General features: G+C 34.3%; 73 protein-coding genes, 4 pseudogenes and 2 other annotated features (1 of these 79 running past the window's edge). Of the genes and pseudogenes, 61 read left to right on the top strand and 16 right to left on the bottom strand.

The genetic code is table 11. The annotated features are described in order from the left end of the window. From ACTQ5K_RS14025 to ACTQ5K_RS13995, 7 genes are all read left to right on the top strand, one after another. Positions 1-804: the 3' portion of an alpha/beta fold hydrolase gene (locus ACTQ5K_RS14025; protein ID WP_031537810.1), read on the top strand. It extends 30 nt beyond the left edge of the window; the window shows 804 of its 834 coding nt (coding positions 31-834); the start codon falls outside the window, past its left edge; it ends in the stop codon at positions 802-804. Between the two features lie 289 nt (positions 805-1,093). Then, a complete protein-coding gene (locus tag ACTQ5K_RS14020) occupies positions 1,094-1,738 on the top strand; it encodes a TVP38/TMEM64 family protein (protein ID WP_109769020.1) in 645 nt (214 codons plus the stop codon). A 119-nt stretch (positions 1,739-1,857) separates the two neighbouring features. After that, positions 1,858-2,085, top strand: coding sequence for a hypothetical protein (locus ACTQ5K_RS14015; protein ID WP_031537814.1), 228 nt, complete (start codon positions 1,858-1,860; stop codon positions 2,083-2,085). A 79-nt stretch (positions 2,086-2,164) separates the two neighbouring features. Continuing rightward, positions 2,165-2,632 (top strand): hypothetical protein, encoded by a 468-nt coding sequence (locus tag ACTQ5K_RS14010; protein WP_031537815.1) that lies wholly within the window; start codon positions 2,165-2,167, stop codon positions 2,630-2,632. 354 nt (positions 2,633-2,986) lie between these two features. Further along, entirely contained in the window at positions 2,987-3,844 is an 858-nt protein-coding gene (locus tag ACTQ5K_RS14005; protein WP_031537817.1) for an AraC family transcriptional regulator, read from the top strand. A gap of 177 nt (positions 3,845-4,021) precedes the next feature. Beyond that, entirely contained in the window at positions 4,022-4,180 is a 159-nt protein-coding gene (locus ACTQ5K_RS14000) for a hypothetical protein (RefSeq protein WP_204375766.1), read from the top strand. Positions 4,181-4,372: 192 nt separating this feature from the next. Then, a complete protein-coding gene (locus tag ACTQ5K_RS13995; RefSeq protein WP_031537820.1) occupies positions 4,373-4,798 on the top strand; it encodes a hypothetical protein in 426 nt (141 codons plus the stop codon). Positions 4,799-4,875: 77 nt separating this feature from the next. Here the strand turns inward: ACTQ5K_RS13995 and ACTQ5K_RS13990 are convergent, their stop codons facing one another. Continuing rightward, positions 4,876-5,169: a hypothetical protein gene (locus ACTQ5K_RS13990; RefSeq protein ID WP_031537821.1), complete on the bottom strand. Its 294-nt coding sequence runs from the start codon at positions 5,167-5,169 to the stop codon at positions 4,876-4,878. Positions 5,170-5,291: 122 nt separating this feature from the next. Then, positions 5,292-5,506: a binding site (T-box leader), on the top strand. A 52-nt stretch (positions 5,507-5,558) separates the two neighbouring features. On the opposite strand from ACTQ5K_RS13990, the gene argS reads away from it, so the two are divergent. The 12 genes and pseudogenes from argS to ACTQ5K_RS13930 all read left to right on the top strand — a co-directional run bounded on the left by argS (position 5,559) and on the right by ACTQ5K_RS13930 (position 14,774). Continuing rightward, positions 5,559-7,235 carry an arginine--tRNA ligase gene (argS, locus tag ACTQ5K_RS13985; protein ID WP_441130920.1) on the top strand — a complete coding sequence of 559 codons (1,677 nt, stop codon included), beginning with the start codon at positions 5,559-5,561 and terminating at the stop codon, positions 7,233-7,235. A 289-nt stretch (positions 7,236-7,524) separates the two neighbouring features. Next, positions 7,525-8,112, top strand: a complete 588-nt coding sequence (locus ACTQ5K_RS13980; protein WP_441994007.1) for a DUF1775 domain-containing protein — start codon at positions 7,525-7,527, stop codon at positions 8,110-8,112. A gap of 218 nt (positions 8,113-8,330) precedes the next feature. After that, a complete protein-coding gene (locus ACTQ5K_RS13975) occupies positions 8,331-8,702 on the top strand; it encodes a VOC family protein (protein ID WP_031537825.1) in 372 nt (123 codons plus the stop codon). Positions 8,703-8,783: 81 nt separating this feature from the next. Next, positions 8,784-9,710: pseudogene (locus ACTQ5K_RS13970) on the top strand (DUF2268 domain-containing putative Zn-dependent protease). 143 nt (positions 9,711-9,853) lie between these two features. After that, entirely contained in the window at positions 9,854-11,290 is a 1,437-nt protein-coding gene (gene pdxR / locus ACTQ5K_RS13965; protein ID WP_441994006.1) for a MocR-like pyridoxine biosynthesis transcription factor PdxR, read from the top strand. Positions 11,291-11,457: 167 nt separating this feature from the next. Then, positions 11,458-11,892, top strand: coding sequence for a YfmQ family protein (locus ACTQ5K_RS13960; RefSeq protein WP_441994005.1), 435 nt, complete (start codon positions 11,458-11,460; stop codon positions 11,890-11,892). Positions 11,893-12,137: 245 nt separating this feature from the next. Further along, on the top strand, positions 12,138-12,431 hold the full coding sequence (locus ACTQ5K_RS13955; RefSeq protein WP_031537831.1) for an antibiotic biosynthesis monooxygenase family protein: 294 nt from the start codon (positions 12,138-12,140) through the stop codon (positions 12,429-12,431). A gap of 131 nt (positions 12,432-12,562) precedes the next feature. Continuing rightward, positions 12,563-12,892, top strand: a pseudogene (locus ACTQ5K_RS13950) (DUF2441 domain-containing protein); the annotation flags it as partial. Positions 12,893-13,026: 134 nt separating this feature from the next. Further along, a complete protein-coding gene (locus tag ACTQ5K_RS13945; protein WP_441994004.1) occupies positions 13,027-13,200 on the top strand; it encodes a hypothetical protein in 174 nt (57 codons plus the stop codon). A gap of 227 nt (positions 13,201-13,427) precedes the next feature. Then, a complete protein-coding gene (locus tag ACTQ5K_RS13940; RefSeq protein ID WP_235251833.1) occupies positions 13,428-13,583 on the top strand; it encodes a DUF3934 domain-containing protein in 156 nt (51 codons plus the stop codon). Between the two features lie 141 nt (positions 13,584-13,724). Beyond that, positions 13,725-14,180, top strand: coding sequence for a GNAT family N-acetyltransferase (locus tag ACTQ5K_RS13935; RefSeq protein ID WP_031537838.1), 456 nt, complete (start codon positions 13,725-13,727; stop codon positions 14,178-14,180). 60 nt (positions 14,181-14,240) lie between these two features. Further along, positions 14,241-14,774 carry a dihydrofolate reductase family protein gene (locus tag ACTQ5K_RS13930; protein WP_031537839.1) on the top strand — a complete coding sequence of 178 codons (534 nt, stop codon included), beginning with the start codon at positions 14,241-14,243 and terminating at the stop codon, positions 14,772-14,774. 120 nt (positions 14,775-14,894) lie between these two features. Here ACTQ5K_RS13930 and ACTQ5K_RS13925 read toward each other — a convergent pair whose 3' ends face one another. Continuing rightward, positions 14,895-15,107 carry a hypothetical protein gene (locus ACTQ5K_RS13925; RefSeq protein ID WP_035416475.1) on the bottom strand — a complete coding sequence of 71 codons (213 nt, stop codon included), beginning with the start codon at positions 15,105-15,107 and terminating at the stop codon, positions 14,895-14,897. Between the two features lie 148 nt (positions 15,108-15,255). Here ACTQ5K_RS13925 and ACTQ5K_RS13920 point away from each other — a divergent pair, with 148 nt between their 5' ends. Genes ACTQ5K_RS13920 through ACTQ5K_RS13905 form a run of 4 tightly spaced genes read left to right on the top strand, consistent with a single transcriptional unit; the run spans position 15,256 to position 17,041 of the window. Continuing rightward, complete coding sequence (locus ACTQ5K_RS13920; protein WP_031537842.1) at positions 15,256-15,426, top strand: hypothetical protein; 171 nt, start codon at positions 15,256-15,258, stop codon at positions 15,424-15,426. 20 nt (positions 15,427-15,446) lie between these two features. Beyond that, positions 15,447-15,674, top strand: a complete 228-nt coding sequence (locus ACTQ5K_RS13915; RefSeq protein WP_031537843.1) for a hypothetical protein — start codon at positions 15,447-15,449, stop codon at positions 15,672-15,674. Between the two features lie 24 nt (positions 15,675-15,698). After that, positions 15,699-16,172, top strand: coding sequence for a GNAT family N-acetyltransferase (locus tag ACTQ5K_RS13910; RefSeq protein WP_031537844.1), 474 nt, complete (start codon positions 15,699-15,701; stop codon positions 16,170-16,172). Positions 16,173-16,210: 38 nt separating this feature from the next. Next, on the top strand, positions 16,211-17,041 hold the full coding sequence (locus tag ACTQ5K_RS13905) for a GNAT family N-acetyltransferase (protein WP_235251831.1): 831 nt from the start codon (positions 16,211-16,213) through the stop codon (positions 17,039-17,041). Between the two features lie 99 nt (positions 17,042-17,140). Here ACTQ5K_RS13905 and csaA read toward each other — a convergent pair whose 3' ends face one another. Together csaA and ACTQ5K_RS13895 are read right to left on the bottom strand one after the other, a co-directional pair. Then, on the bottom strand, positions 17,141-17,470 hold the full coding sequence (csaA, locus tag ACTQ5K_RS13900) for a chaperone CsaA (RefSeq protein ID WP_235251830.1): 330 nt from the start codon (positions 17,468-17,470) through the stop codon (positions 17,141-17,143). A gap of 70 nt (positions 17,471-17,540) precedes the next feature. After that, positions 17,541-18,317, bottom strand: a complete 777-nt coding sequence (locus tag ACTQ5K_RS13895) for a class I SAM-dependent methyltransferase (protein WP_235251829.1) — start codon at positions 18,315-18,317, stop codon at positions 17,541-17,543. A 179-nt stretch (positions 18,318-18,496) separates the two neighbouring features. Between ACTQ5K_RS13895 and ACTQ5K_RS13890 the strand changes: the two genes are divergently transcribed. Both ACTQ5K_RS13890 and ACTQ5K_RS13885 read left to right on the top strand, forming a co-directional pair. After that, on the top strand, positions 18,497-19,027 hold the full coding sequence (locus ACTQ5K_RS13890; RefSeq protein WP_441130910.1) for a sigma-70 family RNA polymerase sigma factor: 531 nt from the start codon (positions 18,497-18,499) through the stop codon (positions 19,025-19,027). Beyond that, entirely contained in the window at positions 18,987-19,880 is an 894-nt protein-coding gene (locus tag ACTQ5K_RS13885; RefSeq protein WP_235251827.1) for a DUF4367 domain-containing protein, read from the top strand. The genes ACTQ5K_RS13890 and ACTQ5K_RS13885 overlap by 41 nt, the downstream gene beginning before the upstream one ends. 105 nt (positions 19,881-19,985) lie before the next feature. Here ACTQ5K_RS13885 and ACTQ5K_RS13880 read toward each other — a convergent pair whose 3' ends face one another. Then, entirely contained in the window at positions 19,986-20,132 is a 147-nt protein-coding gene (locus tag ACTQ5K_RS13880) for a hypothetical protein (protein WP_155986752.1), read from the bottom strand. Between the two features lie 379 nt (positions 20,133-20,511). Here ACTQ5K_RS13880 and ACTQ5K_RS13875 point away from each other — a divergent pair, with 379 nt between their 5' ends. From ACTQ5K_RS13875 to ACTQ5K_RS13795, 17 genes and pseudogenes are all read left to right on the top strand, one after another. Then, complete coding sequence (locus tag ACTQ5K_RS13875; RefSeq protein ID WP_235251826.1) at positions 20,512-21,171, top strand: Type 1 glutamine amidotransferase-like domain-containing protein; 660 nt, start codon at positions 20,512-20,514, stop codon at positions 21,169-21,171. A gap of 106 nt (positions 21,172-21,277) precedes the next feature. Further along, positions 21,278-21,980, top strand: a pseudogene (locus ACTQ5K_RS13870) (class I SAM-dependent methyltransferase). A 106-nt stretch (positions 21,981-22,086) separates the two neighbouring features. Continuing rightward, positions 22,087-22,380: a hypothetical protein gene (locus tag ACTQ5K_RS13865; RefSeq protein WP_251629334.1), complete on the top strand. Its 294-nt coding sequence runs from the start codon at positions 22,087-22,089 to the stop codon at positions 22,378-22,380. Positions 22,381-22,387: 7 nt separating this feature from the next. Next, complete coding sequence (locus ACTQ5K_RS13860; protein WP_031537854.1) at positions 22,388-22,567, top strand: hypothetical protein; 180 nt, start codon at positions 22,388-22,390, stop codon at positions 22,565-22,567. Between the two features lie 70 nt (positions 22,568-22,637). Beyond that, positions 22,638-22,841: a hypothetical protein gene (locus ACTQ5K_RS13855; RefSeq protein ID WP_031537855.1), complete on the top strand. Its 204-nt coding sequence runs from the start codon at positions 22,638-22,640 to the stop codon at positions 22,839-22,841. Positions 22,842-22,902: 61 nt separating this feature from the next. After that, a complete protein-coding gene (locus ACTQ5K_RS13850; RefSeq protein WP_251629332.1) occupies positions 22,903-23,439 on the top strand; it encodes a DUF5412 family protein in 537 nt (178 codons plus the stop codon). A gap of 165 nt (positions 23,440-23,604) precedes the next feature. Beyond that, positions 23,605-23,922 (top strand): HesB/IscA family protein, encoded by a 318-nt coding sequence (locus ACTQ5K_RS13845; protein WP_031537858.1) that lies wholly within the window; start codon positions 23,605-23,607, stop codon positions 23,920-23,922. Positions 23,923-24,187: 265 nt separating this feature from the next. Continuing rightward, positions 24,188-24,340 (top strand): hypothetical protein, encoded by a 153-nt coding sequence (locus ACTQ5K_RS13840; RefSeq protein WP_441994003.1) that lies wholly within the window; start codon positions 24,188-24,190, stop codon positions 24,338-24,340. Positions 24,341-24,352: 12 nt separating this feature from the next. Next, positions 24,353-24,523 (top strand): hypothetical protein, encoded by a 171-nt coding sequence (locus ACTQ5K_RS13835; protein WP_251629330.1) that lies wholly within the window; start codon positions 24,353-24,355, stop codon positions 24,521-24,523. 180 nt (positions 24,524-24,703) lie between these two features. After that, positions 24,704-25,093, top strand: a complete 390-nt coding sequence (locus tag ACTQ5K_RS13830) for a VOC family protein (RefSeq protein WP_441994002.1) — start codon at positions 24,704-24,706, stop codon at positions 25,091-25,093. 225 nt (positions 25,094-25,318) lie between these two features. Further along, complete coding sequence (locus ACTQ5K_RS13825) at positions 25,319-25,789, top strand: hypothetical protein (protein ID WP_031537861.1); 471 nt, start codon at positions 25,319-25,321, stop codon at positions 25,787-25,789. A gap of 126 nt (positions 25,790-25,915) precedes the next feature. Continuing rightward, positions 25,916-26,170, top strand: a binding site (T-box leader). 73 nt (positions 26,171-26,243) lie between these two features. Beyond that, entirely contained in the window at positions 26,244-27,923 is a 1,680-nt protein-coding gene (locus ACTQ5K_RS13820; RefSeq protein WP_251629327.1) for a glutamine--tRNA ligase/YqeY domain fusion protein, read from the top strand. Positions 27,924-28,110: 187 nt separating this feature from the next. Beyond that, positions 28,111-28,356 (top strand): hypothetical protein, encoded by a 246-nt coding sequence (locus ACTQ5K_RS13815; RefSeq protein WP_441994001.1) that lies wholly within the window; start codon positions 28,111-28,113, stop codon positions 28,354-28,356. Between the two features lie 4 nt (positions 28,357-28,360). Continuing rightward, positions 28,361-28,564 carry a helix-turn-helix transcriptional regulator gene (locus tag ACTQ5K_RS13810; RefSeq protein WP_441994000.1) on the top strand — a complete coding sequence of 68 codons (204 nt, stop codon included), beginning with the start codon at positions 28,361-28,363 and terminating at the stop codon, positions 28,562-28,564. A 225-nt stretch (positions 28,565-28,789) separates the two neighbouring features. After that, positions 28,790-29,305 carry a GNAT family N-acetyltransferase gene (locus ACTQ5K_RS13805; protein WP_441993999.1) on the top strand — a complete coding sequence of 172 codons (516 nt, stop codon included), beginning with the start codon at positions 28,790-28,792 and terminating at the stop codon, positions 29,303-29,305. Between the two features lie 104 nt (positions 29,306-29,409). Next, the gene (locus ACTQ5K_RS13800; protein WP_441993998.1) at positions 29,410-30,138 is read left to right on the top strand and encodes a metallophosphoesterase family protein; all 729 of its coding nucleotides are present in this window, start codon (positions 29,410-29,412) and stop codon (positions 30,136-30,138) included. 112 nt (positions 30,139-30,250) lie between these two features. Further along, complete coding sequence (locus ACTQ5K_RS13795; protein ID WP_441993997.1) at positions 30,251-30,634, top strand: GNAT family N-acetyltransferase; 384 nt, start codon at positions 30,251-30,253, stop codon at positions 30,632-30,634. Positions 30,635-30,700: 66 nt separating this feature from the next. Here the strand turns inward: ACTQ5K_RS13795 and ACTQ5K_RS13790 are convergent, their stop codons facing one another. Then, positions 30,701-32,074: a tetratricopeptide repeat protein gene (locus ACTQ5K_RS13790; RefSeq protein ID WP_441993996.1), complete on the bottom strand. Its 1,374-nt coding sequence runs from the start codon at positions 32,072-32,074 to the stop codon at positions 30,701-30,703. Positions 32,075-32,450: 376 nt separating this feature from the next. On the opposite strand from ACTQ5K_RS13790, the gene ACTQ5K_RS13785 reads away from it, so the two are divergent. The 8 genes and pseudogenes from ACTQ5K_RS13785 (at position 32,451) to ACTQ5K_RS13750 (ending at position 40,574) form a co-directional block, all read left to right on the top strand. Beyond that, positions 32,451-32,927 (top strand): DUF2975 domain-containing protein, encoded by a 477-nt coding sequence (locus tag ACTQ5K_RS13785; protein ID WP_031537864.1) that lies wholly within the window; start codon positions 32,451-32,453, stop codon positions 32,925-32,927. A 10-nt stretch (positions 32,928-32,937) separates the two neighbouring features. Next, positions 32,938-33,156, top strand: coding sequence for a helix-turn-helix domain-containing protein (locus ACTQ5K_RS13780; protein WP_031537865.1), 219 nt, complete (start codon positions 32,938-32,940; stop codon positions 33,154-33,156). Positions 33,157-33,242: 86 nt separating this feature from the next. Then, positions 33,243-33,998 carry an isoprenyl transferase gene (locus ACTQ5K_RS13775; RefSeq protein ID WP_441130906.1) on the top strand — a complete coding sequence of 252 codons (756 nt, stop codon included), beginning with the start codon at positions 33,243-33,245 and terminating at the stop codon, positions 33,996-33,998. A gap of 103 nt (positions 33,999-34,101) precedes the next feature. Beyond that, a pseudogene (locus ACTQ5K_RS13770) lies at positions 34,102-34,697 on the top strand (class I SAM-dependent methyltransferase). A 658-nt stretch (positions 34,698-35,355) separates the two neighbouring features. Further along, positions 35,356-36,873, top strand: a complete 1,518-nt coding sequence (locus ACTQ5K_RS13765; RefSeq protein WP_441993995.1) for an NADH dehydrogenase subunit 5 — start codon at positions 35,356-35,358, stop codon at positions 36,871-36,873. Positions 36,874-36,887: 14 nt separating this feature from the next. After that, entirely contained in the window at positions 36,888-39,521 is a 2,634-nt protein-coding gene (locus tag ACTQ5K_RS13760; RefSeq protein WP_031539740.1) for a DUF2309 domain-containing protein, read from the top strand. A gap of 32 nt (positions 39,522-39,553) precedes the next feature. Then, the gene (locus tag ACTQ5K_RS13755; protein WP_441993994.1) at positions 39,554-40,051 is read left to right on the top strand and encodes a carbonic anhydrase; all 498 of its coding nucleotides are present in this window, start codon (positions 39,554-39,556) and stop codon (positions 40,049-40,051) included. A 157-nt stretch (positions 40,052-40,208) separates the two neighbouring features. Next, positions 40,209-40,574 carry a DUF2294 domain-containing protein gene (locus ACTQ5K_RS13750; RefSeq protein ID WP_441130902.1) on the top strand — a complete coding sequence of 122 codons (366 nt, stop codon included), beginning with the start codon at positions 40,209-40,211 and terminating at the stop codon, positions 40,572-40,574. A gap of 312 nt (positions 40,575-40,886) precedes the next feature. Here ACTQ5K_RS13750 and ACTQ5K_RS13745 read toward each other — a convergent pair whose 3' ends face one another. Then, entirely contained in the window at positions 40,887-41,759 is an 873-nt protein-coding gene (locus tag ACTQ5K_RS13745) for a DMT family transporter (protein ID WP_251629319.1), read from the bottom strand. A 407-nt stretch (positions 41,760-42,166) separates the two neighbouring features. Between ACTQ5K_RS13745 and ACTQ5K_RS13740 the strand changes: the two genes are divergently transcribed. The 4 genes from ACTQ5K_RS13740 (at position 42,167) to ACTQ5K_RS13725 (ending at position 44,400) form a co-directional block, all read left to right on the top strand. After that, positions 42,167-42,307, top strand: a complete 141-nt coding sequence (locus ACTQ5K_RS13740; protein WP_251629317.1) for a hypothetical protein — start codon at positions 42,167-42,169, stop codon at positions 42,305-42,307. A gap of 405 nt (positions 42,308-42,712) precedes the next feature. Next, positions 42,713-43,399, top strand: a complete 687-nt coding sequence (locus ACTQ5K_RS13735) for an acyltransferase (protein WP_251629315.1) — start codon at positions 42,713-42,715, stop codon at positions 43,397-43,399. Positions 43,400-43,722: 323 nt separating this feature from the next. After that, entirely contained in the window at positions 43,723-44,070 is a 348-nt protein-coding gene (locus tag ACTQ5K_RS13730) for a GNAT family N-acetyltransferase (RefSeq protein ID WP_396953890.1), read from the top strand. Between the two features lie 60 nt (positions 44,071-44,130). Then, positions 44,131-44,400, top strand: a complete 270-nt coding sequence (locus ACTQ5K_RS13725; RefSeq protein WP_311298478.1) for a DUF4030 domain-containing protein — start codon at positions 44,131-44,133, stop codon at positions 44,398-44,400. A gap of 40 nt (positions 44,401-44,440) precedes the next feature. Here ACTQ5K_RS13725 and ACTQ5K_RS13720 read toward each other — a convergent pair whose 3' ends face one another. The 3 genes from ACTQ5K_RS13720 to ACTQ5K_RS13710 form a co-directional block, all read right to left on the bottom strand. After that, positions 44,441-45,121, bottom strand: a complete 681-nt coding sequence (locus tag ACTQ5K_RS13720) for a lysozyme inhibitor LprI family protein (RefSeq protein WP_441993993.1) — start codon at positions 45,119-45,121, stop codon at positions 44,441-44,443. Positions 45,122-45,124: 3 nt separating this feature from the next. Further along, complete coding sequence (locus ACTQ5K_RS13715) at positions 45,125-45,712, bottom strand: hypothetical protein (RefSeq protein ID WP_441130900.1); 588 nt, start codon at positions 45,710-45,712, stop codon at positions 45,125-45,127. Positions 45,713-45,840: 128 nt separating this feature from the next. After that, positions 45,841-46,404, bottom strand: coding sequence for a CPBP family intramembrane glutamic endopeptidase (locus ACTQ5K_RS13710; RefSeq protein WP_251629308.1), 564 nt, complete (start codon positions 46,402-46,404; stop codon positions 45,841-45,843). A gap of 181 nt (positions 46,405-46,585) precedes the next feature. Here ACTQ5K_RS13710 and ACTQ5K_RS13705 point away from each other — a divergent pair, with 181 nt between their 5' ends. From ACTQ5K_RS13705 to ACTQ5K_RS13690, 4 genes are read left to right on the top strand one after another with little or no spacing between them, the layout of a single operon-like run. After that, entirely contained in the window at positions 46,586-46,906 is a 321-nt protein-coding gene (locus tag ACTQ5K_RS13705; protein WP_231512599.1) for a DMT family transporter, read from the top strand. A 5-nt stretch (positions 46,907-46,911) separates the two neighbouring features. After that, the gene (locus ACTQ5K_RS13700) at positions 46,912-47,223 is read left to right on the top strand and encodes a DMT family transporter (protein ID WP_031539721.1); all 312 of its coding nucleotides are present in this window, start codon (positions 46,912-46,914) and stop codon (positions 47,221-47,223) included. A 13-nt stretch (positions 47,224-47,236) separates the two neighbouring features. Continuing rightward, the gene (locus ACTQ5K_RS13695) at positions 47,237-47,815 is read left to right on the top strand and encodes a TetR/AcrR family transcriptional regulator (RefSeq protein ID WP_031539720.1); all 579 of its coding nucleotides are present in this window, start codon (positions 47,237-47,239) and stop codon (positions 47,813-47,815) included. A 19-nt stretch (positions 47,816-47,834) separates the two neighbouring features. Continuing rightward, positions 47,835-48,290 (top strand): hypothetical protein, encoded by a 456-nt coding sequence (locus ACTQ5K_RS13690; RefSeq protein ID WP_441993992.1) that lies wholly within the window; start codon positions 47,835-47,837, stop codon positions 48,288-48,290. A gap of 25 nt (positions 48,291-48,315) precedes the next feature. Here the strand turns inward: ACTQ5K_RS13690 and ACTQ5K_RS13685 are convergent, their stop codons facing one another. Then, positions 48,316-48,558 carry a hypothetical protein gene (locus tag ACTQ5K_RS13685; protein WP_031539717.1) on the bottom strand — a complete coding sequence of 81 codons (243 nt, stop codon included), beginning with the start codon at positions 48,556-48,558 and terminating at the stop codon, positions 48,316-48,318. Positions 48,559-48,899: 341 nt separating this feature from the next. On the opposite strand from ACTQ5K_RS13685, the gene ACTQ5K_RS13680 reads away from it, so the two are divergent. After that, a complete protein-coding gene (locus ACTQ5K_RS13680) occupies positions 48,900-49,622 on the top strand; it encodes a hypothetical protein (protein WP_031539716.1) in 723 nt (240 codons plus the stop codon). A 495-nt stretch (positions 49,623-50,117) separates the two neighbouring features. Here ACTQ5K_RS13680 and ACTQ5K_RS13675 read toward each other — a convergent pair whose 3' ends face one another. The 3 genes from ACTQ5K_RS13675 to ACTQ5K_RS13665 form a co-directional block, all read right to left on the bottom strand. Continuing rightward, positions 50,118-50,405 carry an aspartyl protease family protein gene (locus tag ACTQ5K_RS13675; RefSeq protein ID WP_441993991.1) on the bottom strand — a complete coding sequence of 96 codons (288 nt, stop codon included), beginning with the start codon at positions 50,403-50,405 and terminating at the stop codon, positions 50,118-50,120. A gap of 71 nt (positions 50,406-50,476) precedes the next feature. Further along, complete coding sequence (locus ACTQ5K_RS13670; RefSeq protein ID WP_441130896.1) at positions 50,477-50,722, bottom strand: hypothetical protein; 246 nt, start codon at positions 50,720-50,722, stop codon at positions 50,477-50,479. 137 nt (positions 50,723-50,859) lie between these two features. Further along, entirely contained in the window at positions 50,860-51,402 is a 543-nt protein-coding gene (locus ACTQ5K_RS13665) for a TetR/AcrR family transcriptional regulator (protein ID WP_441993990.1), read from the bottom strand. Between the two features lie 168 nt (positions 51,403-51,570). Between ACTQ5K_RS13665 and ACTQ5K_RS13660 the strand changes: the two genes are divergently transcribed. Both ACTQ5K_RS13660 and ACTQ5K_RS13655 read left to right on the top strand, forming a co-directional pair. Beyond that, positions 51,571-53,001, top strand: coding sequence for a DHA2 family efflux MFS transporter permease subunit (locus ACTQ5K_RS13660; protein WP_031539813.1), 1,431 nt, complete (start codon positions 51,571-51,573; stop codon positions 52,999-53,001). Positions 53,002-53,138: 137 nt separating this feature from the next. Beyond that, positions 53,139-53,714, top strand: coding sequence for a DUF6241 domain-containing protein (locus ACTQ5K_RS13655; RefSeq protein WP_031539812.1), 576 nt, complete (start codon positions 53,139-53,141; stop codon positions 53,712-53,714). Positions 53,715-53,778: 64 nt separating this feature from the next. Here the strand turns inward: ACTQ5K_RS13655 and ACTQ5K_RS13650 are convergent, their stop codons facing one another. Both ACTQ5K_RS13650 and ACTQ5K_RS13645 read right to left on the bottom strand, forming a co-directional pair. Continuing rightward, positions 53,779-54,054, bottom strand: a complete 276-nt coding sequence (locus ACTQ5K_RS13650) for a DUF3888 domain-containing protein (RefSeq protein ID WP_155986784.1) — start codon at positions 54,052-54,054, stop codon at positions 53,779-53,781. A 28-nt stretch (positions 54,055-54,082) separates the two neighbouring features. Continuing rightward, the coding region (locus ACTQ5K_RS13645) for a hypothetical protein (RefSeq protein ID WP_441993989.1) at positions 54,083-54,473 on the bottom strand (391 nt) is incomplete at its 5' end.

The following is a 54,473-nucleotide window of genomic DNA, read 5'->3' as shown; positions in this document are numbered from 1 at the left end:
ATATACTATGAAGATATAGGTTCAGGAATTCCGATAATTATGGTACATGGATTTACTCCAGATCATCGACTTTTGAGCGGTTGTATGGAACCTATCTTTAAAGAGAAGGAAGGATGGAGACGAATCTATATTGATCTACCTGGAATGGGAAAAACTAGGGATTACGAAAAAATACATAACTCGGATGGAATGTTAGAAGCAGTAGTAAGCTTTATTCATACGGTGATACCTAATCAACCATTTTTAATCGTAGGAGAATCCTATGGTGGCTATTTAACTAGAGGAATCATTAAGGAACATAAAGAGCAAATATTAGGAGCTGCATTCATTTGTCCTATGATTATACCAGATAAAGAAAAGAGATTACTTCCAGACCACACAATTGTTTATGCGGATCATGGATTTTTAGCAAGCTTAGCAGAAGATGAGCTTAGCGATTTCCAATCAAATCAAGTAGTTTTGGATGATTACAATTGGAAGCGATATAAGGAAGAAATACTGTCAGGATGCAAAATAGCGGATTCTGTATTCTTAGATAAAATTCAAGAGAGCTATGGATTTTCTTTTTCAATCGATGATGTCCTATTTCAGAAACCAAGTGTCTTTTTACTTGGCAAACAAGATTCTGTGGTTGGATATAAAGATGCATTTGCAATTCTTGAAAATTATTCTAGAGCAACATTTGCTGTTTTAGATAGAGCAGGGCATAATTTGCAGATTGAACAAACAAAGTTATTTACTTCTATTATCATTGAGTGGTTAAATAGGGTAGAAGAAGATATTAGCCTTGCTCAAGAAAAGTAGACAATATACTGGGTAAAAGACATTATTCATTTTTAAAGGTTTATGCTAATGAATAGTGTTTTTTTGTGCAATCATATATTGTTTGATGCCATTCATGAACATTTATTAGATAACACAGATTTATAGAAAATAAAAAAGGGTAGAAAACTGATAATTATAAAAAAAAGAAAAAGAATAAATTTGTAGTAAAATGAATCATCTAAAGTGTACCACTCTTTAGCATGTGACATATAATTTATGAAAAAGGTGATTTATTATAAAACATTTTTTGAAGCCATTCACGTTTTTTGTGACGATCAGCCTCTTTATTCTATTTATCCGTTATACAGATATCTTACAGGCGATTCGTCAAGGGGAGATTGATTCTGTCACATCTGTATTTAATGATAATATTTCATATGCACTTATAGTAAGTTTATTTATTATGATCATTCAAAATAGCTTTACCGTTATCCCGTTAATATTGGTTATTACCCTTAATTTTTACTCGTTTGGCTTCTTTTATGGTTTTTTGTGGAGCTGGCTTTCTAGTGTCGTAGCCGCGGTGCTTATCTTTCTTGCTACTCGTTTTTGGTTTCAAGATTTTGTTCATAGAAAAGTCAAAAATCACCAAGATATGCTTGATAAAATCGAACATAAAGGAATGAAATATGTAATATATGGTAGGGTTTTTCCTTTCTTCCCGACAAGTATTTTAAACATCATTGCAGGTGTAAGTACTATTTCCTTGCGTCCTTTTACTATTGGCACAGCGATAGGAAATTTCTTTTACTTCTTTATTCTTGCATTAATTCCCTACGGTGTATTTTCCACAAATATTAATCCACTCGCATTAATTGTTATTATTTTGCTGATAACTGGAATTTTTTATTATTTTAACAGAAGAAAGCCATCCGTTAAGGAAAAAGTAAAGGAAATAAAGAAAAGAGCATAGTCAATTTTCCCGATAGGTAGGATAGCTACTTTTCGGGTTTTTTATTTGTAAAAATTATGAAACTATTTCAGCGTAAGGTTCGTATACAAACTATAAGTATAAGAAGGGAGGAGTTTGCTATGTTAGGATTCATAATGATTGTATTTGCTGTGATCTTAATAGTAAATATTTTTAATGCTTCATCAAAAGGAAAGACAAATAATATAAGTCAACATGATAATAGCTATTATTTCCCACCATATTCAGGAAGACCAACAGATAGCTCTAATACATCATTCTTTGATGGAGGGAATGACTGTGGAGGTTCCTCTGATAGTGGGGGAGATTGTGGTGGCGGTGGAGAGTAAAAATTCCTCTTGAATTTTCTATTTATAATGAAAAATCGAAACTTTTCTGCAATATCAATCGTCCAATAATGAAAGAGGGATGAAAGGGGATAATAAGGTTCGCATGTTAATGGTGGTAACAATAATAGCATTTATTTTTGTTTGTATTTGGGTATTCATGGATACATTTTACTTTTCCAAGCCACCAAAACCTGAGGTGCTATGGGAGAATAATAGAATACCGACAACAATTGGCTCCAATTGCTGGCAAGGTTCTTTGAAAGGCTCCTGTGTCGATTATGTTTATGCATCAGCTTGGGATATGGGATTGAAAAATGGTTCTGTTCGAGTGGAACCGAATGCAACCATCACGATTGATTTTAATAAAAAACCTTTAGATGGATCATTACAGGTTGCAAAAGTATTTAAAGATGGTGAAGAGGAATTTATAGAGGTAGACAGAAACAAAATGACTGTTCCAGCCAAAAAAGGAATATATGTATATATGATCTATGCCCAATGGGATCAAGGAAATCCTAATTATACGTTCTCTGTTAAAGTAGAATAGGTTGTCTAAACCGAGCAGTTAGCGGGATAGACAGCCTATTTTACCGTGAGAAATACATACATAAATTATAAAGCAGGGAAGGGAAAGAGATGAAAAATTATCCAATTTTAAATTTATTGGTGGCACTAATTTTTTTATTATTATTCTTTGCTAGTAAGAAGATATTTGACAACTATTTAGCTGCTCTCATTATATTTGGTACTTTATTTTGTATTTATTTAGGGCGGTCGATTCTCTATTTAATCCGTCATTTTGACAATCAGAAAACAAATCGTATATCTGTCAAAAGAAAGCAGAAATGAACCGGAAAACGATTAATAATAACTATATGATAGTACCAAGGATGTGAGAAAGGTGTCATGGTTGGAAGGATTACAAAAAGCATTGAACTATATCGAAAAAAATTTAGAAGAAAAGCTTGAGATAGAAGAAATTGCGCGTGTTGCGAATGTTTCTGCTTTTCACTTTCAACGCACATTCGCCATCCTTACTGAAATACCAGTAGGGGAGTATATAAGAAGAAGGCGGCTGACAATAGCTGGGCAAAGCTTGCTTCACTCAAGGGAAAAGATTATTGATATCGCTTTTAAATATGGATATGAAACACCTGAAGCTTTTACAAAAGCATATCGCAGGCAGCATGGTGTTACGCCGAGTGAAACGAGAAGAGGAGTTGGCAGCCTGAAAATATATAACCCACTCGTCATTCAAGTACAGCTGAAAGGGGCAGAACCAATGAAGGTAAAAATTGTAGAGAAAGAAGCATTTACTATTGTAGGTTTGAAAAAGTCTTATTCAATTAAAGAAGATGAAAATCTTCGTGAAATCCCTAAGCTTTGGGAAGAGGTAAATAATGAGGGAACAGTAAACGAACTATTAATGTTATCAGTAGGTGAAGTACCAGGTGTTCTTGGTGTTTGTGTAGACCAAACAGAAGTTGCAGGGAAAGACATGGATTACTGGATAGCGGTTGCTACAGAAGAAAAATCAGCAAAATATGACCAGCTTATCATTCCAGCATCTAAGTGGGCAGTTTTTGAAGTACATGGACCAATGCCCCATAGTATACAGAAAGTGTGGAAACAGATTTATTCGGAATGGATGCCAACTACCAGCTATAAACAGGGAGGATTCATCTCTTTTGAACGCTACACAGAAGATGATCCGTCCAGCGAAGATTGCTATTCGGAAATATGGATTCCAGTTAAATAAAAAAAACCGATGGAATGACAATGCTAGTAGGTAAGCATAAAGTCAGCTTCCATCGGTTTTTTTATTGGGGAAAAGCAGTGTTCATAAATGGAATGAAAACCATTTTTGGAGAGAGGAAGAGAAAAGTGGCGTTCATAAACGAGATGAGAACCATTTTTCAAAGGGAAGTAGAGAAAAGTGGTGTTCATAAACGAGATGAAAACCGTTTTTCAAAAGAAAGAAGAGAAAAGTGGTGTTCATAAACGAGATGAGAACCATTTTTCAGAAAGAGGAAGAGAAAAGTGTGTTCGTAAACAAGATGAGAACCATTTTTCAAAAGAAAGAGAGAAAAAGTAGCGTTCATATTCAAAATGAAAACCATTTCTCAAAGAATGCTATGAAATAATAGCGTTCATAATTACAACAAACGCGATTCTTCAGAGAATGATAGAAAAATACTTCTTATCTTTCCATCTATTAAAAAAATTTAAGAAAAAATTAAGCCAACTCTAGCATAATAAAAATACATTACAGATAGGAGAGATGAAAGTGAAGAAAATACAAAATTGGATCGCGATCCTTGCGATGGTATTCTTATTGGTTCAATCAACAATTGGAGTTGTATCATATGTAAATAGAGAAGAACCTTCTGAGAGAATAGGCATGATGGGCCAAGGTCAAGCGCCGACTAATGCAACTGCATCTGCAAATACAAATACAGACACAAATACAGACACAAATGCAGATTCAGATACTAATAGCAATACGACAGAGGACAATGGATTCTCAATGGATAATCAAAATGGTATGACGCCGTTTAATGGGATGGAAGAAAGAGGCGGTGCACCAAACGGGGATAATGTAAGTACTGCAAGTTTAGTAGGATACATTATTGGTATAATCCTTTCACTTGGGGGATTAGTAGTAACCTTCCTCGGCTGGCGAAAAAACAAAAAAGTTACTATTGCAGAATAATAGCTCAAAGTTGAAATAAGCAGCAACCAGATTCCTATGATTTTAAAGGGAGTCTAGTTGTTGCCTTTTTCATTAAGTTAATAAAATGGGTAATTTCCGTAAGTAGAATAAGCTGGATTATAGCCATATGGTTGAGAGTAAGAGGGAAAAGTTTGACCATAATTCCAATGCTGTTGATGAGTAGTAGGAACATGATGGAAAGGAGTAATAATTAGTGGGTTCCCTGCAGTAAAGCCAGCTGCTGGCGTAACTGCACCAAGAGGAATAGCTCCAACTCCTACAGCACCATGGCCAACACCTGCAAATCCACCAGCTCCAACTGGACCAACTGCACCTATATGTCCACCAAAAGCTCTATTTTGAAAATTCATTATCGTTTCACCTCCCTCCATACTATATGTAAATGGAAATGATTGGCGCTTGCCAGATTTTTTTAAAAAGCAAAAAAGTGTTGGATTCTTCCGGAGAGTGTGTGTATAATAAGAAAAAATATGGAAAGTCGTTGAAAAAGAGACTAGCTAATTGGAAAGCGATAGCGAATTAGGGATGGTGGAAGCCTAATGTAGAACAATTAGTGAAACGCACTTTGGAGATATCATTCTGAAAATGGAAGTAGGAATGATCGGTGACAGGCCGTTAACTGATTTAAGTGGTTATGGAAATAGCAATTAGAGTGGTACCGCGGGAATTTAAGCTCTCGCCTCTTCGTTTGGAAGAGGTGGGGGCTTTTTTATTTTATCTTTAAAAAGGAGAAGAATAGATGGACATCAAATCAGAAATAGCAAACGTATTAGAACCATATTTAGATTTAACAAAGGAAATGATTGAACAACTATTGGAAAAACCGAAATTTGCTCATTTAGGAGATTTGGCTTTTCCATGCTTTACCCTTTCGAAATCAATGCGGAAAGCACCGCAGCTCATTGCTGCAGAGATTGCCGGAAAAATCGAGTCTCCACTAATTGCTCATGTTGAAGTTGTTGGCGGCTATGTTAATATTTATTTAAATCAGCAATTGCTTTCCTCTAAAGTAATTGGGGAAATACTTGAACAAAAGGAGCATTATGGCGATATCCAGCAAGATAAAGGAGTAATGACAATTGATTTGTCTTCTCCTAATATTGCCAAACCATTTTCAATGGGGCATTTGCGTTCAACGGTTATCGGGAATGCCATTGGACTTATTGCAGAGAAAAATGGCTATACCCCCATTCGCATTAATCATCTTGGTGATTGGGGGACACAGTTTGGGAAATTAATTGTTGCCTATAAAAAATGGGGAATAGAAGAGGAAGTAAGGAAAAATCCCATTAAAGAATTATTAAAGCTATATGTTCTGTTCCATGAGAAAGCCGAGAAAGATCCTGCCTTAAATGAGGAAGGGAGAAAATGGTTTAATTATTTGGAGCAGGGAAATGAAGAAGCGACAATACTTTGGAAATGGTTTCGAAAGGAATCGTTAAAAGAGTTTAATAAAATCTATCAACTATTAGGAATAACATTCGATTCAAACGATGGAGAAGCTTTTTTTAACGACAAGATGGAAGCTGTTGTCAAGTTATTAAAGGAGAAGCAGCTTTTAGTCGAATCAGAAGGGGCACAGGTGGTAGAGCTTGAAGACTTCCCGCCATGCTTAATCAAAAAGAGCGACGGAGCAACTCTTTATGCAACACGGGATCTAGCGGCAGCGATCTATCGCCAGGATATTTACCATTTTAAGAAAAGCTTATATGTGGTAGGCAATGAACAAACTCTCCATTTTAAGCAGTTATTTCAAGTATTAGAAAAAATGGGTTATGATTGGGCAAAAGGAATGGCTCATATTCCATTTGGTATGATGCTGAAAGAAGGCAAGAAAATGTCTACAAGAAAAGGGAAAGTGGTGCTATTAGAGGAGGTACTTCAAGCAGCAATCGAGTTGGCAGAGAAAAATATCGAAGAAAAAAACCCCTCTCTAAAAAAGAAAGAAGAAGTAGCAAAGCAAGTTGGAACTGGGGCAATCATTTTTCATGATTTAAAGCACTATCGGTTAACAGATATAGAATTTTCCTTAGAGGATATGCTTAAATTTGAAGGAGAAACAGGACCATATATCCAATATACACATGCAAGAGCGTGTTCCTTATTACGGAAAGGACAATTTTTCCAACCAGCTAACATTACTGCCTTACAGTGGGATCATGGAAGTTTTCCAATTGTGAAGAGTTTAATGTACTTTCCAACAAGTGTGGAAAGAGCAATGGAGCATTATGATCCTTCTGAAATCGCCAAGTATGTTATCGACTTAGCGAAAGCATTTAATAAATACTATGCGCATGTTCAAATCTTGGAAGAAAACGATGAGAAACAAGCGAGACTATCATTGGTATACGCAGTAACACTTGTTTTAAAAGAAGGATTAAGATTGCTAGGTATATCCGCTCCTGAAGCGATGTAGAAGATTAAAAAGGATTTATTTTGGCGAAAATAGGATATAGCTCGTTAAAAATACATTTGATATAAAACGTTCACAGAATAGACACAAAAACAGCTATTTTATCTTTGAATGAAGTTACTTGATTTGTTATGATGAAGGAGGTTAACACGTGAGAGATAGTGTTAACCTCTCTTTATGGAATCAGTAAAAAAGTAAAGGAGATTTAAAAATGATACATAACAAGAAATTATAATCGGTACTAGTTGCTTTTGCAGCTGTCTTTTTCATTGCATTACCAGTGAATGCTCATGTGACAGTAAATCCTTCTCAATCAACTACAGAGGCTTGGGAAACATATCAAGTAAGAATACCGGTTGAAAAAAATGTGGATACAACCAAAGTTACAATCAAGATTCCGGAAAATGTGGAATTCAAAATGTATGCACCAGTGGATGGCTGGAAGACGACTACAACAACAGATGATAATGGGAAAGTTGCTACAGTTACTTGGGAAGCGGAATCAGAAGATACGGCAATTAAAGCTGGTCAATACCGCGACTTCACCTTTAGAGCACAAAATCCTAAAGAGCCTGGCGATATTGCCTGGGATGCATTCCAATACTATGCAGATGGCAGCATTGTCGAGTGGACAGGAGACAGTGATTCTGAATTACCTCATTCTATTACAAGTATTGCTCAATCCAATGAAACGGTTGATAGTCATGGACATAGCCATGGAACGGATGAAGCAACAGATGACACAGCAGATGATCATCATGCTTCAGACGAGGATACCGAGCATGCACATGAAGGTACGAATGTAAATATGATTCTTTCCATTATCGCGATTGTTTTATCAGTTGTAGCGATTGGATTGACTTTTATTAGAAAAAAATAATAAGATGAAAAAGTTCATTTCCTAAGGAATAGATTAGCTTCTAAGGAATGGACTTTTTTGTTTGTAAATGAATAATGTTTATTGAATTTTTCAAACGGTTGTTCTTTCACCGGTAACATTCCGATAAAGATAGGGTTAATTTAATTCAATTATCGGAAGGAAATAGGGATATAGAAAGGGAATATAGATATACCGGATTAAATAAAGGGGAGAAGGCTATGAGTAAATCATTTATTGAACAAGTCCATTATATTCGAATTCCTGTAAAAGATTTAGAACTGTCTGCAAAATGGTATAGAGATGTACTAGGGCTGCAGTTGCTAAACAATACAGAGGAACTTGCCATTATAAAAGTGAATGAAGGACCTTTTTTACTTATCTTAGTTCCTACTGAGGATGAAACATTTGCACATTTTACAATTGATAATAAACAAGAATTTAGCATTGGTTTTACAAGTCCAGAATTATCTAAATTTCATCAACACTTAATTAATAATCAAGTTAAGGTGGAGGATATAAAAGAAGATAATGGTCACACCTTTTTCCACTTTTATGACCCAAATGGAAATAAGCTCCAAGTACACTGGTAAGATTAAAATAATTCCCCATATTTTTACCTAAAAAACCTATTTACTATCTGTTGGACTTTGTAATTATTGAGGAGATATTTTATGCGTTTATTTGGTGTTTTTATCGTTTTACTTTTTTGTACAGTGCTGATATCATTTGATCAAAAAACTTTAGATGAAACGTTGATTTATTCGTACAATCATCCTGAAACAAATCAAGAATTTAATATTATTCATGTTTATAAGCTATATGACAACTATGAAAAGAGGATAGAAAAGGATTCTACTATTCCAAAAGAGCAAATATTTGAAGAAGAAGTAATTGAACCGGTTTTTGAAGCATGCTACCAGGATGGGGAATACTTTGAAAGAAGTGGGAAAACATATTCAGTCGAGCCTCCAGAAGACATGGAACTTGTTAACGCGATTATAAATACAATGGATGAGGAAAAAATAAATAATGCAATTAAAGAAGCATTAATAGAATCCGCTAATTATATTCCATCAAACAAAGCTACAGATGTATGCATTTATCCAACTCCATACGATCCTGATTTGCCACAAATGGTAACCGAAGGAACAGGGAAAATCAGTGTTCTTTACACGTTATTTTTTGATGAAGAATTTTTGAAGGTTGGAATAGCACATGAATACCATCATAGTGTTTGGACGGAAAAGTATTTTAATAGAGAAAGCTCTGATACAGTATTGGATATTTTAGTTTTAGAAGGAAAAGCAGTGATGTTTGAAAACATTGTTTACCCTGGTAATTCGTATGAAGATCCAAGCTATCCTTTCTTAACAGAATATTGGGAACTAGTAGAGCCTGAATTGAATTTTTATGATGGATACCGTGCCTATGAAATAATCTATGGAGGGGACTAACTTCCTGAGAATTATGGGTATAACGCGGGATATCATTTAGTAAAAGCTTATTTAGACTCGCATACAAGTCTTACCCCCGAAGAATGGACAGAGGTATCTGGAGAAGAGATTTATGAGGATGGAAAATATATTGAGCTATATTAGTAAAAAGTAGTGAAATATTCTATAGGAAAAAAGGAAAGCACTATAGCTGTTTAAAGGGAGAATATTAAGTTATAATGGAAAACAATATAATTTAGATAGCAGTCCTATATGGATGCAATTTGTGGTAAAGAAGTGTGGAGACAATGGAGTGGAAACCTGATCGACAAATAAAAAAAGCAATTTATAAGCAACTAGCTGAGTTTATTGAAAATGGTATCGCAGATGGATCTTTTCTTTTAGACAAGCCGTTGCCATCTGAAAGAACTTTAGCAAAATTGCTAGAATTGAATAGAAGTACAGTAGTTGCAGCCTATGATGAGTTAGAGTCAAATGGATTAATTGAAAGAAAACGCGGCAGTGGAACAACAATCAGTAAGGATATATGGGGAATAACCAAAAAGCGTGTGCCTAGCTGGAATCGCTATATTGAAGCTGGATCTTTTCTGCCTAATGTACCTGTCATGCAACGGATACGAAAAGAGATGGTGGATCATCATTTGATCAATTTAGCTAGTGGGGAGCTTTCAGAGGATCTTTTTCCTTTAAAATCGCTACGGGAAATTACTTCTGATCGCTCCTATATTGGGTCATTAGGCTATGATCATCCACAAGGTAGCGAGGTGCTAAGAAAGACCATTGCCCATCATATGGAGGAATTTCGAGGTTTGCATACGAATCCGTCTTCTATCTTGATAACGTCGGGAGCCCAACAAGCATTGCATTTAATCATTCAATGTTTGCTTAAACCCGGGGATGCGGTAGCGATTGAGGATCCCTCTTATCATTATAGTCTGCCATTATTTGAATCAGCAGGAGTTAAAAGCTATTTTTTGACAGCAGATGAAAATGGCATAAAACCTGATGATTTAATCTCGTTACATAGAAAGCACAGGATTAGAATGATATTTCTAAACCCAGCTTTCCAAAAACCAACTGGCATTTCCCTCAGTCAAAAAAGGAGGAAGGAGATTTTAGAAATTTCTTCCCTATATGGCATACCAGTAGTAGAGGATGATCCATATAGTTTAACCTCTTTTTCTGGAAAACCGGTCTTTCCGCTGAAATCGATGGATGAAAATGGAAATGTGTTATATATTAGCTCGCTCTCTAAAATTGTTGCTTCTGGACTTCGAATTGGCTGGATTATTGGTCCAAAGCCAGTGATTGAAAGATTATCCGATGCTAAGCAACAGGTTGATTTTGGACATTCGAGTTATTCCCAATGGATAGCAAACGATTTTCTAGAATCGCCTTCGTTTGCATCCCATTTAAATCATTTAATTAAACAACTTGAAAGTAGAAGAAATCAAATCATCGAAAGCTTAGATACCTATTTAAAAGGAGAAGTAGAATTCATCATTCCAAATGGCGGGATTCATTTGTGGTGTAAAATAAAAAATGAAGTCAACGAAAACCGTTTATTGGAGGAGTCTTTAAAAAATGGGGTTATTTATGCACCTGGCTCCACTATGGGTTCCAACTCTCATTATGTTCGATTTACTTATGCGAAAGAAAAAGAAACCAATATTGAAGAGGGGATAAGAAGATTTGCAGAAGCAATAAAGTCCAGTAGAGAATAATACAGATGAGATGCAAAACAACTTTGCATCTTTTTTTATAGAGAAGTCAGCATAAATTGAAAGTGGATGGTCAATTTATATAATAATTGGATGGTCAATGTGAATGAGAAATTTAGTACTATTAATATCGTAGAAATGTTAATTGAATAAGTATGGAGTGAATGAGAATGACCTGGATTTCTATCATAGCATTAGCCCTATTTTGTATGATAAAAGTTTTAATGACGTGCTTACCAACTGGAGTGGTAGATTGGCTTTTGGATAAATATAAGATGCATTTAAAACTTAATGATTTGGAGACGGAAATTATCTACAACGAGAGGAAGGTAGATGGGGAGAATAAAGAGACGATAATAAAACTATTTAATGAAGCGATTGTCAGGGAAAAATATAGTCTCTATCCAGGAAGTGAAGAAACATACCTCAAACCAAATAATGCTGAGTATTCCCTCATTATTCATACGAAAAAAGGAAATAAGAATATAAAATTATTCTTAAATAGTTATCACGATCATGTAGATATTGTGAAAAAATACAAAAATAAAAAAGTCGCATATAGCACCTATCCTCTTCATTTAGATGTTTTAAAAAATAGAATTTGATTGTTACAAGATTATAACTACCAGTTTGGTAGTTTTTTTATGCGTTTTTTTTGAAAGGTGATGTAAGAGGCAAGGAAGAAAAAGGAAATTGGCAATAAATGTTGAATTGTTTATTTATCAATTATCTCTAATGAACAGAAAAACACGAAAAAGAAGTGTAGGAATACGGAATTTAATCAGCAAGTGATTCGAAAAAAATAAGTGTTTTATCCAATAATTTAAATAAAGAAAATAGGGAGAAATATATGATACTAGAAGCTGTGATGTTACAAGTTAAGGAAGGCATGGAGTCAAAATATGAAGAAGCATTTCTCGAGGCATCAAAAATTATTTCTTCGATGAATGGATATATCTCCCATGAATTACAGAAATGTATGGAAGCAAAGGGGAAATATTTGCTGCTTGTTCAATGGGAAACATTAGAAGACCATACTGTTGGCTTTAGACAATCGAATGAATATCAGGATTGGAAAAAGCAGCTACATCATTTTTATGATCCCTTTCCAATAGTTGAACATTTTACAAAGGTTGTCCTTTGAGGGGATATACATTTCTTTTTAGCATATAGTAGATGAGTAAAATAATATAAAGAAAAAAGCAGTGTATATATGGTATTTATCATATCGATTGGAATAGTTATAGTAGTTATTACTTGTCTATAAATAGAAGTAAAACACAGGAATATCCAGATTATCCTTCCAGGCTGGCTTGTTTATATGCTGCGAAAAGTTATGATGAGGTTCTAAAATGGAAAGCATTATTTGATTCCTATAACCGCAATGTATTACAGATTGTTAAGCTTCTTGTGATGGGGAATTATTTTGAAGGAGATGGAGAACTATTGCCAACTATAGAGGCTGCACCTTTCCACAAAAAAATAGAACAGGCTCGGCAATATTGGAAAGGAAACGAGAAAAATGAGCTACCTGAGCTTTTGATCAATGGAAAAATTGAAGTGGTCGAGATTATTCATGATTTTACAATTGGCAAATTTAATTAAAAGTGGATAATGAAAATTTGAACAAACATTTTGAAACCTATTTGTTCAACAAACTTATAAAATATAAGGCGAATAGCAGCTAATATAAGCATTCATAATGATCAAAAAGGTGTGAAAAAAAGTTTAAATCTGAAATGGTTAACAGAATAGTTTCATTGGTCGGTTTTTGGATTGTCGTCCTTATTGTCTTATTTAGTGATAATTCGATTGGTAGCAGTATCTATTTTTGGGGAATAGTGGTTGTGTTTACTGCTTATGATGTATATAGGGTTGTAGTTGCTGGAAAGAAAAACAATAGTGAAGTATAAAGGAACGAGTGCTTAATCTAAGAAAGAATAGTGCTTCTTTTGTAATATGTTATGGTTGGTGGAAGAAAAAATAGTTTATTATCGTATACAAAAATTATTAATTGTTTCAAACATTAACTCCTTGTTATATACTTATAGTTCATTATGTATGTTTTTTTACCATAATAAAAGGATAAGACTAACTAATGATAGATACGTAAATGGACAAGAAAATCGGAGTTGATTCTATGAGTAAAGCAAAAGGTAAGGGCGGAACAGGCAGAGGAACAGATAAGAAGGGTTGGAATCGCTGGCAAGCTAGTGCAAACAAAAAAAAGAGTAACAAGCCTTACACGAGTAAAGGTGTTAAAAATCGCAAAAATACAGAGACATCGGAAAAATAGTTTCTGTTGCTATATAACAGACGGAGCGATTCTTTCATGAGGAAGGATCGCTTTTTCCTTATTTAAATTTTTTCCAAGCTAGGTAAAGCAGGAATCGATTGTTAAAAACTAGAATAAAAAGTGAAGGGGGAGTGATAAGCAATGATTAAATTAGATTTAATGAATTCTGATGAATATAAAACATATCTATCTTCTGCAATTAAAACCTATGCACAAGAAAAAGTTTTGTCAGGAAATTGGAAGCAGGAAGAATCCATAAGAAAAGCGGAAGAGGAATATGCAAAACTTTTGCCGCAAGGAGAAAAGACGGAGCGGAATTTCTTATACACGATTCGAAAGGATGACGAGTCAGTTGGCGTTATTTGGCTCGCACAAAAGTCTGAAAAACTAGGGTTTATCTATGATATACATATAAGAGAAAAATACCAAGGGAATGGCTATGCCAAAGAAGCACTAAAGCAAATAGAGATGGTTGGGCAGGAGGTCGGATTGAAAAAAATAGGTCTCCATGTTTTTGGTCATAATCTAGTAGCCCGAGGATTATATGAGAAAGTAGGGTATGAGACTACGAATGTTTTGATGGAAAAAGACATTTAATTCTACTATTTATGAAAATCGTTATTATTGAATAATTGATAATTTAAAAAAGGAGAACTTATGAGTGAAAAAAGAAAATTAGTATTATTTATTGCCTCAAGCTTAGATGGATATATTGCGACGAAAGACGACTCTCTTGAATGGCTATTCAAAGTAGAAGGGGAAGGGGATAACGGAATTAGCGAGTTTTATGAAACTGTGGATACCATTTTGCTTGGTAAAAGGACTTATGATTGGATTATGAACCAAGAAGGAGGGGAATTTCCATATAAAAACAAAAACTGTTATGTATATACAAAGTCTTCTATTGAGGATACAGAGTATGTGAAATTTGTTAATGAAGATGTCACTAAATTTGCTGATAAGCTAAAAAGCGAAGAGGGAAAATCGATTTGGATTGTTGGTGGAGGAGAACTATTATATTCTTTTATGAAAGAAAAATTGATTGATGAAATCATTGTAACAATAGCTCCAACTATTCTAGGCAATGGCCTTCCGTTATTTAAAGAGGGGAATTATCAATTAGACCTTTCTTTGAAAAGATTAAGAACCTTTAATCAGTTTGTAGAGCTTCATTACGTAGTAAAAGAATAATTTATAAAATGGCTAATTAAAGCATTGCTGCAATAAGTGGTAATGCTTTTTTCTATAGTTGGACACAAAAAGAACCTCCACCAATGCAAAGGAAGTTCTGTGAAAAATGTAAATCGGATTTTAAGATTGGAAATTTTGAAAAAGGGAAATAGTCAGAATAATGGTTGATAAGGTACCTGCAGACATTAAAGTTATGACTTTACGCTTGTTTTTTAATTTATTCTTCTCCTCTGAAGTTTTTACAAGTTCTCGAGATAGCGTACTCCATATAACGATCGATACGATTGCTATTAGTAAAAGCAATATATAATCACCTCCTACAGAAATTTTCATTGATTGAATAATTTGAATTCTAATAACTTAAATGTAACATATGTGTCTGCATTTTTCATTTGAGCTTAGTCTAAATGGGGATAAACGGAACTTTTAATAGCTATTGTCCGTAGTAAATAGTAGATAAATTATATAGGGAGGAACAGCGATGTTTAAACTAAAACCCCAATGTTCCTATTGTGGCAAACATATTAAAGGGAATGAAGTTGTTTTTGTGAAAATGCTCTATCCAAAGCGAAAAGGGATGACGGAAATAAAAGCTTATATACATTATGAAGGGAAATTAATTTGTGAAAAATGCTTTAATACGAAGCAGTAATTAATTTAGGAGGGAAGAGATTGAGAACGATATTATATAATAGTGCATTTGCAATAGTGGCAGTGTATATAATCATTCATATAGATAATTATTTGGTAGGAATTATTCCGTTAATTTCTTTATGGGTTATGTATGACTATACACATAATTTAGAGAAAAAAACAGATGTGAATCGCAAAGTGAAAACTATCGGAACAATATGTTATTTGGTAATTGCCATTATTGGATTATTCCTATTCCTTTTATAAATAATATTAATTAGGAGGTTAACTATGTTTGAAACAAGATGGGCTACTTATGACGAGCTGAGTATTATGACAGACTACTGGTATAAAATGGCTTGTGAAATGGGAGAAATAGATGGAATACCAAAGCCAAATCTTCGGCGGATTGAAGAAGTGAAAAACATATTTCTAAAGGAATTTGAATTAGGCAATTTAATGTTTAGAGTTGCTTTAGATAACGACGATGAAAAGATTGTTGCTTGTGCAGGCGGTTTAATTAGAACAGAGTATGCCTTTCCACTTGCAGAAGAACAAAGTCTCTTTGGCTGGGTGATAGCGGTATATACGATGAAAGAATATCGGAAAAATGGTTTAGCTTCTCAGTTAGTAGATGAAGTTTGTTTATGGCTAAAACAAAAAGGCGCAAAACGAGCAAGATTATGGTCCAGTTCTACTGGACGAACGGTTTATGAACAGCTGGGCTTTGATAATATGATGGATTTATCAAAGAAGCTTTCTTAAAAATAGAAAAAGAAACGATTGAGAGAGGGAAGAGGGTATTGAAATTCACAGAACGATCTTTAAGAATTCTACATCAAGCAGAAAAGCAAGCTAGTAGGACAAATACGATTATGTACCCCATTCATCTGTTATTTGGTATTTTGCATGAAAAAACAGGAGTGTGTGCTGAAATACATAATACATGTCCCGATCTTATAGTTAAAGTAAGGGAACAATTAAAGAATCCAAGTGTAAGGGAAAACGAACAAGGAATTCCGTTTGAACATTTTCAAGTAAATATTTCTCATTCTACGAAAAATATTTTTGAGTTTGCAAGTAATCGAATGAATAGATTTAAGCAGATTTATATAAATGAAGGACATTTGTTTGAGGGGATATTGGAAAGTAATGACCAATTAACAAGTGCAATATTTGAAGCGTTTGATATAGCTAGTATCCTAGAAATAGTTGCTTATCCAAGGAATTTGACTGTTTCATTAAAAGAGTATTCTTTTCCACATCCACCATCAAGCAAGATTACGTATAGAAAAGCAACAAGAAAAGATGTTGCTTTATTAAAACGCTTTGTGAATATGGAATTTGGAAATGGATGGATGGAAGCAATCGAAAATGGTTTATTTATGAACGAAATTCCTATTTTTATTGCATTCGATAATACAAGCATAATTGGTTTTGCTTGCTTTGATGTAGTAGGAAGAAAAAAGGGATTATTTGGACCAATGGGAGTCGCTCTTTCTAATCGAGCACAAGGTATTGGATATACTTTGCTGCATTTATGTTTAAATGAGATGAAGGAAATGGGCTATGAATCTATCATTATTGACGAAGCAGGTCCGATTGAGTTCTATGAAAGGGCAAATTTAGTATAACTATTCAAATATCTACCTTAAGTATATTGAAATAACAGTATATTCAGTAAAAAGAAGACCGACTTGTTCAAGCGGTCTTTACCATTTTTATTTGAATCTTCACTCTATCGGTGTTCCGTTTTTTACAGGCACGTCTGGTTTTAAAAGTACCACATCACCTTCTTCCGGGACACCTCCAATTACCAATACTTCAGATTTAAAACCAGCTATACGTCGTGCTGGGAAGTTTACCACTGCAACTACTTGGCTACCAATAAGTGCTTCTGGTGTATATCGTTGTGTAATTTGTGCAGAAGAATGTTTAATGCCAATTTCTCCAAAGTCAATATCTAATTTTATAGCAGGCTTACGTGCTTCTGGAAAAAGTTCTGCTTTTATAATAGTGCCAACACGGATATCCAATTTTAAAAAGTCTTCAATTGTTGCCATGAATACATCTCCATTTTCGTTTTATTTTAGTCTATCTTTAAATGAAATCTGTTTTTTAATTGATTCCCTATTATTCTTTCACACCAATCAATCGGAGCCTTTTATAGTCTGCCATCCATTTTCCTTTTATATATAATCTATCTTTTACATTTTCTTCAACCTTTGAAATGATTTCGGTCTTAGCATCTATAGAAATACCATGAAACAGAAGATCTCCAAACATAGTAATCCAATTCCTCAAGCCATTGTCTCCATCTAATGGAGTCGGTCGATCATAGTGTTGCGCAAAGGTAACCCTAAATCCGACTTTTTCCATTAAATGTGAATACTCCCCAATACTTGGATAAAACCAGGGGAATTGTTCTTCGCTAAACGGAAATCCTGCTCCTTTTATTTGACGTATTATTTCATCTGTTATTATTTGAACATTCCCTTTGCCACCAAATTCGGCAACAAATCTTCCTCCTTTTTTTAAACTTTGATAGATTCCTTCTAATGCTTTGACAGGAGGGTGTACCCAATGCAGAGTCGCATTAGAAAATACTGCATCAAATTCGCTAGGAAAATGTAAGCTTGTTGCATCTTGAACCAAGAATTTTAAATGAGGATATTTATTGAATGCTTTCTTCACCATATTTTCCGATTTATCGATACCTAAAGTCTCAGCACCAAAATTATGGATGGTATTCGTTAAATCACCCGTTCCACAGCCAAGATCGAGGATCGTTTCGCCAGGCTTTGGATCTAACAACTCTACTAAATTATTTCCAAATTTTGAAACAAACGAATGCTTATCATCATATAAATCCGCATTCCAATTGTCTTTTCCATTTTGAAAAGATTCCATTTCTACACTCTCCCTATGTATATATTTGTAAGTTGAATTATAATGGAAAATATTGATAAAGGGAATTAGTATTATGATAGATGCGAGATTTTATTTTTAAAAAATGGGAACCTTTCCTAAAGAAAAGACATCTTACATATGAAAGACGTCAACTAGATATTGAATAAGGAGGTTAATTCTTGGATAAGAAAGAAGTTCTAGAGTTATGGATAGACCAGTATACGCAACGTCTTGTTAGGCTTGCATATACATACACGAAAGATTGGTTAAAAGCAGAAGATCAAGTACAAGAAGCATTTGTTAAGGCATTTTATTCGATGGATCAATTAAAGAATAAGGAAGAGCCATTCTCTTGGCTGGCGAGAATTGTAATAAATGAATGCAATAGTTCGTTTCGAAAATCTTGGCGAGAAGTTATATCTGATTTTTTACCGGAAATGAATCAAGAAAGCAGTGAAGACTCCTATCTCCGAAGTGTACAGGAAGAAGAAATACATAATGCTGTCTATGATTTACCGAAACCTTATAGTTTGCCTATTACACTTTTCTATTTTGAAGAGCTATCGATTCAGCAAATAGCAGACGTTTTATATCTTAAAGTTGGCACAGTAAAATCTAGACTTGCTAGAGGTCGTCAATTATTAAGTAATAGAATGAAGGAGGATGGAAATGGAAGAAAAAGAATTAAGATTAGCAAAGATGTACTTTAAGCATGAAGTGAATCTGGAAAAGTTTAAAAAAGAAACATTCGAAAAAATAGATCAGGAATTAGATAGAGAAGAAAAGCGAAAGAAAAACTACCCTAAGTGGGTACTTGCATCTGTAGCTTCGTTAATGATAATTGGAGCGAGTCTAGCTTTTGGTGCTTCGCACATGGCAGATGCTGCACAATCTTTCATTAGTCAGCTATTTGGGTCGAAAGAGAATCTAATGAAAGCATATCCCGAAGAAACTCAAGGAGAATTAGATTTCTTTGAGCGCAGCATGCAAATAGCGAAGGAGAATTTAACCAACGAAGAATTCAAACAGTATAGTCAATTGTATACAGAACAGGCTGAGACATGGAAAAAGATAAATAAAGAAAATCGACAGCCAGATAGCAAAGAAGCTAAAAGACTACATGAAATTAAAGAATTACAAAGTACTTATGAACAGAAATTTGCTCTTAAGGAAGCACAGGTATTCGCAAGTTTTCCTATTATAAAACCTACTTATCTACCAGAAGGATATAAACAAGTAGATGAAAGCTTTGCTATATATAAGGAAGGGGAAGAACCGATTGTTTCATTAGAATATAGCGATGGCGCGTCTAGAATTTCAACCCAACAGCTAAATGTAAATCAAAAAGCTGATTTAGAAATGGAAGAGTCCGGTTTTTTTGAACAGCCTGATTCTTATTTTATAAATGGATTTCAGGTGGATTATGTTTCCCCTAGTGATGAATGGCCGTTTGTTGGGATGAGGGTAATAGTACCTGAAAAAGGATATAAAATCATCTTAACTGCAGATACAATGTCTAAAGAAGAAATGGAAAAAGTATTGCTGTCAATGATTGAAAAGTAAGAGATATGTGTAATGGAAGATCGAATTATTCCTACGATAACAATGGAAAAAGAAAGCATAATCATTCTTGATCATGCTTTCTTTTCCATAGATGATTGTGTTCTATTACTGTTGTTTGCCTGATTTAGCTGCTTCCTTATTTGGAACAGATTGAGGAGAATGGTGTTTTTCACTCCCCCCATTAGTCGGCCCATATGTATGAGCATCGTCCGTGATTTTAGCGCCTTCTAAAAAATTATCCTTCGTTTTCATATTTTTCACCTCCGTTTTTAGTATGTGGCTTCATTTAAATATTATGAATTGGATTTGTAACAGTAAGCTTGATTCCAGGTATTATATTATTTGTTGTGTATTCTTCCATTCACAATTGCCATTTTTCCTATCTCTGTAAAGCCGTTAAAAAAGCCGAGAAGTTTAGCTTTTATAAAGAAATGAAGATGGTTTTTCCATTATTGTAGCCAAATCTTTGGATTTCGACTTTTTTAATTAGTTAATCAGTATTTCTCCGCTCATTTGTTCTCCCGTTACTAGAAATTAACATTGAATCAGATAAAAAAGATTTTTTAGATATATCAATTAATTACTATCATTGTAAGATAGAACATATTTATTTTAAGGAGAAGCAAAATTTATGGGGATTATAATATTGTCCGGTGGTGGAGATTTAAAACAGACCTTTGAAATTAATCAGTATTTTGTGCAATTGATCAATAAGGACAAACCGTTATTATATCTACCTATAGCAGGAGACTCGAAAGTAAGAACATATGAATCTAGTTTAGTCTATATAGAGAAAATGTTTCGTCCTTTGGGAATCCATAATATAACAATGTGGACAGATATCAATGGGAAAACAATAGAAGAATTAAACGAGTTTTCAGCAGTTTATATCGGTGGAGGAAACACTCTTTCTTTATTAAATGATCTTAAGGAATCTGGTTTTGATCAATTACTAAGCTTATATTTTCACAACGGCGGTACAATATATGGTCAAAGTGCAGGGGCAATAGTGCTTGGAAATAATATTTTCCATACTTGTGGTGAAAATTACCCGTTTGATGTATATGCAGGATTAAATTTAGTTGCAAATTATTCAATATGGTGCCATTACTCCACTAAAAATGACCTATTAATAGAAGCTTGTTTAAAGAAAAATCAACAAACTTATATACTACTTCCTGATGGTGTTGCTGTCGTATTTAATGAGGGAGATTTAAGTGTAATAGCTAAAAGTAAGCCAAAGATTGCCTCTTTAAATAAATTAGAGAAGATGGGTTTAAAAGAAATCTGAATTATCAGTATGTTGCGGGAGGATTTAAATAAAAGACTAGAGGCGGATTTTACTCTGAATATTAGCTATATATGGAGAAAGTTATTAGAAGAATGGAGGGCTATATGTGTCTAGATTAGATTTAATCCGAAAAGAAGAAAAGAAATACCATGATTATTTTTATGAAAATTATAAGTTGTTTGAAGAAGGATCGTGGTTATATAAGCCGGTAAAAGTTGTTTTAGATTTTTTCCTAATACAGAAAATATGCGGGTACTGGATTTAGGTTCAGGTGTCGGGAGAAACAGTATTCCCATTGCGCAAGAATTAAAGGTAAGAACGGGAAAGTCATTTGTGTTGATCTATTAGATTCCGCTTTAGAAAAATTGAAACGGTATAGCAAAGAATATAAGGTTGAAGGAATCATTGAAATGAGAAAGGCAGATATTGGCCATTATGTAATCGATGAAAATGAATTTGATCTCATTGTTGCTGTGTCCACTTTGGAGCACGTCGAATCAGATGAGGTTTTTGAAGATGTATTGAAACAGATGGCAGTCGGAACAAAAAATGATGGAATAAACTGCTTGATTGTTAATTCTGAGATAGAAGAAATCGAACTGGCAACGAATAAAAAGTTAGATGCAATGATGGAAATAAATAAGAAAACGGAAGATATGATACATACACTAAATAGAATCTATAGAGGGTGGGAAATGTTGTCCCAAGTAGTTAAACCGTTGGAATATACAATTGTCCGTGATGAAAAGGTAGTATTGCTAAAAATAAATGCTGTTACTTTTATTGTAAGAAAGCCAGCTATTAAATAATAAATTCTGATCGTTGATAAGGCTTGGCTTTTTTTGCGTGAAACTTAATTACGTTCTAAAACGTATAAATAGATAACAAATAGAAAAGGTATGAGCATGCTATTGGTTGAAGACTATTTTATCACTAATATTAATAACCGTTCTTGTTTCTTCGCTAATTATCGTAATTAAAAAGAGGAAAAATACAGGAATAACGGGAATTAAAAGTGCTTTAACACATATTTGCTTTTTTCTTATAAGTATATTCAGTTTATTAGCTTATTGGTTAAAGTATACAGGGCTTACCGTTTGGCTAATCAATGTTTTTCTATTAATTATGGCAGCCTTTTTTACAAAATATATGCCAAAAGGTAAAAATGGAACCGGAGTATTTAAAGATAATGATTTAATAAGAGGGTGAATTACTTATGAAAAACAAAATTTTAAACTTCGTTGTTCTTACACTGATATTATCAGCAATGGTGATTAATAATTTAGAAGGACTTCATCCTTTCAAAATGATAGTTAATAATGTTGCGATGGGGATTTTAATTTTGATTGGTAGTGACCATCTGTATAGGCATTTGAAGCGAAGTAAAATACAATAAAAAAATAAGTTTTTTTCATAAAAGCATACATATCTAACCGTAAAATCTAAACAACTAGTTAGAGGTGTTTATGATGATCAATCTATTAGAAACAATCAACCAATTATCGGTGGTATTGCTACTACTATGCACTTTTTTCTATTATTGGCATTTAAAAAGGAATAAAAAGCAAAGAAAACTAACAACATTTGAATTTTGGATGTTTTTCACTATTAAACTAGCTATTTTTGTTGGCGCAGGTAGTTATGTTCTGCTTTTTTTAGATCGGAATTAGACTTGAAAATTTAACAAATGAATAGATAGCATGGATGAACATTTTAAATAGGGGGAGCTTTATGGAAAAGAGCTATAATGTATGGTCACTATATTTAATACTTGTTTGTTTAGTCTTAGGAGCTTATTCCTTGTATTCAAATATTAACAACACTTGGTTGATTGCACCTCCAAATTATATTTTACTTATATTTAGTGTAGTAGCCTTTATTTTCGCTATTATTGGTTTTAAAGATAAAAGAAATAGGCGCTCAAAGACAAGAAGTTGGTTAACGGTCATTTTATCCGCCAGCCTTTCCATTGCATTCTTACTTGCAACCATGTTTGTATTATTTGCCTCTGGGTTTGGAGCAAACAAGCATTTGGAAACAGTACAATCTCCTGAAGGAACGAACACAATAGATTTTTACCGATATGATGCCGGGGCAATGGGGTCATTTGGAGTTAGGGGAGAATTAAACGGTCCACTTTGGTTTAAAAAGAGAATCTATTATCAAGATAATATCGAAAATGTAGAGGTTAAGTGGGAAAATGAAAATACCGTTTCGATTAACAATCATCTGTTAGATCTGAAAAAAGGAGAACGATACGGATATTAGTTACTAGAAAACTAACTTTTTTTTCAATATTTTTCTTTATCCATACATCAGAAAGCAGTTTTTTTGCAACCCTTTGCGAAATCCATTATGCTGAAAGTAAGATGAGTTACATTCTTATATTGGAATAGTATATATAAGATGTAAAAATAGGTAGGAGATGGCAAAATGAAGGTAACAATCACAGATGCTGCTGTTGAAAAATTTCGTAGTTATGAAGTTCCTGAAGGTGCAGTTTATCGGTTAAACACAATCTTTAGCGGTGGATGCAGCTATGTTTATAATTTCGATTTAGCGGTTGATTTTCCACAAGAAGGCGATACAGCCTTTGAAGATAATGGCTTAACGATTTATTTAGATCCCTTAACAATTAAGCATATTAATGAGGATTTAAAGTTTGATTATGTACAAGGAAAAGGATTTCGCTTAATTGGTGCTAGTGAAATTTATTCTTTTCATTTGGAAGTTAAGCAAAAAGCGAATTAATAAAGGGAAGAATCAGGTCTCTAATAGGGGCCTGTTTTTATTATTTTAAGCGGATATATGATTTGATTTATCCTATTCTTTAGTTTTTATAAGCTGTAAAAATAAATTAATTGAAACATTTCCTCCGTTCACTCGTATACTCAATGAAAGAGAGGGATATTAGAAAATGGTTATGTATTTCATAATGCTCTTACTTGGAGCTTTATTCGTTTTTGGGTCATTATATTACATAGTTGTTATGTACTTCGATAAAGAGTTTCCCTTAATGAAAGCAGCAAAAACTATAGGTGTCTTGTTATTAGGTATTTTGCTGTTAACTTTCACTTTGCCAAGTCTAAAATATATGCTGTTTAAAGAATATGATGTGGTGAAAGGAGAGTGTGTTATTGACATAGATTCATCAGGTCGCTCTGCTTAAGCAATCTTCAAAATGCTAGATACAGACGAAATATTTACATTTGATGATATTCCTAAACTGGATGCATATGGTAAGAAAGTGCCTTATTCTTGTACAATGACAGTCACGAAAGATCATAAATGGGAAATAGGCTATAAAATATACGAAATCGATACAAAAAAGCCCATTTTAACTAGTGAATAACTTACTATTCTCCTGTTAAATGGAATGAAGAAATAAAAGTGCCTTTCTAAAAAATGGGAAGTAAAACGAAAAGGATTATTGAATGTAATTGTCGAACTATTACAGACTTAGCTGTTCTAAAATCTCCATAAAGTGGGAGATGTCTATTTATAGAAAAAATAAATAAGGAAGTGAAGCATCTTGATTAAATACAAATCGCTCCATCATGTAAGTCTTACAGTTACGGATTTGGAAAAAGCCAAATATTTTTATGAGAAAATTCTTTGTTTAAAAGAATTACAACGTCCTGATTTTGATTTTCCAGGTGCCTGGTACCAAATAGAGAATCAGCAACTTCACTTAATTGTTTATCCTGAGTCGCAAACCATTCGAACAAATAAAACTCTAAATAGCAAAGAAGGGCACTTTGCACTTCGAGTAGAGAACTACTATGATACGCTGAATTGGTTAAAACAGAATAATGTAGAAATCATTGAAAAACCATATGGAGTAAGTGGATTTGCTCAGATTTTCTGTGCGGACCCCGATGGTAATTTAATCGAATTAAATGTTGATCAGATGGATTTATAAGATAGAGGGGGAATATTCTCATTTCCTTACCAGGATGTGTTTACAACAATTTCGATATTTTTTGATACCGTAGTAACGAAAGTATCGATATTAAAGAATTTCTTTAAACATATTTGTAGATGGAACGACCGATACATAGACAGTTTGGGAATATCAAAACCATGTGGCTTTTTCAATTGTTCCAAATAGGCAAATATAAATTTGTTCAATAGGAGGCAACTGTTTTTGAAAAAGTTTCGAGGGAAAAAGCGTTATTTTCGCAACTTGTGGAGAGACTTAAACGTAGAGCAATACGATTTAGACTTTAGCCAAGATGCTTGGTTTGATGCTTGGCATACCCATCTTGATTTTTACGGGTATGGGAATCATAGCGGGAAAATAAGAAGAGAGCATATAAAAGCACATATCTTTTTGTATAACAGTTTATTAGAAAAGCTCAGCACATTCGATAAACCTTATCAATCATGGATAGGGTTAGTGGAAGAAGAGGCAGGTTTAGATGCAGTCTATATCCACTCACCCAATCCTAATGATGACAATTTTCCTATTAAGATAGAAAATTTAAATTGGGAATGCACTATCCCACATGATTTCAAGGATTTAATCAACCGAAAAGATTTTAATGTGGGTCATTATAAGTGGGAATCGGATAATTATTATATTATCCAATCAAAAGATATGGGGATTAAATTGTAGTCTTATATAAGACTAAGAGCATTTTTGTGATATGGATTTTTGTTTATTTTTTAATTTAATGAATATATTACCTTTACAAACAGAAAAGACCTTGTTATCATAGGAATAATTTAAATCCAAAAAATAGCAAAAGCGATGAAGAGAAGAGTAAATAACCTAATTCTTTAAAGAGAGCCCCAGCTGCTGAAAAGGAGTAAGAATTACTTATTGAACCAAGACTCTGAGCATTCACATTGGAACTTATGATGAAGGGATAGTGTGACAGGTGCTCCTGTTATAGAGCTAGGGTATAAGTAGGTAACTACCGTACCTGAAGAGTTTAATATGGCGACATATTAAAAAACTGGGGTGGCACCACGGATATAAAATCTCGTCCTCAAGACTAAATGTCTTGGGGGTGGGATTTTTTTTATTGGCATAAATAGTTCGTTTCTAAAAAAATGGAGGGATTAAAATGACGGAAGAGAAAGTAGCGTTAGATAATAGCTTGGAAAAAGCGGTAGCTGAAGACTTACAAAATGGGGCATATAATCGAACGATTTGCACAAGATTTCCCCCTGAGCCAAATGGTTACCTGCATATCGGCAGTGCATATGCCATCCATATGAACTATGCGATTGCGCAAAAGTTCAACGGGAATTTTAATCTGCGCTTTGATGATACCAATCCTTTAAAAGAAGATATGGAATATGTGGATTCGATTATAGAGGATATTAATTGGCTAGGATATTCTCCAGAAGAACGGATTTTTTACGGGTCTGACTATTCTAATAAAATATTTCATGCAGCATTGAGTTTGATCAAGAAAGGAAAAGCATATGTTTGTGATTTGTCTCCTGAGCAAATAAAGGAATACCGCGGAACACTTACAGAGCATGGTAAAAATAGTCCTTATCGAAACAGGACAATAGAGGAAAATATCGATTTATTTTTGAGAATGAAAAATGGAGGATTTCCAACAGGATCGCATGTATTACGAGCCAAAATTGATATGGCCTCCCCAAATATCAATTTAAGAGATCCCATTCTTTACCGGATTATTCATGCTAGTCATTATAGAACCGGGAATGATTGGTGTATTTACCCAATGTATGATTTTGCTCATCCATTTCAAGATGCAATCGAAGGTGTTACCCATTCCTTATGCTCCATTGAATTCAAAGACCACAGACCTTTATATGAGTGGGTATTGACTGAGCTAGAAATAAAGGAAGCGCCAAAACAACGTGAATTTGGAAGAGTGAATATAACTGGTGTTGTAACAAGTAAACGATATTTAAGGGAATTAGTGTTAGGGAAGCTGGTAGATGGGTGGGATGACCCTAGATTACCAACAATCCGTGGACTTAGGAGAAGAGGCTTTACCCCAGAAAGTATTCGCACCTTCGTTGATGAACTTGGATTTGTAAGAAATCAAAGTACAGCTGACATAGCAATGTTGGAAAGTACGCTTCGGAGAGAATTAAAATCAAAAGTAAATACAGTGATGGCAGTATTAAATCCATTAAAGGTGACGATCACCAATTATCCTGAGGACAAGACAGAGCTTTTATCAATGGAAAATAATCCGGAAAATCCTGCATTAGGAAATAGAGAGGTTGTTTTTTCAAAAGAGATTTATATCGAAAAAGAAGACTTTATGGAAGTCCCAATAAAAGGGTTTAAACGATTAGCTTTACATGCAGAGGTCCGATTAAAAGGGGCGTATTTCATCAAGTGTAATGAAGTGATTAAAGATGAAGTTACAGGTGAAATTATCGAATTAAAATGTAGCTATGATCCAAAGACCAAAAGTGGAACGGGATTTTCTGAGCGGAAAGTAAAAGGAACGATTCATTGGGTTTCTGCTATAAAGAGTGAAATAGTGGAGGTAAATCTTTTCGATAAATTATTTGAAGACGAAATGATTGTGAAAGATGCGGGAAAAACTTGGGAGGAAAAAATGAATCCCAATTCTAAAGTTACACTAAACCATTGCCGAATTGAATCTTGGATGAAGGACGCAAAAATCGAAGATAGGTTCCAATTTTTGCGACACGGTTATTTTTGTGTAGATAAATATTCTACAGAAGATAAATTAATTTTTAATCGAATTGTGTCACTGAAGGATTCGTGGAAAGGGAAAAAAGGATAAAAGTGAAATCGAGTGCAAAGGTTATGTACTCGATTTTTTAGTTAATAGATAGCAGAATTGTAAGGGCTAAAAGATTGATGTATTAAGTAATAAAAAATATAATGTTAAAAGTATTTGACATATTTAGTGTGCATGCTACAATAATAAATGTAAAATACTTTTGACATTTCGTAAGGAGGAAACTAAAATGGATTGGGTTAAAATTGTGTATTCAGCTATATTGTTAGTTTGCGGAATTTTGATTTTTATAGCTCCATTTTCTCAAAAAGGTGATGAAAGAAGAAAGTTTATCAACACGAAAGCTCAATCATATGTATTTATCGTAGTTACAGGTATGCTAATTTTAGAAGTGGCACAGTCCATATATCAAACTTTCCAGGGGAATAGTTATATATCTGGGAACATTATTAGTTTACAGAAAAAAATATGGTGATTAAATGAAAAATAACATTAAAAATTTAAGGAAATTAGCAAAATTATCCCAAGAAAAACTGGCTAAACTTTGTAAGGTATCCAGACAAACAATAAATGCCATTGAAAATGATAAATATGATCCAACCTTACAATTAGCATTTGATATAGCCTTTGTATTGGATACCACAGTAGATGAGCTTTTTATGAGTAATTCTCTTAAAAAATGATGAATGGACCTCGTATTGGGGTCTTTTTTGAACTTGTGAATATAAGTAAAAAGCAATGTTAAAAAATTCAAAAAGAAATGGTAATGGATGTTAAAATATAGAAAAATAATTTAAGAAATAAAAAGGATAACGGGGTTATTGCCCATGAAGTATACAAATGATATAGAATAATAGGGTTATAACTCAAAAGAAAATAACTATAGATAGAGAAAGAAAGAGATTTCAATGGAATTAGTGAGACCATCCGAGCTGTATTGGGAACAATTAATGGAATATAGAACAGCCTTTTTACATAGAAAAGAACACCCTTATGGCGGCAGCTCCTTGCAAAATTATACCGACTTTCAGGAATGGCTTAATAAAGTAATTAGCCAGGAAAATGGTGATAACCTACCACCAAATCGAGTTCCTGCCACTCAATTTTTAAGCATTAGCAAGGGGAAATTAATAGGGCTTATTAATATTCGCCATCGATTAACGCCAGAATTGTTGATGGAAAGTGGACATATTGGCTATAGCATTCATCCAGATGAGCGCAGGAAAGGATATGCGACAGAGCAGCTGCGACTGAGTTTATTAGAAGCTAGAAAACTGGGCCTAAATAAAGTATTAGTAACATGTGATAAAGAAAATATCGCCTCTGCTAAAACGATTCAAAAAGTGGGTGGAGTGTTAGAAAATGAAGTGATTTCCGCAGATGGGAAGGAGATTGTTCAGCGTTATTGGATTGAAATTGGTTAAATTTATTCTAACCTTGCTAGCCTAAGTTACAGTGATTTTACTAAATCAGATTAATCAATTTCTCCTTTAGTAAAGTAGGTTAACAATGACAAGGAGGAGGGTTTGTGTATAGAATTGCAATCATTTCAGATATTCACGGGAATATGTGCGCATTGAAAGCGGTACTTAAAGATATTAAAGAAAAATCAGTTGACTACATCTATTGTCTTGGTGATATGATTGGCGTCGGTCTATACTCGAATGAGGTATTACATTCCTTATTTGAATTGGATAATATGGAAATAGTAACAGGTAACCATGATGAAGCAGTGTTAGCAATACTTAACGATGAACCATATCCTAAAAGTAGATTCCATGTTATCCCACACCATCTATGGATTGCAGAAAGATTAAATAATGAGCATATTTCTAAATTGAAGAATTTACCTAGAATAATCAATCCTATCTTCCATGAGCAAAGTTTTCATTTGATTCATTATCCAATGAAACGATCCATGTATAATATGCATATAAGTAAAGATCCTTTTGATCGAACTGGTATGCCTTCCTTAGAAAACTTCACATCTCTAGATGGACTGGATTCTACCTCTTTAGTCATTTTTGGACACGATCATCGCACCCATCAATTTTTATGTGAAAATAAAACCTTTTATAATACAGGTTCTCTTGGTTGTTTCAATCAACCATTTGCACGATATGGGATTATAGATATTAGGGAGAAAGGATTTAACATTATGCAACAAAATGTTCCATATGAATTTCATACTTACGTGGACGAGATAAAGAACGCAAACATTCCACGTAAGGAGACAATCCTTGCTATATATAAGTAAATGACCAAAATAATAGATATGAAGTTTGAAAGGGGATACAGATGAAAAAATATATGATCAAACAAATTAAAAATCTAATGAACTTTGAGTTAATAGTCTAGTAGAGCAAAGTATGGAAGATGGCTTTCGATTTGTTGAAAGATTAGTGAAAGATTATAAAAATGCAAATAATACCTTCAACCATTTTGGTGAGATATTATTTGGTGTATTTGATGAAGCGGATGTCCTAATTGCTATTGGAGGCTTAAATAAAGATCCATTTTCAAGCGACCAATCTATTGGAAGGCTAAGGAGGGTATACGTTCGTAAAGAATTTAGAAGAGAGGGTATAGGAGGTTTATTAGTCAAAAAGATTATGGTTGAAGCAAGAAAATATTATAAAATATTGGTGCTTCATACAGATACGGAACAGGCAGATAATTTCTATACTTCTATCGGATTTTCAAAGAGTGATCTTTATTCAGATGCAAGTCACTATATAGAGTTGAAAAGATAAAAAGCACTCCAAAAATGGAGTGCAACTTGCCCAGTAAGTTACTGTTTTTACCAAATACAAAACTATCTAATGTAAACCTTGTTCTAAAGCAATCAGTTCATCCTTACCCTCTGATATATGAGGATATCTATCTAATATAATATGGATTAAATCTGCTTTGTTTTTGTTGGTTAATATCCAAGATAAATCACCATGTAAAAACTGAATGTAACCTTTGAAGGAATTATCATTATTGACACTCTCATTTATAGATAACATTAATTTCATGTTCCCTTGATAAAAAGGTATATCTTCCTCAGAAGCTAGTTTTACAGAAGTTGTCGATGCTTCCAATGCCTTATCCAAGTCTGTAAATAAAAGAACATTTGCGTATTGCTGATAATAGGAGCTATAAGGAAATAAGTGAACAAGTCGGTCGAAATTTTCAATGGATTTTTCATAATCACCCATTTCTAAATAAATGGTAGAGATTAAATGAATGACATAATCCACATTAGGAATAAGATCGTTCATTTCAAGTGCACTTTCCAATGCAGCTTCGGGATTAGCATCTTGATATAGTTGACCTTTAGCGCTAATTTCCATGGAAGGATATGTTTTGAGTGTCTCGAACAGTTCTGTTTCATAGGATTTTAATGGTTGACCAGTTATTTGTTCAAAGGCATTTGCAAAATTGTTGTCTTTGCACGCTTCCATCAGTTTCGGGATTACTGATGTTCCTTCTTTTTTAATCAAAAGTCCTACTAGTAACCTACTTTGTAGATAGGGATCAAAAGGAGAATTCAAATGCTTATTCCATTGCTTATGTGTTTCAAGTTCCTCGAAGCTTGCGTTTTCCGTTACTTGAATATCTTCCATAGTAATGCCGTTGTCTTTTCTTTCCACATATGCTGCTAGACCCTCGTGAAACCATACTGGTATATCAGAAGTCTTAAGTCCTGCACTTTCTAAAGTACTCGTGATAAGATGATGAGTGTATTCATGGACAATCGATTCCTTGAACACCAGCATTTCTTCCGCATTATGAGGAACAGCTAGATAAATCGATTTTTTTTCTTCTATATAATATCCAGCTACATAACCATCACCAGTAATTCCAAACAATTTTTGTAATACTGATGGATCCTCAACTAAAACAATTGCTATTGGATTATTCCAGTCTTTGCCAAAAAGCTCCATAAAGAGTTTTTCCTGTTCTTTTAATGATTGAAGAGCTTCATTAATAACGTTTGAATGGTCTTCTTGTTCATTATATTTGAAAGTAATAGGACCAATTTTCTTTGAAAGTGCATTTTCTTCTTCTACAATATGCTTTGAGTAGATAAGTTGTTGAATGTCTTTTACTATTCCCATTTCTTTTACAGCATTCCTATTTATAAATAATATGACTCCCAAGAGTAGGATGAATGAAGCAAAGCATAGTATTAATTTTTTCTTCATATATATTGGTTTCCTCCAAAGAAATAAATAATAATCTGCTTTAATAGTAACATAAAAATGTGTAAATTCTGAAAAAATGTAATTTAATAGATGATTTTACTTAGCTCATGTAAACATATGGTTTCTACATATTTGCTATCTTTACAGCTCTGTCTAATTAGCACTCTACTTTGCAGTCCACTCCGCAACGGAATTGGACTGCTTTTTTAATTCTAAGATCTTTCAACAGGAAAAAAATAAATAGAAATAGGCTTTCAAATAATCATCCAACCTGTTTATCAATAAAAAAAGTATAATTTTAAATAAAAATTTATTGTAAAACGATAAATAATATGGTAAATTTCAATAAGATATTAAATAGGAGAGGTGCTTTTTTATGAAAAGAGGAACAACACTTTTTTTAAAGATAGCTGTCGTTCTTATTGGAACCCCAGTTCTTGTTTTAGGATTATGGGGAATGTATGACTTGGCTAAGAATCCAGTAAATCCAGATTATGCCCATATTCTATATCCGATTGTAATTGGAATATATCTATCTACAATCCCGTTTTATATGGCTCTTTATCAGACTTTTAGACTTTTGGGTTATATTGATAGGAATGAAGCTTTCTCGGTAATGTCTGTAAAGGCATTAAGCCATATAAAGAAAGATGCAATTATCATTTGCAGCTTATATGTACTAATGATGCCTTTCATTTTTCTCTTGGCTCAGTCAGATGATGCTCCAGGTCTTATCTTATTTGGAATGATTCCGATTTTTGCTTCCATCGTAATTGCGGTCTTTGCAGCTGTTCTTCAAAGACTTTTACAACAAGCGATTGATATAAAATCAGAAAATGATTTAACAGTCTGAGGTGAATGAAATGGCAATTGTAATTAATATTGATGTGATGTTAGCGAAAAGGAAAATGAGCGTTACCGAACTTTCAGAGAAGGTTGGAATCACGATGGCAAATCTATCTATTTTGAAAAATGGAAAAGCCAAAGCCATTCGACTTTCCACATTAGAGGGAATATGCAGGGCTTTAGAATGTCAACCTGGAGAAATCTTAGAATATCGTAGGGATAAAGATAGTGAATAAGCAGGACATCAAAGGATTCCCAGAAAGCATCATGACATATTGGGGGAATAGAAATATAAAAAAACTTTTCGAAAGGAGGGAAATCAATGAAACTACCTTTTTTCAATAACAAACAAGCAGAAGGATTCGTCCATTATCCGAATGATACTATACCGGAACATATTGCCATCATTATGGATGGAAACGGACGCTGGGCAAAGAAGCGAGCCATGCCGAGAATGGCTGGTCATAAAGAAGGCGTGTCTACTGTCGTAAAAATTGTTAAGACAGCAGTTAAATGCAAGGTGAAGGTTCTCACACTTTATACGTTTTCTACAGAAAACTGGAAACGTCCAAAGACCGAGATTGAGTTCATATTGAGGCTTCCTAAGGAGTTTCTATCTATTTATCTACCAGATCTGATTGCTAATAATGTGCGCATAGAAATAGTTGGGGATATGGAAAAGCTTCCAGCTCATACACGTGAAGCCATTGAGGATGCAATGGAACGTACCCGGTATAATGACGGCCTTTTGCTTAATTTTGCACTAAACTATGGTAGCCGACACGAGATTTTACATGCGATGAAAGAGATGTTTTCGGATATAAACAATGGAAAATTTCCACTAGAAGAATTGGATGAACAGAAGTTTTCAGACTACCTATATACAGCAGGTACGAAAGAACCGGACCTCCTTATTCGAACCGGAGGGGAAAAACGTCTAAGTAATTTCCTGCTTTGGCAGCTTGCTTACACGGAGTTCTGGTTTACTGATATACTGTGGCCAGATTTCTCTGAGAAGGACTTTCTACAAGCGTTAGAAGAATATAGAAATCGAAAAAGACGTTATGGTGGGCTATAAGAGTTTGGTAATATATGTTGAATCAACGCATCCAACGCTAAATTGTACTTTAACGGTTGATTATTGCTTTAATATTTAATATTTAAAGTAGGAGGAGCGAAAGATGGAAACGAATGTATTTGAACAGCTTGCAAAAAGATATGATACAGAAGATAGAATAGATTTGGCGAAAGTTATCGCGAAGGAAGTAAGGACAGAATTAGAAAACAGTAAATCCCAATCTTTAATCGACTATGGGAGTGGTACTGGTCTCGTTAGTTTAGAATTAACCGACGCGGTAGATTCGATTTTGCTAGTGGATTCATCGGAACAAATGCTGGAGGTTGCGAAAACGAAAATAGCGCAAAAAGGTATTAGGAACGCAAGCGTACTTTATTCCGATTTTACGAAAAATACTACGGAATTAAAAGCAGATATTATTCTCATGTCTTTGGTCCTTCTTCATATTCCAGATACGAAAGGAATATTACAGGAATTGTTTTCTATCTTAAACACTGACGGTAAGCTAATTATTGTTGATTTTGATAAAAATGATAATATTAGTCATCCAAAGGTTCATAACGGTTTTTCCCATGAAGATTTAAAAAAATATTATCCGAAGTAGGTTTTAAGTCATCCAAAATGAAAACATTTTATCATGGTAATCGCATATTTATGAATGAGGATGCGTCAATGTTTATATCCAGCAGTATAAAATGATTTATTTTTAGTGCTTTTTATGATAGTAATTCATCAAGATGTCCCTATGGTAATTATATTTCTATAAATTTAAATTTAAGATAGTTTGTGACTTTGGAAAAAGGTATCGTGTCATTATTTAAGAAACCTTTCCATTGTAGAATAAGGCTTTCTTGTTGACAAATATAAGAATTTGGAATATCTTATATTTAGCTTAATACTTAGTTATAGGTTAATTTTCTTTGTTTCAAGATTAAGACTTTAGCATTCTTTTAATGTTTACATTGACTGAATGAAAAAGTAACTTAATAGAAAAAGGAAAAGTGATTTTATAAATAAGTAGCCAATTAATAATGGAATATTTATTATGAAAGTTAATTTACATATAAAACCTATAAAGGGTAGCTCTTCAAAAAATTCGCTGTAATTAGTTGAAGGGAAGCCGACAATTTTTTTGTTTCCTATGATTATTATCATGGTGAAGCATAAAAATTGTCGGCTTTTTTATTGGGGAAAAATGTTGTTCTACTGTTACAGTTTATAAATGTCCGAATGATCCAACTAAAAATCAGTGGGAAAAGGGTGTACTGACGGAAGTTTCCCTTTATTAAAAGGAACGTTGGGGATTTTTGAAGTCAATGTGGTTTTCTAAGTAAGTTAGTAAAAGGAGAATTTCAACATGTTTGTTTCGCTGAGTTTGCCATTATTGCTAGTATTGTTTTTTATTATGATTTTAGTTTCTATGCTAAGTGGATTATTATTTCTGCATCCAAGAGTACCACTGAGCTTTGTGAAGATACATAGCTGGATTGTGTCTTTACCGCCTCTAGTTTCCTTAGTAGCACTTGTGAATTCGAATGGAAGGGGGAATTTTGGTCCATTACACTTGGATTCCTTGGCTTGGTTAATGACTTTTTTCGTTCTTGCCATAGGATTAATTGTGCAACGTTTTTCTATTCGTTACTTAATGGGAGATCGCTCTTATCGAAAATATTTTCCACTCTTTACGTTCACAACAGCTGCTGCTTCCATTGCTTGGTTAAGTGCTGATCTGCGCTTGATGGTTTTATTCTGGGGAGCAACGCTTGCTGGATTAACCTTTCTTATCAAATTAAACAATAGGTGGAAAATAGCAAATGAAGCATCTAAGCTCTCTGCCCGTAACTTTATATTTGGCTGGTTGTCCTTATTATTGGCGGTCCTTTGGCTATATCAAGGCACTGGTTATTGGCAATTAGCGTCTGTTTTATCCAGCGAAAATGTAGCTGAACTTGCAAGTTGGGAGAGAACTGGGATTAACTTACTGATTGTCCTAGCGGTTATCATTCCGGCAGCTCAATGGCCTTTCCAAAGATGGTTGGTAGAGTCTGTTGTTGCACCGACACCTGTTTCAGCAATTATGCATGCAGGAATTGTAAATGCAGGTGGGATTATGCTTGCTCGTTTTTCTCCACTATTTAATGGAGATATAGCTACTATTATCTTGCTTGTTCTAGCAGGTATATCTGTCTTGGTTGGTTCTGGAATCAGTTTAGTGCAAGTGGACTATAAACGTCAGTTAGTAGGCTCTACGATTGGACAAATGGGCTTTATGCTCATTCAATGTGCGTTAGGTGCCTATATTGCTGCGATTATTCATCTTATTCTACATGGTTTGTTTAAAGCCACTCTTTTTTTACAGTCAGGTTCAGCGGTGCGTCGTTTCGAAATATCTAATCAAAGTAATAAACAGACCTCCCTTTTATGGAGCATAACGGGGTGGATTTTAGGATTCGCTGTTGGATTGGTCTTTTGGCTCCAGTCACCAGGAGAGGGATATCAATTAATTAGTGCGATAATCTTAGGGTTGTCCTTGTCTATTTCTTGGAAACAGCTAGTAGCTTTGGGAGAGGGAAACATTGGTCGAATCGCAGGGTTATTAATGGTAGGAGGGACGGCTGCTATTTATGTCACTATTCATCATTTTTTCTATGATTTCCTGCAATCTACAGTTTCCCAGGGGACTCAGCCTCCAACAGTTGCAGTCATCATAATTACCTGTCTTTTATTAGTTGGAAGTGTAATAGGGTCATTTATTGCCCGTAATCGTTCGTCTATTTTCTTTGCAGTACTTTATCTATGGTTAGTAAGATTAGGCGAAGCAAAGCCAAAATCAGTGGAAAGCCATCCCAGTTATCTAAAACAACAATTGCCATAAGGAGGTAATTAGTGATGAGTGTTACATCAGTTTTAACAAAAGAAAGATCTAATAAGAAAGATATAAAGATAGAAAATACTAAAAGAGATATTAGTAATTTTGTTGAATCTGCTAGTAAAGTAATTGCACCACTTTGGCCGATTTCTACTTTTGCAGCACGTCATCCTTGGATGGGGCTTGAAAAGCAAACTTTTGATCAAGTTGCGGATCGGTTAAAGAATACTCGTGATGTGGATATTTATCCAAGTGCTTCTATGATTCTTTCAGCAAAAAATAAGGGGGAGATTAATGAAGCATTTGTGAAGCAAGGACTGCAGCGATGGCTTGATTCAAATTTACAGACGTTTAATATCCCTCGAGATGTCGCAGAGCGCTTTTGCCATGCAGCACTGAAATTGGAACCAATCCCATCTAATCTATTATCATCTGTAGAACTCAAGAAAAAAGTGGAGGAACTTAGGGAACAGAATGCCGATTCTATCAATCATTCTTCCATGCAACCAATCAGTTCCCAAATAGAGAATCAAGATGGGGAAAGGTTAATCAATATTCTCGATTACCATGTAATCAAGTGGTGTAAATTATATCTCGATGACTCACAGGCAGGTTGGGAAATGCCTCATCGTGAGGATGGTTTCTATCGTTCTTGGCATCGTCTCGTTTGCTATGATCCAGCACTATCTAAATCACAGCGTGAAAGTTTAAAAAAATGGCCAGAAGAGGCTGATAGTGCTTTGAAAAAAGCGTTAAAAGCACTAGATATCCCTGACACGGAAATCCAGAGTTATCTAGAAGTACATTTACTTTCGTTACCAGGTTGGGCAGGAATGATGCTTTGGCGTTCTAATCAGTCAAGTGAGGAAAATGCCCTAATCACCGAATATTTAGCAGTTCGAATTTCCTTGGAATGGGCTCTTATACATCCCTATCTCCCTTTTAGGAATAAACGATTGGAAAAAAGGGAGGCCACTCATTCTCTATTAGCAGCTTTGATTCATTGGGGTAGCCTGTCACTAAAGGAATGGACACAGTTGTCAAAGACTAAACAACACGAATATTTGCTATTTGCGGCAAGATTTGATGAGAAACTATGCAGAAAACTTTGGCTGGAAGCTTGGGAACAAACACATGCTGAGCAGTTAAGGCAAAAGATTATCTCCAAACAATCTAGGAACAGCGATAAGGATACGACGTTAGCGCAATTTGTATTTTGTATTGACGTACGCTCAGAACCATTTCGTCGTCAATTGGAAAAAGAAGGACCATTTGAAACGATTGGCATGGCTGGTTTTTTTGGAATACCAATTGCAACGAATGAATTGGGGAGCGCGCACAGTCATCCATCCTTGCCAATTATGAATAAGCCTTTGCATAAAATTATGGAGAGTACAGAGGAGAATGAATTAATTTCCTTTCAACAACGTAAGCAGGCAGTTCATTCCTTAAGTTATACATTTAAAACAATGAAACAGAACTTACTTGCAAACCTACTTTTACCGGAATTAAGTGGTCCCTGGCTTAGTCTTCAAATGGTAGCACGCAGTTTTGTGCCAAAAAGTGCAGATCGTTTGATTCATAATCTTCGTAAAAATTGGTTGCGTAAACCGAAGACAAACTTGGTGCTTCATCATGTTCATCAAACAGAGGAAGGAATACCGATTGGATTTTCGGAGAGCGATAAAGTGAACTATGCCCGACAAGCTCTAAAAATGATGGGAATAACAGACAATTTCAGCCCATTAGTTGTGATATGTGGACATGGAAGTCAAAGTATTAATAACCCTTATGCGTCTTCACTTGACTGTGGTGCCTGTGGAGGGGCATCAGGTGGATTCAATGCTAGGGTTTTAGCAACTTTATGTAACCTTGTTGAAGTAAGGGAAGAGCTAGCTTTGGAAGGAATAGCTATTCCTGATGATACTGTCTTTGTAGCGGCTGAGCACAATACAACAGTGGATGAATTACACTGGATATATATACCAGAGGAGCTTTCCGATTCAGCACATGCTGCGTTTCAGCGTATCGAAGCCATTTTGCCAAGAGTAAGCCACCAGGCAAATGCAGAGCGTCTTGCTAAATTACCTCATTTCCAATCGAAACAGAGCAAGCCAAAGTCTGAGGCCTATCAACTAGCTGAAGATTGGAGCGTGATCCGACCGGAATGGGGGTTAGCTGGCAATGCGGCTTTTATTATAGGACAACGTACATTAACGGAAGGTTCTGACTTAGAAGGCAGAGTATTTCTTCATAATTACAATTGGCAGAAGGACCGCAATGGGGAACTTTTAGATACGATTATTTCCGGTCCAGGAACTGTCGCTCAATGGATAAATCTAGAATATTACGCCTCAACGGTAGCTCCCCATTATTATGGTAGTGGCAATAAGGCAACGCAAACTGTTACAGCAGGTATTGGTGTTATGCAAGGAAATGCAAGTGACTTATTAACTGGCCTTCCTTGGCAATCTGTTATGCAATCAGACAATGAAGCTTATCATTCTCCACTTCGTCTGCTGATTGTCATTCAGGCACCTAAAGAATATGTGGAGCGATTATTAAAAAATAATGCAGCATTTCAACAAAAAGTAAAAAATGGTTGGCTCCGACTAGCGAGTGTCAGTCCAGAAGGTCATTGGGAAAACTGGTAGCAGTTGGTTTTTATAACAAAGGAGTGTACGATATGAATTTAGAAAAGACGAAAAAAGTGTTATTTCTGATGGATGTTAGAGAAGGCTTGGAGTCTATTTTAAAAGAAGAAACGAATATTCAACCAGAAAACATGCTGACTATCAAATGCTTTGGCCCTGTTATTTCCAATCCTTTTGGGGATATTATGAGGTCCATTATTATTGCTATTTATCAGGAACAAGTAGAAGAGATTTTTGTTGTAGGAACAAGAAACGAAGAAAATAGTGCTATTTCTATAAAAGATCAATCTATTGCCAAAATCCAAACATTGGATTATCTTTTTCAAAATAGCATGCCTGAATTTTCCGGTGAAACGATTAATGAATGGCTAAATGGTAAACAAAATACTGGTGACAATATCAAAAATTGTGTTAATATGATTTGTCACCATCCATTAATGCCTGCAAATGTTAAAGTCCGTGGCTTAATCATCAATAATCAGCATGGAAAGTCTTCCATTGTGGAGATTGCTGCAAATAAAACTGCTTAAAAAATGAAAAAGCATGCTAAATGTTATTGAGTCATCAATCGGAATGGTATATATTCATATATATTAAAAAGATTTGCTTCTACCATAAGCCAATCTTTTTAAAAATAAAAACAGATAGAAAACTAGTTTTTATTGTTCAATAGGGGATGCATAGAAAATGAAAATATCAAAAGGCTCTTGTGAAGCCGAAATCAGTAAGGCAATTACTCAATGGGAAAAGGACTTTCTTGGTCGTGGATCTTTATCTGTTAAAACAGATATATTACGGGATATGATTATCGTGAGTTTACAAGGTATATTAACACCAGCTGAATATACGGTGTGTGAAACAAAAGAAGGACTATTAACCATTAAGAAAACTCGTTCCGAATTAGTGGAATCAGGTGTAGAAGAACTAAAGAAATGTATAGTAACGATTACTGGAGAAGAAGTAAAAAGTTTTCATACCGATTTAAGTTCTCGTACAGGTGAACGGGTGATGGTTTTTAAATTATTTAATAATGTGGAAAATCTTTTTATGTAATGGGTCAGGCAAGGCATAAAGAGGATTATTGTATTTTTTAGACAGATAAAAGATTTAGATGAAGAGAACAAGGTTGAGACATAAGTATTCCAACCATAGATAATAGGCTGTTTCAGTAAAGTGGTGGTATTAGCCGCAGCCTGAATACACTTCGCTTTCCATGGGGCGAGCGGTGAGCCTCCTCAGCTTTCGCCTCCGGGGTCTCACCTTTCTCGCAGCTCCCATAGGAGTCTACGTGTATTCAGGCTGCTCCGTTTTTCTTATTAATATAGTTTGTCCCGACCTCATTTTTTGGGGGAATGGGGAACTTGTTCATTTCTCCGATATAATAAATAAAACACCAACAAGAATTAGGATGGAGCCAATCCAAAAGGTTAATCCGATATTTTCTCCAAGAATAATCCATCCAAGTACTGCTCCGACCACAGGCTGGAAGAAGAAAAAGATTCCGCCACTTGAGGCGTTAAGCATTTGTAGCCCACGGTTCCAAAGGAGAAATCCTCCAGCTGTTGAAACAATTCCTAAATATAATAGACCTCCAAAAATAGAAGGGTGTCCCCATTCAGAAATATGGATTCCTTGTAGCCTTGGCATTACAAAAGGTGTCAACACGATTAAAGCGACCGCGATAGAATAAGTAGTGACAACAATTTGTGAATAGTCACTTGGCAAAAGCTTTACAAGTACAGACATAAATGCCCACGTCAATGCGGCGATTAAAAGTGCTATCCCACCTAATTTGCTTGTTAAATCAAGATTACCGATTCCGACAATAAGAAAAACGCCAATTGTAGCGAGAGAAATGGAAAGACCCTTTTTCATTGTCAAACGTTCTTTAAGCAGCAATCGTGCAAAAATAACCATAAACGCAGGGGTGGATGAAGTGATAATTGCACCCATTTGAGCTGTGGACAACATGGTACCTGTTTCTTGCGCTACAATAGAAATGGCATTTCCAATAATGCCAATGCCTATGATGATAAGGAAATAACGTTTTTCCATTCGCCATTTTTGCCGAGTTACAAACCCTATGATAACCAAAGCGACAATAGCGATTAGATAACGAATCCATACAAGTTCAAGTGGAGGAATGACCGCAACAACCACTTTCACAACAACGTACATACCACCCCAAATGCTTGCAGCTAAAGTTAAATAAATAGATCCTAATATACTTTTTTTCATTTTTATCCTCCGTTTTTTTAGTAGGTCTAAAAGCCCCTAACGGAGAGATGCAGTCACCTTTCTCATTAAGAGCAGAAATATGCTGCTGGTACATCATTTTCAAATAACGGAGTCCAATACACGCAATTCACCTCTTCGTTTGAAAAATATTTCTTTCATTATAGCAGATTCTGAACATTCTTTGTTTTTAAATTTCAAGATATTAGAAACTGTGTTAAATTATTCATAATGTAGAACAGACGACGATATTTAAAGAACAAAGGAGCATATTTTTGTCTAAGGAACAATGAGAAAAGCTCTTATAAATGAAACCAATTTGTTCCATATACGTATGAATAAATATAGGAAAAATTAGTACCAAATGGTATGATCTACGGAAATTTTTTTTAGATGAATGGGAGGAGAAAATGAAAAAAGTTCCAATCTTCATAGCGGTTGACGTATTTTTATTTATGTCAGGAATATATTTTCCACGAAATGGGTTATCGTCGGAACAGCGCTTTCCATTATGGGAGGATACATGGTGGGAGGAAGCTCATACTTCTTGATTCACACAAAAAATAAGCAGACTCCTAAGTAAGTGGTGCTTATCGAAATAAAGGAGGGAGAAATATGACTGATATGAAAGGTGGTAAGCATCCAAAATTAGAAAGCTATTTACTATATGGGATGATTTTTTAATTATTACCTGGGGTGATTGTTACTATATTTGGAATGATAGCAGGTAATGTATTTCTAGCTGTTGCAGGCTGCGGAGTAGGGATATCGTTAGGAATGTTGGTAGGTACTTTGCTATACTCTTTAAAAAAAGTAAGTAGTTAAGTGTAATATATAATCAAGGTACGATATAAATTTACAAGAAATACATATAGAATTAATAAAACCTTTGCACTTTCCTCATTACGCCTTTGGTAATATTGGTATATAATATTGAATAGTTCAGGAGAGTGCAAATGAGAAAAGTAATGTTATTGATCAAGCTATTATTTTCAATGCCTAAAACACTATATTTTAACTTTAAAGCGTTTCCGTTTAAACAAGCAATAAAACTACCTATCTTAATTTCTTATAATACAAAAATTGCGGATGTTAGTAGGGGTACCTGTGTGATCAATGGTAAAATAACGCGATTTATGATTAAAGTTAATTTTACAAATGGGTCAGATGGGGTCAATCAATCATTAAAGAACAGCGGATTTATTTGCGTAAAAAAAGAAGGGAAATTAATTTTCAATGGGAAAGCTAATTTTGCGAGCGGAGTTTCCATTCGAGTGGACAAGGGGACTTTAGTCTTCGGGGAAAACTTTGACTGTAATCGAAACTGCTTTTTTGCATGCCGCGAAAGGATTGAAATAGGCGATAATGTCTTATTTGGATGGAGTGTTAGTGTAAGAGATTCCAATGGACATACGATTTATAATATCTTGGATAATAGCAAAGACAAAAACACAGAGCCAGTCACAATAGGTAATCATATTTGGGTAGGAGCAAATGTAGATATCCTAAAAGGCACCGAAATAGCAGATGATTGCATCGTCGGCTATAATAGCTGTGTGACGAAAAAATTCAAAGAGAAGAATTGCACAATAGCAGGGTATCCAGCTAAAATTGTGAGAGAAAATGTAGGGTGGGCTAGATAATACATAACGGGTTAAAATTATATAGTTTAAGCATAAAAAAGTGATCATCTTTGATTGCTTTTTTCTTTGTAGATTAGCAGTGGAATATTCTGAAAATTATGGTATTATTGGTGGGAATAGTCCACTATTGATGGGGAGTAAAGGAATAGTTAAATACCAAGGGGGATTTTAATAATGGCAGTTGGAAACAAGGAGAATACGATTGAATTTAAGCGAATCCTTGATGATGGAATGATGGAAGAAGTGAAAAAACTTTTTTAGAATATGCTCATTCTCTAAATATAGACCTTGATTTTCAAGGTTTTGATACAGAACTAAATACATTGCCAGGAAAGTATGCACCCCCTGATGGAATAATAAATGTAGCAATGGTTAATGAGAAGGTTGCAGGATGTGTGGCACTTCGCAATATTAAAGACGGTATAGCTGAAATGAAAAGATTATATGTTCGTGATGAATTTAAGGGATATAGAATTGGAAAAGGTCTTATCAAAGTGATTATTGATGAAGCTAAACGGCTGAAATATGAATATATAAGACTAGATACCCTTTCAACGATGAAGAAAGCACAAAGTTTATATGAATCAATGGGATTTTATGATATTGAGCCATATGTATATAATCCGATTAAAGAGGCAAGATTTATGGAATTAGATTTAAAATCCTATTAAATTATAGGTATCATGAAATGTTGTAAAAGAAGATATATATATTTTAATACTGGATAGTATATAGGGGGAATTCATAATATAGCACCCGTCGCAGAAGGTCTATTATCTAAAAAGGAATACAAGGTAACAGGTGTAAGCTATAAAAGGGAACCATTGACATTCATTATTAGTACCTCGGAATTAAGTTCCAATCCTCAGTCAAAACAACTTGGAGCTGAAATTGAAGGAGTAATAGTGGAGTTTTTAAAATCCGATGAAATAGCGGACATACTTGCTAATGAAGAGTATAGCATTATTGTGAACAGTAAAGATAATAAGAAAATAAACTAAAAATATTATATGGGAAGTCATAATGACTTCCCATATTTCTTTAATCCGTCATATACTCATTCACTAATACATAACATCTTTCTTTTGTCGATTCGTATAAAGAGATATATAATGCGACATTTTCAAAGGTGCCTCCATTATATTTTAGTCTTTCTTCCTCCGCTTTTGCTTCTTTCTGATCAATCCATTTCAGCTGTTTAGTTTGTAAATCCTGTATCGTCTCTGTTGACAAGTCTTTTTTTAATGTTGCATAAATAGCATTCAGGGCTTCATCATACTTTTCATAAGAAATGCCGTAGTAATTTTTCATTGCGTTTGTAGCACCTGAATCGGAACCCTCTTTATCTGGTAATGTATCAAGCTCTTTCTGAAGATTGTCTAAACTTTCTAAAAAAACATGTTTGTTGCCCGCAATCTTATCTGGCAAGGCATCAAGCACTTTCTGAATAGTAGCTAAGCTTTCTTGCCTTTTTTCCTCTATATTATTGTTCTCTGAATTTGAATCGTTATTATTATTAGCGGCTTCATCTGATTCATTTTGATCGCTAGGAGTGGGGTCCGCAATATTCTCAGATGCATTGTCTGTACTTTCTTCTATATTCTCTGGTTCCGTTTGAGTATTGCTTGAGGTAGTTTCATTAGATGAATTGCTGCAAGCAGACATTCCCATAAGTAAAATAACCAATAGGGTTGCTGCCATAAAAATTTTGTTTTTGTTCATTTGTTAATCCTCCCAATAAAATATGGCGTCCATTATTAAATAATCATTTGGATTTCGATGAATGGTATCTATTTTAGCACGAAAAGGCAAAAAATCATTAAGGGTAGCTGCTGATAAAAGCTCAATATCAAATTCCTGTAAAGCAAATCTTATCTTGTCAGCAACTTCTTGGTATTTTTCGTTTACATATAAACGATGAGGTCCATCAAGTAAAAATCCAGACGAACCACTGACTTTTTCATTCGTTTCGATACGAATCTTATGAAATCGTTCATCCATTCCCATAATCGCTACAGGTGCTAATCGGCAAATATCAATGATAATTCCTTCAATATTTTCCTCCCGCATCCCGTATTTTTCTTCCACTGTGACGGCTTCTTTTATATAGCAAAATATTTCAACAAAAGATGCGTATCCACTTCCAAAGTGATTCCATTCTGCCTCGCAGATTAGATTTGGTATGCGATTTAGTCGATAAAACAATCGCCTGATATGGGCTTCAATTTCTTGTTGATTCCCTGTATCATAGGGAAACCGATTGCCAACGACCTTGCCAGCAATTAAATCCTGTAATTCTTTGTTAGAAAACATATTTATCACCAGTCCTTTTGCTAAAAATAAATAAATAATTTGGATATATACAAGTTCCAAAGGGAATGGGAGAGTAAGGCTGGGACGAAAGATTTTGTTTTATAAGTAGTAAAAGCTAATAGTAATCCTCAAATAAGAGTAAGGATCCAATACAACGGATGGAACATGGCAAAAATTATAGCTGATATGGAAATAGCCAAAATGGGTTTCATATAACGTAATAAAAAGAATAGTAAGATCCCTCGGAAAAATAGTTCTTCCCAAATTGGTGCTAACAACACTTTTGGTATAATCCCCCAAACATCTTCTCCTGTCATAAGCCCATTCTTAAAGTAGAAAATATACGTTTTATTTAATAGAATTTCATAGTGAATACATAACAATAATAGGAAGTAAGATGCCGTTAAAGTCAGGAAAATATAAACATAGGATACAGTATTTTTTAGACAGGAAAAGTTCACTAATGGAATGATTATTTCTTTTGCTCGGCTGTAGCTTAAAGTTAGGATTAGAAAGGTTGCAAACCAAATGCTAGCTTGATAATCTTTAAGTGCTGGATTTAAAACAGATAGATTACTAATTAAATATCCTGAAAGTATTAGTAGGATAACATAGGTAACTGCCTTCGTATTTATCTTATTTTCCTCCAGTAATTTTTCTAATTGTAGAATGATGTATTTTATTGATATCACCAAATTATGGTAAGTATAACATTTATCATGCTATCATACATAGAAATTCACACAATTTTTAGAGACAATTACACCTGTTTAGCTTGTTTCTTGACGCGGTACCAATTATGTGACACAATAACTACCGAACGGTCGGTAGTTTATATATAAGGAGGATTTGAGTGTGAATAAGTATTGGCTAATGGTATTTAGTGCGGGGATTGTGGAGGTTGCTTGGGTTTCTGGGCTTAAGCATGCATCCACTTTTTTAGAATGGACTGGAACGATTTTCGCCATCATTATTAGTTTTTATCTATTAATATATACAACAAAATATTTGCCTATTGGTACAGTATACGCTGTGTTTACTGGGCTAGGGACAGCTGGAACAGTCATTGCGGAAATCATTCTATTTAAAGAACCAATTAATCTAGTGAAAATGGTATTGATTCTCGTATTATTAATAGGTGTAATTGGCTTGAAAATGGTAACAGATGAAGGGGCAAACAAAGAGGAGGCATAAACGATATGGCGTGGCTAGCTTTAATTGCAGCAGGATGTTGTGAGATAATTGGTGTCATTAATATTAAACGGTTAACGATGAAAAAATGGGATGCGCTTCTTTATTTAATCATTGGGTTTATGTGTAGCTTTGCATTACTTACTTATGCGATGAAGACTATTTCAATGGGGACAGCATATGGCGTATGGACAGGAATAGGCACAGTAGGCTCCGCAATCTTAGGGATGTTTGTATACGGAGAGCCCAAGGATTGGAAAAGAATTTTATTTATTGCAATGATTCTTTGCGCTGCAGTCGGATTGAAACTAATCTCATAAAGGAGAGAATTACGTGAAAAAAGAAGAGATAAAAAAAGCAGCGATTAAGTTTTTTTTACAAAATGGATTTGAAGGAGCATCTCTTTCAGAAATTGCAGAGGAAGCGGGCATTAAAAAAGCGTCTATTTATTCTCACTTCAAAGGAAAAGATGACCTTTTTCTCGAAGTATTAAAGGAAGCAAAAGCAGAAGAAATCGAGCGTAAACAGCAGTTTTTTGAAAAAGAAGATTGTAGCAATCCAGAAACGTTTCTCTATCATTATTTACTTTATGTAAAAGGGATGTTCCAGGAAAATGAAATGCTGAAATTTTGGTTGAGAATGGGCTTCTTCCCACCAATGCATCTATATGATGTCATTCAAAAAGAAGTAACAGAAGCAGAGAACTTCCAGGAGCATTTAATTGACGAAAAGTGCGCGAAATGGATAGAGAAAGGGCAACTTACTATAAAAGATGCAAACATATTTAACTCCGCTTTCACAGGAATTATCATCGCAATCATGGTTGAAATCGTTTATTTTAATTCAGGGAAAAGAGTGGATGATAAATTAGCAGCATTGTGGGAGGTTTTTTGGAAAGGAGTTTCAAGGTAGGGGAAGGGGGGAATTAAGTTTGCAAAAACATATCATTGTTAATATCCCATTTTATACGGAGGGAAATTCTAGCTTTCCAAAACCTGTACTAGGAAACTATGATTATTGGCTCCAAACAGTGGATTATTTTTTACGAAAATCGGATTGTTTTGAAATTCATTGTTGGAATGAAGAAGCGATTACTATAGAAGAACTCAAATCAACGTTTTATCCAGATATCGAAATACAGAAAGAGGATAATTTAACGATATTCCATGGAAAGAAAACAGCTGCTTTTGTCCATTATTTATCCAACAGCTATACAAATAAAGCTAGAGAATTAAAGTGGTTTACGGTGAATTTACTAATGGGAGAAAGGATGGTCTTTCATTCCAGTCATTGGGGAACAGAGATCTATGTTCCCCATGCTACGGAAAAGGAAGTCGCATATATAAAAAGTGTATGCCCAAAAGATGCTCAAATCGAAAGCTATTGACTCGGATAGAAGTGTAATCAATGTATTAAGCTTCTCCAAATCCAAATGCAAAGGCTAATAATGTGAAAATCACACCTGCTATCCCATTTAAAAGAACTCCAAGAATAATATTGCTCCACTTTTTAGACAAAATAGCGAATACAATTCCAGTTATAGATAAAATTCCGAATAATAAGAAGAAGATGCCTGCATTATTGGCACTGAGAAAAAAGGATAATACAATACAAATACCAACCATAAGTAGAGATAACCATCCATTTTTTGTCATTAATAAGCCTCCATCCATTTGTAATAATTGTATTATACGATATATTTAAATGGAAATGGGGGTTATTTCCAGTTTTTAATGAAAAGAATCAACTAATCTCAATAGTTAAGCTAAATAAACCTTCCTCAAGCTCTCATTACATTCCGTATAAATAATTTTTCCAAATAGTGAAACTGATTAACGCGACACGCGTATATAGTTATATGTGGAATGCTTATAACATTCCTTATAATACTAAATTAATTCGTTAGCAAATGGAATTTTGAGAATATTTAAATATCATTAATGGAAATATTATACTATACTGAATGATAAGCTAATATTAGAAGAGGGGAAATTCAATGTTCAAAAAAAGGTTTGTTCTTTATGTATTTATTTTTACTTTCCTTTTAACGGGTTTTATTATTTATCAAAAAGTTACGGATGACACATATAAGGGAATGACCATTATTCCTGAGCAAGAGAAAGACATTCCATTATATGCGGGACTTACACCAACTAAAGACCAATACATAATGGACGGAAATAGCTGGGAGGCTATTTATGACTACTATGAGCAAGAACTTCCTAAGCATGGATGGAGTGTAGAATATATAGGCTCAGCACTTGAGGATAATGATTCAGCAAATGATTGGTCTGGATTTTATTCTCGATGGAGAAAAGCAGGCTTTGATGGTGAGCTATCCCTTTCTGCATCTTATAATAAGTCAGAAATGCAAACAGAAGTGATGTTTGACAAGCATCAAATTTTAGATAGTACTGTCTGGCTAAAGCAAAATCCAGAGAGCATTCGTATATACCAAAATGAATCTCAACAAGATGGTGTGGAAGTGAAAGATAAAGCAGCCATTAGCGAAATAGTCCAGTTCATAAATAGCGAAGCATATGATTCAAAAGAAACGACTATTAGTAGAAAGCATACAAAATTAATGGATTTAGGAAATTTGAAAATAAAGGTATATTATGAAAAGGAGAAGACTATTTTCCTTCAATCTGCAAAAGGAATAAAGGAAGCTAAGCCAGATCCCAGTTTTATGGCGTTTATTTTAGCAAAAGGGAATTGAAGGTTATTTTTTTGAAGATAAATGCGAAGCTATAGGTGGAATTTTAGCGTTTGGTGCAGTTGTTTTTTATTATGCTTCTTTAGGTAGGATGATCACTGCCGAAGAAAAGATAGCTGGCAGAGATTTAACGTATAAGATTCATCCATTTACAGGTTCTGCAAAAACCATAGACGAGAGTACTAAATAAACAAACGAGAGAAGGTTGTTTCTACAGCCTTCTCTTTTATATCTATCGACACAATTCAATCATCTTATAAGCAATATATTCAGAGTTAAAATGAACTCTGTTTTTCAAAAATAGGCAATGAAGATTCTGAAATTATTACAACTATTATAGTAATGAGCTGAAAATCGAATAAACAATTAAGCATGAAAGCAACTATTTCTCATATGTGTTCTATTTCTAACATGAGTTTGAGATGAATGAGAAGTGTATATACGTGGAAAGAGTAGATTTTTCTATTAAACTTCATTCTATTTCTTTGAGGGGGATAATTATAACTTGTTCATATCTATTATAAAATTGTAGGTCAATAAAATATCTAACCCTAGAAGTCCTTTATGATCTTTAGGGAGAATTCCTACATCCACTTCAATGTCCTTCACTATAAACGTATCAATTTGAATTTCATCCATTATTTTAGTATAAAAAGGCACTGAGCCACCTATCCCATAGGCTTCATAAATATTGTCTCCATATTCATATACTACCCCTATCTCTTCTAAAATATCTGGGCTAATATCTGTGTGAGATGAGCCTGTATCAATAATAATATCATTCACTTGTAGTATTCTTCCGCGAAAAGTAATAATGAGAGATGTTGTTAGGAGTTGTCAATCAGATGAAATTTGCATTAAATTCGGCTCGCTCTTAATAACGGGTCTTTACGAATATGGACAATACATCTCTCGTTCGATGTATGGTAAACAATGTTGCCTTGTTTTACTTTAAAGAACTCTTTATTAGCGTTTTCACTTGAAATAGAGCGAATGGGTGCTACTTCATCGATTATTTTTTTTCCATTTTCCTCATGATAGTCGAGGATTGAAAGTAATACAAATTGATTAGGAAATAATTCCCTAACTTCTTGCCACTTCATAATAAATCCCTCCTTTTTATCTTATTATAAACGATTAAACTACGAAATTAATACTCAATTATGTTTTTTAAAAACATAGATAAAAAAAGAAGTAGGGGAGGTTATGTTTTACTGCCTTCCCTATTTGATTGAAATGTCTATCGATACAATTCAATCATTTGATCAGCTATATACTCGGAACTAAAATGAACGCCATCTTTCAACCACCACATGATGATTCCTAAAGTGGAAGAGGCAAGGATATCTAATGATAAAGTGGTTTCTGTTGTGGGAGACTCTTCTCTCACACGTTGAATGACAATTGAATCCTTTAAGACCATCTGTAATTTTTTCTTAAAACCACTATGTTCAAAAAGGACGGCAAATAATTTTCGATGTTGATAAAAATAATCTAAAAATAAAATTAGACGATCACGGTTATTTTTCTTATTCAATTGTAAAATAGGTGATGTTTCCAACAACAGGTTGTCGAAAATATCGTAAACCAGTTGCCTTAATAAATCGTTAATATCGAGGAAATGCAAATAAAATGTTGCTCGATTTAACTCGGCTCTTTTAGTGATTTGTTGAACAGTGAGTTTTGAAATATCGGGATTCTCAATTACTATATCTATAACGGCTTGTTTAATCATTCGTTTAGAGCGAGCAGCACGTGGATCTTCCTTTTTTTGTATCGTCATTTTTAGTCCTCTTTATCTATTATTTTCTGTTTTATAGATACTTTTTATAAATGTGTTGTATAGTAAACAGAATCTAAGAAATTGTGAATGGGTACTATATAAAATAAATGTTATTCTTTATTTTATTGACATATTGTAAAAAAAACAAGGGAAGAAAGGATATTCTTTATGCCAGAATCTATCAATAAAAAGGTTTTATTAACAGTGCTTATATTAGGTTGTTTTTTATCAACACTAAATCAAACACTGTTAAACGTTGCATTAAGTAGTTTAATGGATATATTTTCAGTATCAGCTCCAACTGTACAGTGGCTATCAACAGGATTTATGTTAATTAACGGGATATTGGTCCCAATTACCGCATTTTTAATGAAGCGTTTTTCAACATGTCAATTATTTATCAGCGCCATGTTATTTCTATTAATAGGCTCCATTTTATGCGCAGCAGCGCCTACATTTTCTATCTTACTTACGGGACGTATGATACAAGCTATTGGTGCAGGAATTATTATGCCATTATTAATGAGTGTCGTTATGTTTATTTTTCCACCAGAAAAAAGAGGCAGTATGATGGGACTAATTGGCCTCGCTATTATTTTCGCTCCAGCCATAGCACCAACATTAGCCGGCTTTGTCATTGAATACTATTCATGGCGCTGGTTATTTATCGGTCTAATACCACTTGTCGTAATCGTTCTATTATTATCCATGAAATATTTGATCAATGTTTCAGAAACGGCAAAGGCTAAGCTAGATGTTGTAAGTGTTATTTTATCCACCATTGGTTTTGGGCTAATTTTATATGGATTTAGTAATGCGGGGAGCAGAGGATGGGATGACAAACTCGTTATTATTACTATCCTAGTAGGGATTATCACTACTTTCCTATTCTGTCTAAGACAAATGAAGTCTTCTGATCCATTACTCAACTTAAATGTATTTAAAAATAAAGTATTTACACTAACATCAATCATTAATATTATCGTCACGATGATGATGTATGCAGATATGATTTTATTACCAATCTATCTTCAAGATGGACGAGGATTTACGGCGTTTAATGCAGGATTGCTACTATTGCCAGGTGCAGTAATTAATGCTTTTATGTCGCCTGTTACTGGAAAAATGTATGATCGTTTTGGAGCCAAACCATTATTCATTATTGGTTTGATCTTCATCATTCCTTCCATGTGGGTGGTTACCGATTTAACAGAGACAACAACCTTTGTTTTTCTCATGATACGAACCATTTTTCTTCGAATTGGTTTAAGCTTTATTACAATGCCATTGAATACGGCTAGTTTGAATGCTTTACCAAAGGAACTGGTAACACATGGTACGGCCGTGAATAATACATTACGTCAAATAGCAGGTGCAATTGGAACGGCAGTAGTTATAACTGTATTTACCGCACAATCAACTAGCCATGCAGAGACACTAATGCAAGAAACACCAAATGCAACAGCTGAAGTAATCCGCAAGCTTGCTTCTATATTAGGTTCAAGTGATGCGTATTATTTCATGACCATTTTAGCTGTAGTGGCATTGATATTAACTTTCTTTGTACCATCTAAAGCGAAAATAAAACAACAAGCATAAATTATTAGCCAGTTCCAAGCGAACTGGCTTTTCTCATAGAGCCTGAAGAAAAAGAAAATACGTGTTTTACATAAAGAGATTCTTTGATATAATGGAAAAAATTGAAAATTCTTTCAAAGGGGGATAGTTGATGGAAAATGGAAGAATCAAAAAGACTTAAAAAGAAAAGCTGGCTTAAATATTGTATATGGAGTATTTCATTTCTCTTATTAATCGGTGTTGGTACATACATATATTATCAGCATTATTTTACAGATTCGATCGAGGGTTCTTTTGTATCGGTAGAGGGGGAGGCTATCGATCAAAGTATCGAAAAAAGTAAAAGTAAAGAAGTGGAAGGCGAAGTTGACATAAGCAAAATTGATTATGACTATTGGCATGAGGATCGAGTTATTTCTACCATGCATGAGATGACGCATCAAAAGGTGAGAGCCGATCAAAAATGGGGAGCGGTTGAAATGACAGAAGAGCGAATAGACATGCTTAATGACATCGTAAAAAATAGCACTTACCATAATAAAGATGCTTTATTAAAAATTTTGTCAAAGTGGAAAGAAGGAGATTTTCGTACAGCAGATGAGGATCATAACGCCCTTTGGAGTCTACAAGACGGTAATATTGGGAAAGCAACTGGAATATTGAGTGAAGAAGAGGAGCAAGAATTTATCGAGAAAACATTTAAAACGCAAACAGATGATGAGGGAAATGAATGAGTTCGTCTTTATAAGGAAAAAAAATTTCGTCCTGTTTGATGATTTTACTCTCAGGCAGATGATTCTAATAGGAAATCACATCATAATGACCAGTTTTCTTTTCTTCACCAGGAATTCGAAGAACCATTCGAATGAAATGATAAGGAGGATTATGTGCTCCCTCAAAGCCGACATGTAAGGCCACCTCGTATGTATCTTTTTGTTCATTAAAGATAATGGTTTCGATTTTTGCATCCATATAAAGCTGATTATCACCATATCTCTCCATGATTTCCAGAATGCTTGGGCCGAGAAATCTTAAGAAAGCAGATTCTGTACGAATATTTCTTAATGTGTTCACTCTTACCAATGAGCTTTCGATATTTAATTTAAATTAGAGAAACTTTAAAGAATATCAAAAGACACAAGAAGTTTAAAATGATCGCAGTAATACATTTTAGAAAGGGCTCTTTTAGAACTATAGCACCTATACCAAGAAGTATCCCAATAAAGGAGACCATTGGATAAATAACTATCAATAGTAAAAAGAAGGGTTCAAACAAATCAGCTATGAAATGGATAGTTAACACAATGTAGAAACTTAAAATTGCAATAATATTAATAGCTACACAAATATAGGATAATTTATTTGCCGGCAAGGTAAAACCTGAGAGTATAAAATATTTTGTGTAAATGAAAATTTCCATGTAAAAAGGAAGACCTTCTCTTGGTAGAATTAAGTCACCACAACCAATCCTAGAAAAGAGGTCTTCCCTATGA

Origin of the sequence: Niallia sp. Sow4_A1 (assembly GCF_052116745.1) — a bacterium.
GTDB classification, from domain to species: Bacteria; Bacillota; Bacilli; order Bacillales; family Cytobacillaceae; genus Niallia; species Niallia hominis.
This window is presented reverse-complemented; position numbering and strand designations above follow the sequence as displayed.

Coding starts and splice junctions, on each gene's coding strand:
- ACTQ5K_RS14015 (WP_031537814.1), top strand. CDS start 1,858: ATGTTAGGATTCATAATGATTGTATTTGCTGTGATCTTAATAGTAAAT.
- ACTQ5K_RS14010 (WP_031537815.1), top strand. CDS start 2,165: ATGAAAGGGGATAATAAGGTTCGCATGTTAATGGTGGTAACAATAATA.
- ACTQ5K_RS13990 (WP_031537821.1), bottom strand. CDS start 5,169: ATGAATTTTCAAAATAGAGCTTTTGGTGGACATATAGGTGCAGTTGGT.
- argS (WP_441130920.1), top strand. CDS start 5,559: ATGGACATCAAATCAGAAATAGCAAACGTATTAGAACCATATTTAGAT.
- ACTQ5K_RS13975 (WP_031537825.1), top strand. CDS start 8,331: ATGAGTAAATCATTTATTGAACAAGTCCATTATATTCGAATTCCTGTA.
- pdxR (WP_441994006.1), top strand. CDS start 9,854: ATGGAGTGGAAACCTGATCGACAAATAAAAAAAGCAATTTATAAGCAA.
- ACTQ5K_RS13960 (WP_441994005.1), top strand. CDS start 11,458: ATGACCTGGATTTCTATCATAGCATTAGCCCTATTTTGTATGATAAAA.
- ACTQ5K_RS13955 (WP_031537831.1), top strand. CDS start 12,138: ATGATACTAGAAGCTGTGATGTTACAAGTTAAGGAAGGCATGGAGTCA.
- ACTQ5K_RS13945 (WP_441994004.1), top strand. CDS start 13,027: ATGGTTAACAGAATAGTTTCATTGGTCGGTTTTTGGATTGTCGTCCTT.
- ACTQ5K_RS13940 (WP_235251833.1), top strand. CDS start 13,428: ATGAGTAAAGCAAAAGGTAAGGGCGGAACAGGCAGAGGAACAGATAAG.
- ACTQ5K_RS13935 (WP_031537838.1), top strand. CDS start 13,725: ATGATTAAATTAGATTTAATGAATTCTGATGAATATAAAACATATCTA.
- ACTQ5K_RS13930 (WP_031537839.1), top strand. CDS start 14,241: ATGAGTGAAAAAAGAAAATTAGTATTATTTATTGCCTCAAGCTTAGAT.
- ACTQ5K_RS13925 (WP_035416475.1), bottom strand. CDS start 15,107: ATGAAAATTTCTGTAGGAGGTGATTATATATTGCTTTTACTAATAGCA.
- ACTQ5K_RS13920 (WP_031537842.1), top strand. CDS start 15,256: ATGTTTAAACTAAAACCCCAATGTTCCTATTGTGGCAAACATATTAAA.
- ACTQ5K_RS13910 (WP_031537844.1), top strand. CDS start 15,699: ATGTTTGAAACAAGATGGGCTACTTATGACGAGCTGAGTATTATGACA.
- csaA (WP_235251830.1), bottom strand. CDS start 17,470: ATGGCAACAATTGAAGACTTTTTAAAATTGGATATCCGTGTTGGCACT.
- ACTQ5K_RS13895 (WP_235251829.1), bottom strand. CDS start 18,317: ATGGAATCTTTTCAAAATGGAAAAGACAATTGGAATGCGGATTTATAT.
- ACTQ5K_RS13885 (WP_235251827.1), top strand. CDS start 18,987: ATGGAAGAAAAAGAATTAAGATTAGCAAAGATGTACTTTAAGCATGAA.
- ACTQ5K_RS13880 (WP_155986752.1), bottom strand. CDS start 20,132: ATGAAAACGAAGGATAATTTTTTAGAAGGCGCTAAAATCACGGACGAT.
- ACTQ5K_RS13875 (WP_235251826.1), top strand. CDS start 20,512: ATGGGGATTATAATATTGTCCGGTGGTGGAGATTTAAAACAGACCTTT.
- ACTQ5K_RS13860 (WP_031537854.1), top strand. CDS start 22,388: ATGAAAAACAAAATTTTAAACTTCGTTGTTCTTACACTGATATTATCA.
- ACTQ5K_RS13855 (WP_031537855.1), top strand. CDS start 22,638: ATGATGATCAATCTATTAGAAACAATCAACCAATTATCGGTGGTATTG.
- ACTQ5K_RS13850 (WP_251629332.1), top strand. CDS start 22,903: ATGGAAAAGAGCTATAATGTATGGTCACTATATTTAATACTTGTTTGT.
- ACTQ5K_RS13845 (WP_031537858.1), top strand. CDS start 23,605: ATGAAGGTAACAATCACAGATGCTGCTGTTGAAAAATTTCGTAGTTAT.
- ACTQ5K_RS13840 (WP_441994003.1), top strand. CDS start 24,188: ATGAAAGCAGCAAAAACTATAGGTGTCTTGTTATTAGGTATTTTGCTG.
- ACTQ5K_RS13835 (WP_251629330.1), top strand. CDS start 24,353: ATGCTAGATACAGACGAAATATTTACATTTGATGATATTCCTAAACTG.
- ACTQ5K_RS13820 (WP_251629327.1), top strand. CDS start 26,244: ATGACGGAAGAGAAAGTAGCGTTAGATAATAGCTTGGAAAAAGCGGTA.
- ACTQ5K_RS13815 (WP_441994001.1), top strand. CDS start 28,111: ATGGATTGGGTTAAAATTGTGTATTCAGCTATATTGTTAGTTTGCGGA.
- ACTQ5K_RS13810 (WP_441994000.1), top strand. CDS start 28,361: ATGAAAAATAACATTAAAAATTTAAGGAAATTAGCAAAATTATCCCAA.
- ACTQ5K_RS13805 (WP_441993999.1), top strand. CDS start 28,790: ATGGAATTAGTGAGACCATCCGAGCTGTATTGGGAACAATTAATGGAA.
- ACTQ5K_RS13795 (WP_441993997.1), top strand. CDS start 30,251: ATGGAAGATGGCTTTCGATTTGTTGAAAGATTAGTGAAAGATTATAAA.
- ACTQ5K_RS13790 (WP_441993996.1), bottom strand. CDS start 32,074: ATGAAGAAAAAATTAATACTATGCTTTGCTTCATTCATCCTACTCTTG.
- ACTQ5K_RS13785 (WP_031537864.1), top strand. CDS start 32,451: ATGAAAAGAGGAACAACACTTTTTTTAAAGATAGCTGTCGTTCTTATT.
- ACTQ5K_RS13780 (WP_031537865.1), top strand. CDS start 32,938: ATGGCAATTGTAATTAATATTGATGTGATGTTAGCGAAAAGGAAAATG.
- ACTQ5K_RS13775 (WP_441130906.1), top strand. CDS start 33,243: ATGAAACTACCTTTTTTCAATAACAAACAAGCAGAAGGATTCGTCCAT.
- ACTQ5K_RS13765 (WP_441993995.1), top strand. CDS start 35,356: ATGTTTGTTTCGCTGAGTTTGCCATTATTGCTAGTATTGTTTTTTATT.
- ACTQ5K_RS13760 (WP_031539740.1), top strand. CDS start 36,888: ATGAGTGTTACATCAGTTTTAACAAAAGAAAGATCTAATAAGAAAGAT.
- ACTQ5K_RS13755 (WP_441993994.1), top strand. CDS start 39,554: ATGAATTTAGAAAAGACGAAAAAAGTGTTATTTCTGATGGATGTTAGA.
- ACTQ5K_RS13750 (WP_441130902.1), top strand. CDS start 40,209: ATGAAAATATCAAAAGGCTCTTGTGAAGCCGAAATCAGTAAGGCAATT.
- ACTQ5K_RS13745 (WP_251629319.1), bottom strand. CDS start 41,759: ATGAAAAAAAGTATATTAGGATCTATTTATTTAACTTTAGCTGCAAGC.
- ACTQ5K_RS13740 (WP_251629317.1), top strand. CDS start 42,167: ATGAAAAAAGTTCCAATCTTCATAGCGGTTGACGTATTTTTATTTATG.
- ACTQ5K_RS13735 (WP_251629315.1), top strand. CDS start 42,713: ATGAGAAAAGTAATGTTATTGATCAAGCTATTATTTTCAATGCCTAAA.
- ACTQ5K_RS13720 (WP_441993993.1), bottom strand. CDS start 45,121: ATGAACAAAAACAAAATTTTTATGGCAGCAACCCTATTGGTTATTTTA.
- ACTQ5K_RS13715 (WP_441130900.1), bottom strand. CDS start 45,712: ATGTTTTCTAACAAAGAATTACAGGATTTAATTGCTGGCAAGGTCGTT.
- ACTQ5K_RS13705 (WP_231512599.1), top strand. CDS start 46,586: ATGGTATTTAGTGCGGGGATTGTGGAGGTTGCTTGGGTTTCTGGGCTT.
- ACTQ5K_RS13700 (WP_031539721.1), top strand. CDS start 46,912: ATGGCGTGGCTAGCTTTAATTGCAGCAGGATGTTGTGAGATAATTGGT.
- ACTQ5K_RS13685 (WP_031539717.1), bottom strand. CDS start 48,558: ATGACAAAAAATGGATGGTTATCTCTACTTATGGTTGGTATTTGTATT.
- ACTQ5K_RS13680 (WP_031539716.1), top strand. CDS start 48,900: ATGTTCAAAAAAAGGTTTGTTCTTTATGTATTTATTTTTACTTTCCTT.
- ACTQ5K_RS13670 (WP_441130896.1), bottom strand. CDS start 50,722: ATGAAGTGGCAAGAAGTTAGGGAATTATTTCCTAATCAATTTGTATTA.
- ACTQ5K_RS13665 (WP_441993990.1), bottom strand. CDS start 51,402: ATGACGATACAAAAAAAGGAAGATCCACGTGCTGCTCGCTCTAAACGA.
- ACTQ5K_RS13660 (WP_031539813.1), top strand. CDS start 51,571: ATGCCAGAATCTATCAATAAAAAGGTTTTATTAACAGTGCTTATATTA.
- ACTQ5K_RS13655 (WP_031539812.1), top strand. CDS start 53,139: ATGGAAGAATCAAAAAGACTTAAAAAGAAAAGCTGGCTTAAATATTGT.